The organism is Streptomyces sp. PA03-5A (assembly GCF_033792725.1).
Classification (GTDB): Bacteria; Actinomycetota; Actinomycetes; order Streptomycetales; family Streptomycetaceae; genus Actinacidiphila.
Window position 1 is genome coordinate 57,672 of the sequence record NZ_JARAVL010000023.1, and the last position, 56,510, is coordinate 114,181.

The 56,510-nt window shown below is 70.4% G+C and carries 52 protein-coding genes and 5 pseudogenes (2 of these 57 cut by a window edge); 25 read left to right on the forward strand and 32 right to left on the reverse strand.

Features of this window, described 5'->3' with window-relative positions:
- From PV410_RS27175 to PV410_RS27190, 4 genes are all read left to right on the forward strand, one after another.
- Window positions 1-615 carry the 3' portion of a helix-turn-helix domain-containing protein gene (locus PV410_RS27175; RefSeq protein WP_500328259.1) on the forward strand. Its footprint begins 402 nt before the window's first position, so 615 of the gene's 1,017 nt are visible here — the last part of the coding sequence; its start codon lies off the left edge, out of view; it ends in the stop codon at window positions 613-615.
- 213 nt (window positions 616-828) lie between these two features.
- Complete coding sequence (locus PV410_RS27180) at window positions 829-1,242, forward strand: hypothetical protein (protein ID WP_500328260.1); 414 nt, start codon at window positions 829-831, stop codon at window positions 1,240-1,242.
- A 187-nt stretch (window positions 1,243-1,429) separates the two neighbouring features.
- A complete protein-coding gene (locus PV410_RS27185; RefSeq protein WP_500328261.1) occupies window positions 1,430-2,809 on the forward strand; it encodes a sensor histidine kinase in 1,380 nt (459 codons plus the stop codon).
- On the forward strand, window positions 2,806-3,486 hold the full coding sequence (locus PV410_RS27190) for a response regulator (RefSeq protein ID WP_500328262.1): 681 nt from the start codon (window positions 2,806-2,808) through the stop codon (window positions 3,484-3,486). Before PV410_RS27185 ends, PV410_RS27190 begins: the two co-directional genes overlap by 4 nt.
- Here the strand turns inward: PV410_RS27190 and PV410_RS27195 are convergent.
- The 3 genes and pseudogenes from PV410_RS27195 to PV410_RS27205 all read right to left on the reverse strand — a co-directional run.
- Window positions 3,469-4,167, reverse strand: a pseudogene (locus PV410_RS27195) (phosphatase PAP2 family protein); the annotation flags it as partial. The gene PV410_RS27190 and the pseudogene PV410_RS27195 overlap by 18 nt on opposite strands.
- 472 nt (window positions 4,168-4,639) lie before the next feature.
- A complete protein-coding gene (locus PV410_RS27200; protein WP_499508878.1) occupies window positions 4,640-4,837 on the reverse strand; it encodes a hypothetical protein in 198 nt (65 codons plus the stop codon).
- A 647-nt stretch (window positions 4,838-5,484) separates the two neighbouring features.
- Window positions 5,485-6,144: a hemerythrin domain-containing protein gene (locus PV410_RS27205; RefSeq protein ID WP_500328263.1), complete on the reverse strand. Its 660-nt coding sequence runs from the start codon at window positions 6,142-6,144 to the stop codon at window positions 5,485-5,487.
- A gap of 713 nt (window positions 6,145-6,857) precedes the next feature.
- Between PV410_RS27205 and PV410_RS27210 the strand changes: the two genes are divergently transcribed.
- Window positions 6,858-7,658, forward strand: a complete 801-nt coding sequence (locus tag PV410_RS27210) for a maleylpyruvate isomerase family mycothiol-dependent enzyme (RefSeq protein WP_500328264.1) — start codon at window positions 6,858-6,860, stop codon at window positions 7,656-7,658.
- A 432-nt stretch (window positions 7,659-8,090) separates the two neighbouring features.
- Window positions 8,091-8,882 (forward strand): IS5 family transposase, encoded by a 792-nt coding sequence (locus tag PV410_RS27215; protein WP_500328265.1) that lies wholly within the window; start codon window positions 8,091-8,093, stop codon window positions 8,880-8,882.
- Here PV410_RS27215 and PV410_RS27220 read toward each other — a convergent pair.
- A pseudogene (locus PV410_RS27220) lies at window positions 8,797-9,383 on the reverse strand (hypothetical protein). The gene PV410_RS27215 and the pseudogene PV410_RS27220 sit on opposite strands and share 86 nt — an antisense overlap.
- Before the next feature lie 353 nt (window positions 9,384-9,736).
- The gene (locus PV410_RS27225) at window positions 9,737-10,381 is read right to left on the reverse strand and encodes a dihydrofolate reductase family protein (RefSeq protein ID WP_500328367.1); all 645 of its coding nucleotides are present in this window, start codon (window positions 10,379-10,381) and stop codon (window positions 9,737-9,739) included.
- 556 nt (window positions 10,382-10,937) lie between these two features.
- Between PV410_RS27225 and PV410_RS27230 the strand changes: the two genes are divergently transcribed.
- Window positions 10,938-13,025, forward strand: a complete 2,088-nt coding sequence (locus PV410_RS27230) for an NPCBM/NEW2 domain-containing protein (protein ID WP_500328266.1) — start codon at window positions 10,938-10,940, stop codon at window positions 13,023-13,025.
- Window positions 13,026-14,133: 1,108 nt separating this feature from the next.
- Here the strand turns inward: PV410_RS27230 and PV410_RS27235 are convergent.
- Both PV410_RS27235 and PV410_RS27240 read right to left on the reverse strand, forming a co-directional pair.
- The gene (locus PV410_RS27235) at window positions 14,134-14,586 is read right to left on the reverse strand and encodes a GNAT family N-acetyltransferase (RefSeq protein WP_500328267.1); all 453 of its coding nucleotides are present in this window, start codon (window positions 14,584-14,586) and stop codon (window positions 14,134-14,136) included.
- A 40-nt stretch (window positions 14,587-14,626) separates the two neighbouring features.
- Window positions 14,627-16,021 (reverse strand): MFS transporter, encoded by a 1,395-nt coding sequence (locus PV410_RS27240; protein ID WP_500328268.1) that lies wholly within the window; start codon window positions 16,019-16,021, stop codon window positions 14,627-14,629.
- A gap of 104 nt (window positions 16,022-16,125) precedes the next feature.
- On the opposite strand from PV410_RS27240, the gene PV410_RS27245 reads away from it, so the two are divergent.
- The gene (locus tag PV410_RS27245) at window positions 16,126-16,734 is read left to right on the forward strand and encodes a TetR/AcrR family transcriptional regulator (protein ID WP_500328269.1); all 609 of its coding nucleotides are present in this window, start codon (window positions 16,126-16,128) and stop codon (window positions 16,732-16,734) included.
- Between the two features lie 156 nt (window positions 16,735-16,890).
- On the opposite strand, the gene PV410_RS27250 is transcribed toward PV410_RS27245, so the two are convergent.
- Window positions 16,891-17,541: a GlxA family transcriptional regulator gene (locus PV410_RS27250; protein WP_500328270.1), complete on the reverse strand. Its 651-nt coding sequence runs from the start codon at window positions 17,539-17,541 to the stop codon at window positions 16,891-16,893.
- 49 nt (window positions 17,542-17,590) lie between these two features.
- On the opposite strand from PV410_RS27250, the gene PV410_RS27255 reads away from it, so the two are divergent.
- Both PV410_RS27255 and PV410_RS27260 read left to right on the forward strand, forming a co-directional pair.
- Window positions 17,591-17,926 carry a hypothetical protein gene (locus tag PV410_RS27255; protein WP_500328271.1) on the forward strand — a complete coding sequence of 112 codons (336 nt, stop codon included), beginning with the start codon at window positions 17,591-17,593 and terminating at the stop codon, window positions 17,924-17,926.
- A gap of 251 nt (window positions 17,927-18,177) precedes the next feature.
- On the forward strand, window positions 18,178-18,672 hold the full coding sequence (locus PV410_RS27260; RefSeq protein WP_500328272.1) for an allene oxide cyclase barrel-like domain-containing protein: 495 nt from the start codon (window positions 18,178-18,180) through the stop codon (window positions 18,670-18,672).
- 239 nt (window positions 18,673-18,911) lie between these two features.
- Here the strand turns inward: PV410_RS27260 and PV410_RS27265 are convergent.
- The 3 genes and pseudogenes from PV410_RS27265 to PV410_RS27275 form a co-directional block, all read right to left on the reverse strand.
- Window positions 18,912-19,094 (reverse strand): annotated as a pseudogene (locus PV410_RS27265) (DNA helicase); the annotation flags it as partial.
- Window positions 19,095-19,773: 679 nt separating this feature from the next.
- Window positions 19,774-20,100 (reverse strand): hypothetical protein, encoded by a 327-nt coding sequence (locus tag PV410_RS27270; protein WP_500328273.1) that lies wholly within the window; start codon window positions 20,098-20,100, stop codon window positions 19,774-19,776.
- Between the two features lie 217 nt (window positions 20,101-20,317).
- Window positions 20,318-20,764: a hypothetical protein gene (locus tag PV410_RS27275; protein ID WP_500328274.1), complete on the reverse strand. Its 447-nt coding sequence runs from the start codon at window positions 20,762-20,764 to the stop codon at window positions 20,318-20,320.
- Between the two features lie 887 nt (window positions 20,765-21,651).
- Here PV410_RS27275 and PV410_RS27280 point away from each other — a divergent pair.
- Window positions 21,652-23,997, forward strand: coding sequence for a bifunctional polysaccharide deacetylase/glycosyltransferase family 2 protein (locus tag PV410_RS27280; RefSeq protein ID WP_500328276.1), 2,346 nt, complete (start codon window positions 21,652-21,654; stop codon window positions 23,995-23,997).
- A 58-nt stretch (window positions 23,998-24,055) separates the two neighbouring features.
- Here the strand turns inward: PV410_RS27280 and PV410_RS27285 are convergent, their stop codons facing one another.
- Both PV410_RS27285 and PV410_RS27290 read right to left on the reverse strand, forming a co-directional pair.
- A complete protein-coding gene (locus PV410_RS27285; protein WP_500328277.1) occupies window positions 24,056-24,718 on the reverse strand; it encodes a response regulator in 663 nt (220 codons plus the stop codon).
- The gene (locus PV410_RS27290) at window positions 24,715-25,842 is read right to left on the reverse strand and encodes a sensor histidine kinase (RefSeq protein WP_500328279.1); all 1,128 of its coding nucleotides are present in this window, start codon (window positions 25,840-25,842) and stop codon (window positions 24,715-24,717) included. The genes PV410_RS27285 and PV410_RS27290 overlap by 4 nt, the downstream gene beginning before the upstream one ends.
- Before the next feature lie 227 nt (window positions 25,843-26,069).
- Here PV410_RS27290 and PV410_RS27295 point away from each other — a divergent pair, with 227 nt between their 5' ends.
- Window positions 26,070-26,429: a DUF6223 family protein gene (locus PV410_RS27295; RefSeq protein ID WP_500328281.1), complete on the forward strand. Its 360-nt coding sequence runs from the start codon at window positions 26,070-26,072 to the stop codon at window positions 26,427-26,429.
- 6 nt (window positions 26,430-26,435) lie between these two features.
- Window positions 26,436-26,663: pseudogene (locus tag PV410_RS27300) on the forward strand (helix-turn-helix domain-containing protein); the annotation flags it as partial.
- 995 nt (window positions 26,664-27,658) lie between these two features.
- On the opposite strand, the gene PV410_RS27305 reads toward PV410_RS27300, so the two are convergent.
- Window positions 27,659-27,820 (reverse strand): hypothetical protein, encoded by a 162-nt coding sequence (locus tag PV410_RS27305; protein ID WP_500328282.1) that lies wholly within the window; start codon window positions 27,818-27,820, stop codon window positions 27,659-27,661.
- A gap of 499 nt (window positions 27,821-28,319) precedes the next feature.
- Here PV410_RS27305 and PV410_RS27310 point away from each other — a divergent pair, with 499 nt between their 5' ends.
- Window positions 28,320-28,625: a hypothetical protein gene (locus PV410_RS27310; protein WP_500328284.1), complete on the forward strand. Its 306-nt coding sequence runs from the start codon at window positions 28,320-28,322 to the stop codon at window positions 28,623-28,625.
- A 114-nt stretch (window positions 28,626-28,739) separates the two neighbouring features.
- Window positions 28,740-29,384, forward strand: coding sequence for a hypothetical protein (locus tag PV410_RS27315; RefSeq protein WP_500328285.1), 645 nt, complete (start codon window positions 28,740-28,742; stop codon window positions 29,382-29,384).
- Window positions 29,385-29,495: 111 nt separating this feature from the next.
- Here the strand turns inward: PV410_RS27315 and PV410_RS27320 are convergent, their stop codons facing one another.
- The 4 genes from PV410_RS27320 to PV410_RS27335 form a co-directional block, all read right to left on the reverse strand.
- On the reverse strand, window positions 29,496-29,915 hold the full coding sequence (locus PV410_RS27320; RefSeq protein WP_500328287.1) for a CoA-binding protein: 420 nt from the start codon (window positions 29,913-29,915) through the stop codon (window positions 29,496-29,498).
- A gap of 567 nt (window positions 29,916-30,482) precedes the next feature.
- The gene (locus tag PV410_RS27325; RefSeq protein ID WP_500328288.1) at window positions 30,483-31,196 is read right to left on the reverse strand and encodes a deoxynucleoside kinase; all 714 of its coding nucleotides are present in this window, start codon (window positions 31,194-31,196) and stop codon (window positions 30,483-30,485) included.
- 494 nt (window positions 31,197-31,690) lie between these two features.
- Window positions 31,691-32,083 carry a type II toxin-antitoxin system death-on-curing family toxin gene (locus PV410_RS27330; RefSeq protein ID WP_500328290.1) on the reverse strand — a complete coding sequence of 131 codons (393 nt, stop codon included), beginning with the start codon at window positions 32,081-32,083 and terminating at the stop codon, window positions 31,691-31,693.
- Window positions 32,080-32,391 (reverse strand): hypothetical protein, encoded by a 312-nt coding sequence (locus tag PV410_RS27335; protein WP_500328291.1) that lies wholly within the window; start codon window positions 32,389-32,391, stop codon window positions 32,080-32,082. The genes PV410_RS27330 and PV410_RS27335 overlap by 4 nt, the downstream gene beginning before the upstream one ends.
- A 306-nt stretch (window positions 32,392-32,697) precedes the next feature.
- On the opposite strand from PV410_RS27335, the gene PV410_RS27340 reads away from it, so the two are divergent.
- Window positions 32,698-33,231 (forward strand): GNAT family N-acetyltransferase, encoded by a 534-nt coding sequence (locus PV410_RS27340; RefSeq protein WP_500328293.1) that lies wholly within the window; start codon window positions 32,698-32,700, stop codon window positions 33,229-33,231.
- Between the two features lie 98 nt (window positions 33,232-33,329).
- Here PV410_RS27340 and PV410_RS27345 read toward each other — a convergent pair.
- Window positions 33,330-33,528, reverse strand: a pseudogene (locus PV410_RS27345) (alpha/beta hydrolase); the annotation flags it as partial.
- 177 nt (window positions 33,529-33,705) lie between these two features.
- On the opposite strand from PV410_RS27345, the gene PV410_RS27350 reads away from it, so the two are divergent.
- A complete protein-coding gene (locus tag PV410_RS27350; RefSeq protein WP_500328294.1) occupies window positions 33,706-34,467 on the forward strand; it encodes a polysaccharide lyase family 7 protein in 762 nt (253 codons plus the stop codon).
- Window positions 34,468-34,576: 109 nt separating this feature from the next.
- Here the strand turns inward: PV410_RS27350 and PV410_RS27355 are convergent, their stop codons facing one another.
- Together PV410_RS27355 and PV410_RS27360 are read right to left on the reverse strand one after the other, a co-directional pair.
- A complete protein-coding gene (locus PV410_RS27355) occupies window positions 34,577-35,053 on the reverse strand; it encodes a hypothetical protein (RefSeq protein WP_500328295.1) in 477 nt (158 codons plus the stop codon).
- A gap of 209 nt (window positions 35,054-35,262) precedes the next feature.
- Complete coding sequence (locus PV410_RS27360) at window positions 35,263-36,294, reverse strand: serine protein kinase RIO (RefSeq protein WP_500328297.1); 1,032 nt, start codon at window positions 36,292-36,294, stop codon at window positions 35,263-35,265.
- Between the two features lie 584 nt (window positions 36,295-36,878).
- On the opposite strand from PV410_RS27360, the gene PV410_RS27365 reads away from it, so the two are divergent.
- The gene (locus PV410_RS27365; protein ID WP_500328299.1) at window positions 36,879-38,348 is read left to right on the forward strand and encodes a DEAD/DEAH box helicase; all 1,470 of its coding nucleotides are present in this window, start codon (window positions 36,879-36,881) and stop codon (window positions 38,346-38,348) included.
- 176 nt (window positions 38,349-38,524) lie between these two features.
- Window positions 38,525-39,265: a class I SAM-dependent methyltransferase gene (locus tag PV410_RS27370; RefSeq protein WP_500328300.1), complete on the forward strand. Its 741-nt coding sequence runs from the start codon at window positions 38,525-38,527 to the stop codon at window positions 39,263-39,265.
- A gap of 111 nt (window positions 39,266-39,376) precedes the next feature.
- Here PV410_RS27370 and PV410_RS27375 read toward each other — a convergent pair whose 3' ends face one another.
- The gene (locus PV410_RS27375; RefSeq protein WP_500328301.1) at window positions 39,377-39,958 is read right to left on the reverse strand and encodes a TetR/AcrR family transcriptional regulator; all 582 of its coding nucleotides are present in this window, start codon (window positions 39,956-39,958) and stop codon (window positions 39,377-39,379) included.
- Between the two features lie 111 nt (window positions 39,959-40,069).
- Here PV410_RS27375 and PV410_RS27380 point away from each other — a divergent pair, with 111 nt between their 5' ends.
- From PV410_RS27380 to PV410_RS27390, 3 genes are all read left to right on the forward strand, one after another.
- Complete coding sequence (locus PV410_RS27380; protein WP_500328369.1) at window positions 40,070-41,080, forward strand: NADP-dependent oxidoreductase; 1,011 nt, start codon at window positions 40,070-40,072, stop codon at window positions 41,078-41,080.
- 541 nt (window positions 41,081-41,621) lie between these two features.
- Window positions 41,622-42,095, forward strand: coding sequence for a VOC family protein (locus PV410_RS27385; protein WP_500328303.1), 474 nt, complete (start codon window positions 41,622-41,624; stop codon window positions 42,093-42,095).
- A gap of 238 nt (window positions 42,096-42,333) precedes the next feature.
- Window positions 42,334-43,773 carry a dihydrolipoyl dehydrogenase family protein gene (locus tag PV410_RS27390; protein ID WP_500328304.1) on the forward strand — a complete coding sequence of 480 codons (1,440 nt, stop codon included), beginning with the start codon at window positions 42,334-42,336 and terminating at the stop codon, window positions 43,771-43,773.
- A gap of 180 nt (window positions 43,774-43,953) precedes the next feature.
- Here PV410_RS27390 and PV410_RS27395 read toward each other — a convergent pair whose 3' ends face one another.
- Entirely contained in the window at window positions 43,954-44,619 is a 666-nt protein-coding gene (locus PV410_RS27395; protein WP_500328305.1) for a maleylpyruvate isomerase family mycothiol-dependent enzyme, read from the reverse strand.
- A gap of 198 nt (window positions 44,620-44,817) precedes the next feature.
- Between PV410_RS27395 and PV410_RS27400 the strand changes: the two genes are divergently transcribed.
- Together PV410_RS27400 and PV410_RS27405 are read left to right on the forward strand one after the other, a co-directional pair.
- Entirely contained in the window at window positions 44,818-45,426 is a 609-nt protein-coding gene (locus tag PV410_RS27400) for an ArsR/SmtB family transcription factor (protein ID WP_500328307.1), read from the forward strand.
- On the forward strand, window positions 45,423-46,736 hold the full coding sequence (locus tag PV410_RS27405; RefSeq protein WP_500328308.1) for an MFS transporter: 1,314 nt from the start codon (window positions 45,423-45,425) through the stop codon (window positions 46,734-46,736). The genes PV410_RS27400 and PV410_RS27405 overlap by 4 nt, the downstream gene beginning before the upstream one ends.
- 121 nt (window positions 46,737-46,857) lie before the next feature.
- On the opposite strand, the gene PV410_RS27410 is transcribed toward PV410_RS27405, so the two are convergent.
- Genes PV410_RS27410 through PV410_RS27420 form a run of 3 tightly spaced genes read right to left on the reverse strand, consistent with a single transcriptional unit; the run spans window position 46,858 to window position 50,294 of the window.
- Complete coding sequence (locus tag PV410_RS27410; protein WP_500328310.1) at window positions 46,858-47,736, reverse strand: geranyl diphosphate 2-C-methyltransferase; 879 nt, start codon at window positions 47,734-47,736, stop codon at window positions 46,858-46,860.
- A 52-nt stretch (window positions 47,737-47,788) separates the two neighbouring features.
- Window positions 47,789-48,838: a family 2 encapsulin nanocompartment cargo protein terpene cyclase gene (locus PV410_RS27415; protein ID WP_499508902.1), complete on the reverse strand. Its 1,050-nt coding sequence runs from the start codon at window positions 48,836-48,838 to the stop codon at window positions 47,789-47,791.
- A gap of 16 nt (window positions 48,839-48,854) precedes the next feature.
- Entirely contained in the window at window positions 48,855-50,294 is a 1,440-nt protein-coding gene (locus PV410_RS27420; RefSeq protein ID WP_500328311.1) for a family 2B encapsulin nanocompartment shell protein, read from the reverse strand.
- Window positions 50,295-50,971: 677 nt separating this feature from the next.
- Between PV410_RS27420 and PV410_RS27425 the strand changes: the two genes are divergently transcribed.
- Window positions 50,972-51,841 (forward strand): LLM class F420-dependent oxidoreductase, encoded by an 870-nt coding sequence (locus PV410_RS27425; protein ID WP_500328313.1) that lies wholly within the window; start codon window positions 50,972-50,974, stop codon window positions 51,839-51,841.
- A 53-nt stretch (window positions 51,842-51,894) separates the two neighbouring features.
- Here the strand turns inward: PV410_RS27425 and PV410_RS27430 are convergent, their stop codons facing one another.
- From PV410_RS27430 to PV410_RS27455, 6 genes are all read right to left on the reverse strand, one after another.
- Window positions 51,895-52,035 (reverse strand): hypothetical protein, encoded by a 141-nt coding sequence (locus PV410_RS27430; RefSeq protein ID WP_500328314.1) that lies wholly within the window; start codon window positions 52,033-52,035, stop codon window positions 51,895-51,897.
- Complete coding sequence (locus PV410_RS27435) at window positions 52,032-53,270, reverse strand: SpoIIE family protein phosphatase (protein WP_500328316.1); 1,239 nt, start codon at window positions 53,268-53,270, stop codon at window positions 52,032-52,034. Before PV410_RS27435 ends, PV410_RS27430 begins: the two co-directional genes overlap by 4 nt.
- A gap of 150 nt (window positions 53,271-53,420) precedes the next feature.
- Window positions 53,421-53,786: a toxin Doc gene (locus PV410_RS27440; protein WP_500328317.1), complete on the reverse strand. Its 366-nt coding sequence runs from the start codon at window positions 53,784-53,786 to the stop codon at window positions 53,421-53,423.
- Window positions 53,786-54,016: a hypothetical protein gene (locus tag PV410_RS27445; protein ID WP_500328319.1), complete on the reverse strand. Its 231-nt coding sequence runs from the start codon at window positions 54,014-54,016 to the stop codon at window positions 53,786-53,788. The genes PV410_RS27440 and PV410_RS27445 overlap by 1 nt, the downstream gene beginning before the upstream one ends.
- 142 nt (window positions 54,017-54,158) lie before the next feature.
- Window positions 54,159-54,725, reverse strand: coding sequence for a glycine-rich domain-containing protein (locus tag PV410_RS27450; RefSeq protein ID WP_500328320.1), 567 nt, complete (start codon window positions 54,723-54,725; stop codon window positions 54,159-54,161).
- Between the two features lie 683 nt (window positions 54,726-55,408).
- A protein-coding gene (locus PV410_RS27455; protein WP_500328322.1) for an FAD-dependent oxidoreductase crosses the window boundary here: on the reverse strand, window positions 55,409-56,510 show its 3' portion. It continues 113 nt past the right edge of the window; the window shows 1,102 of its 1,215 coding nt (coding positions 114-1,215); the start codon falls outside the window, past its right edge — the gene reads right to left on this strand; it ends in the stop codon at window positions 55,409-55,411.

Sequence of the window (56,510 nt, forward strand, 5' to 3'; positions counted from 1 at the left end):
CGGCAGCTGCTGGACCTCCCCGACTCGCTCCTGCGCCTGGCCACCGGCCGCACCTACTCACCCGGCCACGGGATCGGCGGGATCCTCGCCTCATACGTCGACGGGCTCGTGACGACCACGGAACACTGCATCTGCGCACAGGACGCGAAACGCTTCCTGCGCCAGGGCGTCATCGACGTGCTCACCGCCCTGATCGCCCTGGAAGGCACCTCAGGGGAGCAGGCCACGGTGGAGCGGGCCCTGCTGCAGCGCGTCCGCGCCTACATCCGCACCCACCTGGACGACCCCGCCCTCTCCCCCGCGACGGTCGCGGTCGCGCACCACATCTCCGTCCGCTACCTGTACCAGCTCTTCCAGGACGAGCCCATGACCGTCGTCCGATGGATCCAGCGCCTGAGGCTGGAGGCCTGCCGCAGGGACCTCGTACGGCCGGAACTCGCAGGACAGACGGTGGCGGCGATCGCACACCGGTGGGGCTTCGCCAGCCACGCGCACTTCAGCCGCACCTTCCGGGCGGTCTACGGTCTCTCCCCGGCGGAGTGGCGGCAGGCCGGCATCCCGCAGGCCGTACCCCAGCAGACAACCGGCCAACCAGCCCGTCAATCCGACAAGTGACAAACCCGCGGTCACCCGTGGTGCCCAGCCCGTCCTCACCCGACCTGATCTGCCGCGGGGTTGGCGCAGGAGGCAGCGGAGGTGCACCAGGAGGCGGTGCCTGTGCAGGACGGGGCGGCAACCGGCGCGAAGGCCGTCCGGCCCGGCTCAGCCCGCAACGGCGACCGGATCGCCGGTTGGCCACAGATGTGACGCCGGAGAGGTTCCGCCGGGGTGTTCGTCGATCCATTCCAGGCCGCCGAGGTCGGGGTGCGCGCGCGGGTGACGGCGACGCAGTCGAGGCGGGCGTCGCCGTCGCCGATCAGGCCGGGCAAGGGGTTTGCGTGCCCGTCCTTTTCGTCGCTGTCCCTGGACGGGCAGAAGTCGTCGGCGATCTCGGCCCTGGGGCCATTCGCGGCCCTTGAATGTGCGCGCGGGGGCCATCGTCACCTGCGCGTCCTGCACACCAGCCAGGCGGTTGACCGCGGCCAGGACGGCATCCGTGCCGTGGTGATCGACAAGGCCGGCCAGGGGCTCCAGGTCACCACCGGCGGGGTCGCGCTCGATGTGTTCCCTGCAGCCGGCGCAGGAGGTGAACAGCACCAACTCGGGATGGGAGGTGCGGCGTCCGTCTTCCAGGGCGCGTGACGCCGGCGCCAGGGCACGCAGGGGCGGCGGCAGGAACGCGATCCAGCGCGAGATCATCTCCTGGATCGGGCCCGGAACGCCGCGCGTGCGCAGGTGAGGCCCGCCGGGCCGCGGCGGGCAATGCGACTTTCGGCAGTGTTGGCTGGCTCCGATTCTTCGTATCGTCGCATCCGTGAGGCGACGGATCATGACGGTTGTTCGCGGGATGGAGCTTGCGCTGCTCGCCGCTGCAGCGGGCACGGCGGGTCTGAGCGTGGTGAGTCTGTGGTGGGTGCCGGTCACGGTCGTGCTGTCGTGGGCGGCAGGATGTCTGCCGCGGTCGGTCCGCACAGCGGCGGGCGTGCTGACCGCGGCGATCGCGACCGGAGCGGTGGCCGTCTGGGCGGTGCCGTCGTGGATCACGCTCGGCGATCGGTTCGTCCTGGTGCTCGTGGGCGCGGCGGTGCTGCCGTGGTTCGCGGGCCGTTTCCGGCATCAGTACCGCGCGCTGGTGCGCAACGGTTGGGAACGCGCGGAGCAGTTGGAGCGGGAGCAGGAACTCATCGCCGAGCAGGCTCGGTTGCAGGAACGCGCCCGGATCGCACAGGACATGCACGACCTCCTCGGACACGACCTCAGCCTGATCGCCCTGTCGGCCGGCGCCCTGAAGCTGGCGCCCGGCCTGTCGGCGGAGCACCGGGACACTGCCGGCGAGATCCGGACCAGGGCCGGTGCCGCAGTGGATCGCCTGGGCGAGGTCATCGGCATCCTCCGGCAGATCGAAACGCCCTCTTCCCACGACGGCGTGGCGGACCTGGTCGACGGTGCGGCCGCCGCGGGGCTGGCGGTCACGCTGCTCACCGAGGGCGAGTGCGCGCAGCCGTCTCCCGTGGCCGAGCGGGCCGTGCACCGGGTCGTGCAGGAGGCACTCACCAATGCCGCCAAGCACGCGCCCAAAGCGGCCGTGACCGTGGTGATCCGGCACTCGGGTGCGGGAACGGAGGTCCGCGTGGACAACGATCGCGCTCCGAGTGCCACTACCGGCGCCCCCGGTGGTGGGCGCGGACTGATCGGCCTGGACGAACGGGTCCGGCTGGCAGGCGGGTCGATCACCTACGGCCCCCGTGAGGGGGGATTCACGGTCGTCGCCCGCATCCCTCATGGCCCGGGTGGTGTTCCGGCGGCGGCCGCCGCGACAAGCGGCCGCACAGGAGTGCCACAGGAACAGCGGCGCGCGCGCAGGCGTGTGCGCCGCACCGCGCGTGCCGCCGTGCTGGTGCCCGTCACCGCCGTCGCCCTGCTCGGTGTCGGCCTGCGGGGGTGGGACCTGATCCTGGTCCGTGCGTCGGTGGTGGCGCCAAAGACCTACGCCCGCATCCACCTCGGGCAGAGCCGCGCTGAACTGGCGGGCCTGCTCCCCGAAGAACAGGCCCCGCATCATGCGGCTGACGGCGCCTCGCCGGGCCCCGGTACAGGATGCGAGTATTACGCGATGACGGCGAACCCCTTCGACGACGATTCGGGCGACTTGTACCGGCTGTGCTTCCGCGGGGACCGGCTCGTCTCGAAGCAGGTGGTCACCCAGTGATCCGGGTCCTGATCGCCGACGACGAGCCGTTGATCCGCCAGGGAGTCCGGGCCGTGCTGTCCACCGCGCCCGACCTCGTTGTGGTCGCCGAGGCCTGCGACGGCCACCAGGCGGTGGAGCTGGCCCAACTCCACCGCCCGGATGTGGTGGTCATGGACATCCGCATGCCGGGCGTGGACGGACTGCGTGCCACGGCGGAGATCCAGCGCACCGTCCCCACGACCGGTGTCGTCGTGCTGACCACGTTCGGACAGGACGAGTACATCCTCAAGTCCCTCACCGACGGCGCCGCCGGCTTCCTGATCAAGTCGGGCGAGCCCGAGGAGCTGATCGCCGGTGTCCGCGCCGTGGCGGACGGCGCGGCCTACCTGTCACCCAAGGTCGCGGCCCGGGTGATCGCCCACCTCACCACGCAGGACGCCGGCACGCGCTGCGAACGGCGTGCCACGGCCCGCCGCCGTGTCGAGGCGCTCACCCCCCGGGAACGCCAGGTACTGGCCTTCCTCGGCACCGGGCTGTCCAACGGCCAGATCGCGCGCCGCCTGGGCCTGGCCGAGGGAACGGTCAAGGCTCACGTCAGTTCCATCCTGGCCCGCCTGTGCGTGGACAACCGGGCGGCGGCGGCCGTGGTCGCCCACGAGGCCGGCATCGTTGCGGCGGCCGAGGCGATCCCGTAGCGCGGCGGCTGCCCGGACCCCTAGCGGGGTCGCCACGAGCACCGTCGCGCCGACCACGGTGGCACCGACCACGGCACCGGCCGCAGCGTCGTGCGGATAGTGCACGCCCGCCGCCACGCGAGCCACCGCCACCACGCCCGCGAGCGGAAGGACGACAGCCGCCCGTCGGGGACGGAGCAAGGCCAGGCCGACAGCCAGCCCGGCGGCCAATGTGGCGTGATTGCTGGGGAAGGACCAGTCACCCGCTCCGGGGCAGTCGGTCACCGCCCGGATTCCGGTCACGGCACGACACGGCCGCTCCTCGTCCACCACCAATTTCAGTGCCTCGCTGACGGCATAGGCGAGGACGGTGCCGGCCCCGACCAGTACCGCCCCGGCAGCGGTCCGGACGTCGCGACGTCGCACGGCGACCGACCAGACCCGGACGAGAAGCAGCCCCAGAACGATCAGGAGGCCGCCGGCGACCGGGACCACCATCGAGCCCATCCACGCCGGAGCCTTCCCGACGGCGTCGTTCACCGCCCGGTACAACGACACCGACGCACCGTCGGTCACCTCGACGGGTCCCGCATCGCCCAGCCCGCCCGGGTACAACAGGCCGACGATCACCACGCCGGCGGCCAGTACCGCCATCGAACCCACCACACGACGGCCGGAGCCGTACCGAGATCTCGATTCCATGGGGCCCGACGCTAGGCACGCAGCTCCGCGAACACCCGGGCCGGACGGCCCCCTTCGACCCCCGACGATCGTCATGCTTGACATCGGCAGCCGAAGACGACGATGCCCCCACCCGGCCCCGGCTCTCCCCATCGGCGAGGTGCCGGCCGCGTTACCGACCCGCGTCGTGGTGACAAGCCGGCCTGCGGCCGCGGCCGAGCACTGAAGGCCCACAGCGATGAAGGCGAGCAGTGGCTGAGCCCGGTACGGATTGCGCAGGGGCCCGGTTCAGGACCGTCCGCCCGTCCAGCCGCTTGCGCCCCCACGCGGCATGCGACAGCAACGGCCGCGCGAACTCCCACTCGGCATCCGACAGTTCATCGCGACCTATCACCGGACCGCGATCGGCCAGGCAAGATCGATTGACGACAGGCTCCCGTGGGCACCCAAGCCGGACACCGCAGTGACAGCCACGCCGAACCTCACGCGTGCGTCACCGGTCGTACTTGTCGGTGTACTGCGGCCCGTCCGTCTCGGCCTTGCATCCCTCACTGTTGGTGGGCATGCCGTGGGAGACCACGAGGGCGTAGGACTGCGGGACGAAGTCGCAGCCCTTGCCGGACCACTGGGACGCAAGGAACGTCCAGCCGACGGCAGCGGCGGCGAGTGTGTATTTCGTCTTGGCGTTCATACGAGATCACGCCTCGGTTACGTAGGGTAATCGTGACCCGACTGAGTGTTATGCGTAAGTATGAACGGATTGCGCTCATATGCGCACCCCGGCCTCGCGACGGACGCACCCCAGGGCAGTCAGCGCACGGGGCCCGGAAAGCCGTCGCCGCAGGTCAAGCCGCATGGCGGTGCCCGTTGGGGACGCCACCGAGGATGCGGGTGCGCAAGAGTCCGCGACCTTCGAACTCGTGCACGACCAAGGGCCGCCGGCCGGCACCGGGCGGTGGCCGGCCGCGGGCCCGGTAGGAGCGGTGCCCGCCACGCTGCTGCCGGCAGGCGGCCCGGACATGACGGGCGCGGGTCCCTGCCGTCATCAGACCACGGCCAGGAGCCTCACGGCGGCTGCCGGCGCAGCCGCCCGGGCGCGGCGCCACCGGTTGCCCCGTGGCCTTGGCGGCGGCGGTGCAGGCGGCGGCGTGGCGCCGGACGGCCGGGTCGGCGCCCACCGGCCGGTCCAGGGCATCACCGTCCACCGCGCCCCGCATGCGCCCGGTCGTCACGGCCCCCGGTATCGGCCGCCACCTGAGCAGATGACGGCCGATACCGGGGGCCGCCGGCCGTTCGCCCGCGGCCCTCGCGGGGTGGGACCGGCCCGGGCACGTGTGGTCAGCGGGTGACGCGCGGCGGGGTCGCGGTGCCATGCACCCGCTTGGCGTGCCTGGCGTACAGGCGCGGCGCAAGGAACGGCAGGATCAGCCGCGCGGGCGGCGGAGCCTCGGCGAGGACCGCTTTGATCACCTCGGGGTCGCCCTCGTACATCGCCATGCCGAAGGCGAGCGGCAGGGCCTTCTTCGGCACTTCGCTCATGCTGTGCTCGCCGAGCTGCTTCCACTCGGCCGCGGTGACGTACTTCTCGGCCAGGGGGAGGATGCGCTGCTCCTCCATCGTCATGTGCTCCAGCAGCGCGGCCAGCAGCCGGTCGAGCGCCTCCGCGAGCTCGTGCCCGCCGTGTGCGGTGGACCGCCACTGCGGCAGCAGGCGCAACGCCTGGCTGTTGGCGGCTTCGATGGTGTGGTGCTGCTCCTCCATCAGCGGCACGATGGCCTTGGCCTCGGCCCCGCCCCGCTGCTGCAGCAGCGGCCACAGGATCACGTCCTCGCCCTCGTGGTGGAAGTGCAGGAAGCCGCAGACGAGTTCGGCGTGGGCGCCGACGACCTCCGAGCGCCGGATGTCGTACGGCTCGACGTCCCGCACGAGTTGCGGGAGCAGGCCGAATTCACGCCGGATCATGGTGTGGGCCATGTACATGTCTCGCACATCGGCCATGGGTTCGTCGGTGCTCGGGTTCACGGGTCCTCGATCGCTGGTGGAACAGCCGACCTCTGCGGCCGGCGAGGAAAGCCTGATCGCACAGGACACCGGGTGTATAGAACCTCGGCGCCAGGAGGACCTGCCGGGCGGCGAAGGATCTGCGGCCGGCGTATGGTCCTGCCGCACCACCCTGGCTCTGGCCGGAGGCCGCCGCTGCCGGATCGGGTCGCCATGCATCCGGCACCCGTCGCAGATGCATCCTGCGGCGTCTGTCGATGTGCCTTCGCAGGCACAGCCGCCGCCCGCGGGCCGAACCGGCCACCCTACCGGCCGCGCCGTACGCCGCAAGCGGCCCGACCCGGGCTGTTGCGGCGTGCGACTGAGTGGCTGTTGTTGTTCCGAACTTGAGGAGTGCTGGTCGAACGGGAGTCAGCTGAACTCCCGACCCGACCGGTCCTCCCCCGCCGTCGTGACCTCCGCGTCCATCACATCGAGCGGCAGCATGACCGCGCGCACCGGGTGGACGTCACGTCGCCGAGGTGCCCGGCCGCACGGCGAGGCCAGAGCACCCACAGGCACGACGCGTGGCGTACCGCCACCACCAGCGCCCTCGCAGCAGTGCGCAGCTTGTCACCCGAGCGGTGGGCGGGAGGACGTCCGCAATGGCCAACCGGCGGCGACTGTGAAAATCGCTGTCCATCACCGGAGCACGGTGATAGACACCCGGCGTGGAGAAGAATCTTGAGTTCCCTGACCTGTTGCGACTGATCGATGAGCGGTCGACCGCCTTCCGCGCCGTGGTCGCCGCCGCGCCCGGTCTCGACGCGCAGGTGCCGACCTGCCCAGGGTGGACGCTGTTCGATCTGGTGAAGCACCTGGGTGGGGGAGACCGTTTCTGGGCCGCCATCGTCGGCGCGGGGTCTGCCGACGCTCCCCCGGCCGAGGCCGTCGCCGCGCGCGCCGCGCTGGAACTGCCGCAGGAGCGTGAGGCCCTGCTGGCCTGGCTGGACGCGTCGACGCAGCTTCTGCTGGGCGCCCTGCGCGCGGCGGGACCGGAGAGCGGTTGCTGGACGTGGTGGCCCGCGTCGCAGTCACCGCAGACCGCCGGCGGCACCGCCCGGCACCGGGTCCAGGAGACCGCGGTGCACACCTACGACGCCCAGCTCGCCGGGGGCGCTCCGCAGCCGCTGCCGGTCGAGTTGGCGCTCGACGGTGTGGAGGAGTTCCTGTTCACCGTCTGCGCAACGCCGAGTGCCTGGCCGCACAAGCCCACGGCCTTCGACTTCCACGCCGCCGAGGGCCGCTCCTGGCGCCTCACTGTCGACGGCGACGGCGCACGCACCACCCGCATCCCCGCGCCCACCGCCGCGACCGGCGAAGACTCGGACGCAGCCGACGCCTCCGTCCACGGCACGGCCAGTGAGCTGGTCCTCTACCTGTACGACCGGATCCAGGCGGACTCCTTGCACGTTGACGGAGACGCAGGGCTGCTCGACCTGCTCCGCGCCTGGGAGCCGGAAGAGAAGTAGGACGTAGCGGGGGCGGTTGACCGCGCCTCGACCCGGTTCGACACGACTCTTCGCCAGGTTCGTCAGCCGCGGCACCGGGCTCAAACCCGCGAGGCGGCCTCGGGGCGTCACCAAGCCGACCGTCTACCTGGATGGCAGTGCGCATTTGTCCGTCCCAGCGATCACGAGAAGCGACGCGACTGCCGTCGTCCCGATCTCGTCGAGAAGTCAGTCGATCGGGTGACTGCGGCGGCTGCCGTGCATGAGAGCCGGGCCACTTGGTAGCTCGAAGGGTGTCGAAGCCAACGTGCGGTCCAGGAGGCCCTGTTGCCGCATTTCTACGGCAACGCGGGAGTGGGGTCCACTTCAGCCGCTCTCGCGTGTGGCTGTCTGGTTCACAGGTTCGGGAACGCCAGAGACCACGGGGCGCGCGAGCGTCGGTATCCCACCGACATGTCGGACGCCGAGTGGGCGGTGGTCCGGCCACTGCTGCCGGTGCCGGGCTGGCTGCGGGGCCGGTGCGGGCAACCGGAGGCTTATTGCCACCGCGCGATGCCGGACGCGATCCGCTACCTGGTCGACAACGGCACGGAGTGGCGGGCCATGCCTGCCGACTTCCCACCGTGGGACCGGGTCTATGCGTTCTTCCGGCGCTGGCGCAACCACGATCTGGTCCGCGAGTTCCACAACCGGCTCCGCCGCCTGGTCCGCGAGCGGGCCGGGCCGGACGCGGAGCCGGGCGCGGGCGAGATCGACTCGCAGTCGGTCAAAGCGGACGCGGTCGTCGGCTCTGACAGCCGCGGCTTCGACGGCGGCAAGCTGATCAACGGGCGCAAGCGGCACGTCGTGGTCGACACCCTTGGCCTGCTGCTCGCGGTGATGGTCACCGCAGCGGATGTGGGCGACCGCGCCGCGGCCCAGGTCCTGCTCGCCCAGGTCACTGCCGCGCACCACCTACTGGCCCTGGTCTGGGCCGACGGCGGATACACCGGCAGCCTCGTCGAGTACTGCCTCGCGGCCCTCACCCTGGTCCTCGCCATCGTCAAACGCAGCGACGACATGCGCGGCTTCGTCGTGCTGCCCAACCGGTGGATCGTCGAGCGGTTCTTCGCCCACCTGCTGCGAAGTCGCCGTCTCGTGCGCGACTTCGAGCGTTCCATCACCAGCGCGGAGGCGATGGTCTACTGGTCGATGACGATGCCCATGACCCGCCGCGTTGCCCGGCCACGTCCTTCGCGAGCGTGAATCGGCCAGGTGCCGGCTCGATCAGCCAGCCGCGCGCCGTCAGCCGCTTGGCCTTCGATCGCAGTGCCTCCACCTTTCGCGGTACGGGGTCCAGGCCGAAGCAGGCGGCCATCTCCTGGCACGTCAACGCTCCTTGACCGAGTCGGTTACGGTCGCTGAGGGCCTGCAGGATGCGCTGGTATTCCATCGACAGCGCCGACCAGGCCAGCCCCGCGCGCCACACCGGCACCACTGTTTCCGGTTCGCCGCCTCCGCCGGTTCGGGCCGCGCCGGTTGCACACCGGGAGCCGGCAGACCCTCGGAGGCGGCGGGGCCGACGACGGTGTCGTTGCCCGGGGCCAGTACCTCGCCAACGCGTGAGCGGGCGATGACCCACTCGTTCCACTCCCGCTCAGCCACGGCCAGCTCCGCCTGGAGGCGGTCGGCCTTCTCCCGCAGATCGTCGCCACGACGGCGAGCGGTGAGCTCACGCTGTGCCAGCAGCCCCACGACCGACGGCATCCTCGACCTCCACCAAAGCAACGACACGACACGACTCCACTGCCACGAGACCGCCGACCCTATGCCTGACCAGCGAGAACGCAGTCCTCAAGCCCGGAAAGACGACAACCTCTTGAGGTCATCACTGAGCTCAGCGACCGGTCCACCCCACGGGCCCGGCCAGCACCCACCGCCGCAGCGATCTTGGGCAGACCCAGGCCCTGCACCGCCCCCTGCACAGGCGCCCGCCGCCGTCACCGCGACGTAGTCGCCGCCGGGCGGGGGCCAACGTGCCCGCATCCGCCGCGAGGAGGGCATCGGCTGGGACAGACGCCCTCTCGCAGTCGCAGCCTGAATTCCAGTGGGCCCAGGTGTCACCGCCGCCAGAACAGATGGTGCGTCACGCCGCTCGGGCTGGGCACGACCTCCAGGTGGAACCGGTCGAGCAGTTCCTCGGGAGACTTCCACAGGCGCAGCCCCACCCCGAGCTTCACCGGCGCGACCGCCACATGCAGGGTGTCGACGAGGCCGGCGTCAAGGAACGCCCGGATGGTGGTGACCCCGCCGCCAAGGCGCACGTCCTTGCCCTGCGCCGCTTCCCGCGCCCGTTCCAGGACCGTGGCCGGGTCGCCGTCGACGAAGTGGAACGTGGTGTCGGACAGCGTGAACGAAGGGCGCTGGTGGTGGGTCATGACGAACACCGGCGTACGGAACGGGGGCTCCTGCCCCCACCAGCCGCGCCACTCATGGTCGCTCCAGGGCCCGCGCTGGGGCCCGAACTTGTTGCGGCCCATGATCTCGGCGCCGATGTTGCGTGCGAAGTCCCGGGTGAAGTAGTCGTCCAGGCCCCGGCTGCCACCGGGGTCGGTGCGCATCGGCCAGCTCGCCGTCGCGCCGGCCCAGCCGAACAGCCTCTCGGGACGGTCACAGCCGAACGGCCGCTCCAGGCTCTGGTGCTCACCGGCACCGATCCCGTCACTGGAGACATTGAAGTTCATCACTCTCAGCAGCTGATCCACGATCTTCCTCGCCAGGTCCTGTTCGTCGTCATCGTGCGGCAGGCCGCCCCACACGAAGACGTCGAACACGAAGCGGCCGGATCGACAGCAGCCCGCAACCTTTTTCGGGGGCTGCGTCAGGACGCATCCCCCTGCGATGCGGCGCATGCCACCAGCTTCGCGTGCTCTGCGACGGACAGCACCGGCGGTACAGGGTTCGCCACGGTTGCAGCCGTGGGCAGCCGGCGCTGGACGCCCCGCCGCGAACACCCACAAGCGGGAACACCGCCCCACCATCCCGCCATACGCCACATCTGGCACCAGATCAGGCACGACCCGACGGGACGCCGTTGGGGGTGCCCCGGCCGAGTCCAATCAGTAACTCTTAATTTAGGAATTATTATTGACGCGCGCCGGTAACCGCTGCAGGATCCCTGGAAACAAGATCGCAACAGGCGCGCGGGCATGGAGCGGTCCGGGAACCGGCCGCCGCACCCTCGACGAGAGGGGCGGCGCCCCGGGCTCACGGCCAGGACGGGCCGGCACGCCTGATCGATCGGACAGCGAAGGATCCGATGTGAAACGACATCTCACCGCCCTCCTCGCCCTGGTGACCGGCGCGCTGGCCGCGGCCGTGCCGGCGTCCGCCCAGGCGGCCCCGGCCGTCGCCGGCACAGCCGTCACGGCGCCGGCATCCGCGCAGGTGCTCAGCCCGACGCCGTACATGGGCTGGAACACCTACTACGCGTTCGGTGGCGATCCCACCGAGGCCGAGATCAAGTCGACGGCCGACTTCCTGGTCAGCAGCGGCCTGCGCAAGGCCGGCTACGAGTACGTGTGGATCGACGGCAACTGGGCGGCGCCGACCCCGCGCAGCGCGGCCGGCGACCTGACGCCCAACCCCGCCCAGTTCCCGAACGGGCTGGCGCCGCTGGTCGACTACATCCACTCCAAGGGCCTGAAGGCCGGCATCTACACCGACGCCGGCCCGTACATCCCCGGCAAGTGCGGACTGGGCAGCGGCGGCTACTACCAGCGTGACGCGGACCAGTTCGCGGCCTGGAAGTTCGACGCGGTCAAGGTGGACTACCTCTGCGGCATCGCCGCGGACCTCGACCCGAAGACCGTCTACACCGAGTTCGCGCAGGCGTTGCGGAACAACGCCGGCAAGCGCCCCATGATCTTCAACCTCTGCAACCCGGTGACCTCCCCGGACTGGGGCAACTACCCCGAAGAGCAGCAGTCGACGTACTCCTGGAGCTACGCGCCGAAGATCGCACAGTCCTGGCGGACCTACACGGACGTGGGCTTCGTCGACGAGATCAAGTTCAAGGACGTGCTGCGCAACTACGACGCGAACGCGCGGCACCCCGAAGCCGCGGGTCCCGGGCACTTCAACGACCCGGACTACCTCGGGCCCGAACACGGAATGTCCGACGAGGAGTTCCGTACCCAGATGACGCTCTGGTCGGTGGCGGCTGCCCCCCTGGTGATCGGCAGCGATGTCACCAAGCTGGGCAAGACCTCGCTCAGCACCCTCTCCGACCCCGATGTGCTCGCGATCAACCAGGACCCTGCCGTCGTCCAGGCCGTCCGCGTCGGCCCCGCCGGCACGACCGAGACCTGGGTGAAGCGACTGGCCAACGGTGACCGTGCCGTGGTGCTGCTGAACCGGGGCGACAGCCCGGCGACGCTGACCACGAAGGCGTCGTCGGTCGGACTGTCCGGGGACCGGTTCACCCTGAAGAACGCCTGGACCGACCAGGTCACCGAGAGCGCCGGCACCATCAGTGCCGCCGTCCCCGCCCACGGCGCGGCCCTGTTCCGGGTCAGCCGGGCCACGGGCAAGCCTGGTGTCCCGCACGTGGTGGCCGGTCTGCCGCAGGTCACCCAGGTCGGCGGCGACACCGTGCCGGCAGGGACCGCCCCGATGGTCGCCGGTGGCGACCAGGCCCGGGTCGAGGTCACCGTCCGCAACGACGGCGCGCAGCCGGTCTTCACCCCGCGGACCGAGCTGACGGTGCCCGCCGGCTGGACGGCCCGTCCGCTCGGCACGGCGCCGAAGCTGCTGGACTCCAACCGTTCGGTGACCTTCGCCTTCACCGTGACCCTGCCGGCCACCGCCGCGCCGGGCAGCACCGCGCTGACCGCCACCACGTCGTACGAGGTGATCGGCGACAAGCGGCTGCGGCAGGAGACGACCGCGCCCGTCGTGGTGGCACCGGCCGCACCGGACGGCGACGTCGTGCTGTCCCACCACCAGTGGATCAGCGCCACCAGCGGATGGATGAGCCCCACCGTCGACCTGAGCGTCGGCGGCTGGTCCCCGATCAGCATGCTCGGCCAGGTCCACCCGACCGGTATCGGGGTCGCCTCGCCCTCCACCATCCGCTACTACCTCGGCGACCAGTGCAGCCGGCTCACCACCACCGTCGGCATCGACGACGCGGTGCGCAACGTCGGCCCGGAAGGCGGTACGTCGACCTTCCAGGTCATCGGTGACGGCAAGGTGCTGTTCGACAGCGGTGTCCTGACCCGCGACGACACCCGCCAGGCCGACGTCGACCTGACCGGCGTCCGGGTCCTCGACCTCGTGGTCGGCGACGCCGGCGACGGTGGCTACAACGACCGTGCCAACTGGGCCGGCCTGAACGCCACCTGCTGAACCCCAAACAGCCACACGGCACCATGACGCCGTGGCGCGCGGTCCGCGCGCCACGGCGTCATGCCGTCATGCCGGCCCGGGACAAGGCGCTTGTCAACCTGGCCTCTGGGACACCTCGTACAAGGGAACTCAGAGCGGAGCCGTGGTATGGGATCCCGCTGACAGCCAACGTGAACCACGCCCGCAGTCCCGCCGCCGGAGGCAATGGGGGTGCGGGCGCAACGGCCGTGACAGCGGTTCGTGCAGGCCGTCGTAAGCGCCGGTGAGCCATACGGTAGCGCCGACCACCCGCCACGGTGGTGCCGAGCAGGGAGCGTGGGGCGAGCAGGATGCCCCCAGGCACACGCCCGCGGCGTACGAGGAGACCGTTCTTCTCGTACACGACTGCGGCAGCTTCGGGCATGCCGCCTGGCAATACACATGTCGCAGGGCTCCGCGCAGTGGCCCGTCCCGGCACGGCTGTAGTTGATCGGGCGCCGGTTGACAGCGATGGTCTTGGCAGCCACGTCGCGAGGTGCCGCTCCGTCACAGTTGGAGAGGCCGTTCCGGCCGCCCTGGCAGGTACACCGGGCCTCGGGCGAGTCTGTCGACCGCAACGGTCCAGGCGGCCTCGCGACGGCGGTGTCGGCAAGGTGGGCGTTGCCGCCGTCGACGATGACGTCACCGCAACTGGCACGGGCGCGCACAACCCGCTGATCACGTCTGCACCGACGACCAACGGAGGAGTGTCGGCCACCGGTCAGGCGGCCGAGGCTCGTTCGCCACCGCTGGCATCGGTGATGGTGAGCACACGGCGTCGGTGAGATGCGCGCCCACGACGTAGCGCGTATCGGCTTTGCTGATCGGTCGTACGAAACGTTGTGGGGCCCGGGACATTCGGGCCCCACAACGCATCCGCACCGGTGACCACCGCGTGCGCCGGCGAGATTGCTCAGGTCGGGCGAAGATCAGCGCGAGCAGGGTCAGGCCGACGACGACGATCTGCATGGCGATGAAGCACCCAGCCGGGAGCGATGCCCGCGTAGGTCGGAGAACGCGCGGCCGATGGTGACCGCGGGGTTCGCGAAGGAAGTGGAGGCTCTCGGCGACGTGCCTTGCAGCTGCGCGGCTACGGTTTCGGCTGTGCTCTTCTGGGCGCAGCGGCATTGCCCATCACCCGGTACATGCCGATGGAGTCGTGCGTGGTGGTGGCGGCGAAGCCGAACTTTTCGTAGAGGTGGCGGGCGGGGCCGTCCGCGATCAGCGAGATGTAGGCGGTGGCGGGGGCCCTGCGATCCAGTTCGTCGGTGAGAGCGGCCATGATGCGCCTGCCGAGGCCACGTCCTTGGTGTTCGGGGTGAACGCAGACGTCGACGATCTGGAACGCGGTGCCGCCGTCACCGATGATGCGGCCCATGCCGATGGGTTGCTCCTCATGGTGGACGAGTACGCCGTACCAGGTGTTGGGCAGGGCAAGCTCAACCGCCTCGGGGGCTTTATCGGAGAGGCCGGCCTCGGTGCGCAGCCGGCGGAAGACCTCGACGGAGGGCACACCCGGGCTCAGCTCGTAAGGGTCGTACACGCTGGTCTCCTTTCTGGTGCGGGCGGGTGTCGGCTTTGGCCTACTGGTTCTTGGCTGGGATCAGCCACAGGGCGATGACGGCGGAGGCTGCGGCCATGCCGGTGGCGGCGAGGAACGCGTTGTCGAAGCCGGAGGCGGCTTGCACGCCGGTGCGGACGGCGATGCTCGTGGCGGCGGCGGTGGAGGCGGCCGCGGCTCCGACCGAGGCGCCGAACTCGTGGAAGGTGCTGACGATGCCTGACGTGACCCCGGCCTCGCGGGGTGCGACGCTGGCGAGCGCGGTGGAGGAGGCGACGACGAACAGCGCACCCAGTCCCGCCGCGGCCACGCTCACCCCGGTGACCATCGCGGTGGTCCCGGACCAGAGCACCGGTACGAGGAACCCCGCCGCTGCCACGGCCAGGGCGGCCACAGCCAGCAGTCGTGCTCCCATCCGGCCGATCAGGGTGCCGGCGACGGTGGCGGCGGCCATGGTCAGCAGTGCCACCGGCAGGAACAGCACGCCGGTCATCAGGGCGCCGTGGCCTTGGCGGTCCTGGAGGTAGAAGGAGCCGAGGAAGAAGACCCCCACCATCAGCGCGGTGGCGACGGCGATCACGAAGGTGCCCGCCACGACCGGGCGCCGGCCGAGCAGGCGCAGGTCCATCAGCGGTGCGCCTGCCCGGCGTTGCCAGGTGGCGAAGGCGGCGTAGGCGGCTGCTGCGGCGGCGATGAGGAGGACGGTGGCGGCGTTGACCCAGCCGTGGTCGCCGGCACGAATGAGGGCGTAGATGAGGGCGCCGGTCGCGGCGGCCACCAGGGCGGCGCCGGGTATGTCGAGAGGGCCGGTGGCCGCACAGGGCAGGTGGGGCAGGAGCCGGGCGAGCAAGACGAAGACGATCAGGCCGACGGGGACGTTGACGAAGAAGACCCAGGCCCAGCCAGGGCCTGCGGTGATCAGTCCGCCCATCAGCACGCCGAGGGCGGCTCCCCCGCCACCGAGTGCCGACCAGATGCCCAGCGCGCGGTTGCGTTCGTCGCCGTCGAACAGCCGTACCACCACGGACAGAGCGGCAGGCGACAGCATCGCGGCGCCTGCCCCCTGGGCGATCCGGGCGGTGAGCAGCAGCGGGGCGCCAGTGGCGAGTCCGGCGGCCAGGGATGCGGCGGTGAAGATGGCAAGGCCGGCCAGGACGACCCGCTTGGGGCCGAACAGGTCGGCGGCCCGTCCGCCGAGCAGCATCAGGCTGCCGAAGGTGAGGGCGTATCCGCTGACCAGCCAGGTCAGCGCCGTGCGGTCCAGGCCGAGTTCGGCGCCCATGTGTGGAAGTGCGATCGCGACGACGGTGATGTCGAGGATCAGCATCAACTGGGCCAGGCCCAGCAGGCCCAGGGCCGGCCAGCGCATCGGGTGCGGTGTCTGCGGTGCGTTGGTGGTGGTTTCCGTGTCTCTCATGACGCTCAACCCCTCATCACTAAGCCGTACAGCGATGTTCAGGTTATACACGTGAGGGGTCCAAACCAAACAGGGTTGTTTGAGTTCTGGGGTACGGTGGGCGCATGAGCAGCAAGAGCACCACCAAGCGCGCCGACGCTCTGCGCAGCATCGAGGCGATCGTGCAGGCCGCGGCCGAATGCCTCGGGCGAAACCCGGACGCGAGCCTGAGCGAGATCGCGCGGGCCGCGGGTGTGGGCCGGGTGACGCTGTACGCGCACTTCGCCTCCCGGGCGGAGGTCGTCGATGCGGCGATGAGCCGCGCCCTCGACCGGGGCAACGAGGTGCTGGACGCGGTCGACCTGACCGGTGATCCGCTGCTCGCCCTGGAGCGCTACATCGAGGCCGGCTGGCACCTGGTGGACCAGGCCCAGGCGCTGCTCGCCGCCGCCCAGCGGGAGCTTCCCGCGGGACGTATCCGGGAGTTGCACGCCGGGCCCGCCGCCCGGGTCGAGGCGCTGGTTGCCCGCGGACGGGCCGAGGGGGCCTTCCGTACGGACCTGCCCATCGCATGGCTGGTCAATGTCCTGCAGGCGGTCATGCACAGCGCGACGGAAGAGATCCGCGCCGGCCGTCTGAACCCCGACCGTGCGGCCGGCCACATCACGGCCACGGTGCTCGCCGCCTTCACACCGCCGGGCACCCGGGTACCCGAGCCCGGCGGCGGGGCGTGACACCGGCGGCCCTCCGCGAAAACTCGCCGGCAGTTCCAGAATCGGCCCCAGATGGCAGCGTGTACGCATCTGGACGGCGTCCCGGACGGCTTCCGTCCCCGCACCGCTTCTCATCCAGTTGTCCCCAACCAGCACCCACGGAAGCCGCCCCCTCGGTCAGCGGCCGCCGGTGGATGTCCGGCGATCGCGCTCGTAGCCCCCGTCGATCGTCGGGTCCGAGGTGACGGTGCCGCCGAGCTGGTCGGTCCAGTTCCGGATCCACCCGGCGGGCGGGCCGGCGGGCCGGCGGCGGAGAGGAGCTGTGAACGATGAGGTGACTCCGTATCGGCTGGTGAAGGCCTGGCGCAGCGTCTCGGTGGAACCGAACCCGCACCGCGTGGCCACGCCTGCCAGCGGAAGCACGGTGGACGAGAGCAGGTGAGCGGCCGCCTCGGTGCGGGCCTTGCGTACGAACCGGGCCGGCGACTGCTCGAGGTGTTCCACGAACAACCGGGTGAGGTGGCGCGTGGTCACACCTGCGCGGGCCGCCAAGGCGGTCACCTTCAGGTCGTGGTCCGGATGGCTCGTTATGTGCTCGACGAGCTGTCGGACCACGTCGTCCCTGGGCGGCGGGGAGGCGGTGAACAGGCTCATCTGTGCCTGGTTTCCCGGCCGCTGCAGGTAGGTGACCAGGTCGCGCGCCACTCGGCGAGCCAGCTCGGCACCGTGATCCTCCTCGATAAAGGCAAGCGTGAGATCCAGGGCACTGGTGATGCCCGCCGCCGTATAGACGTTCCGGTCGCGGATGTAGATGGGGTCGGAATCCACGGTGATCTTCGGGTGTCGTGCGGCAAGCTGGGATGCGAACCGCCAGTGCGTGGTGGCGCGGCTCCCGGCTCTGGAGTTCCTGGCGTGGCTCCTCGTCGTCATGCCGGTCTGCTACCTGATCTTCGGTGCGCTGCGCGGGGAGCTCCGCACGGCAGGCGCGCTGGTGCTCCAGACGGCAGGGCTGCTCGGCTTCGGTGCCCTGGCCATGGTGGCGCTGGCAATGGATCACGGCCTCGGCTGGTGCGTCCTGGCAACCGGCTGGCTCGGGCACGCCGCCTGGGATCTGCTCCACCACCGCACCAAGGCGGTTGTCCCCCGGGCGTGGGCGGAGTGGTGCTTCGTCGTCGACCTGCTCATCGCCGCCGCGATGATCTTCATTCCGTAGCCGTACGGCCCTGGACCGCGACACCCTCGACCCCGTACCTGGTGCGCACCGAGATCCTCGACGGACGACATACCGTACTACAGACGGGTATGTCAGGATCCGACGCGGATCGGGCCCCGCGTCCGATCGGGTCGTCTTTCTGCTCAGCCCATGCGCGCCTGATGTACCGGGCTTCCGATTGAGCCATGAATGAAGCGATAAGTGGGATTAATTGCCGCTTGTCACTCCATCGAGCTCGAAGGAGACGCACGATGCGTCGTTTCACGGCAATGGCGCCGGTCGCGGCCACGGCGCTCGCCGCGGTCCTCGCCTACGGACCGCTCGCGCAGGCCACCTCCCCGGACCGCGACCCCGGCCCACATGGTGACGGCGAGAAGGTCATCAAATTGGACGACTCCGTGAGGGAATTCGCCGCCATCGACGTGGGTGGCCCGGGCATGAGCCTCGGTGACGAGGCCATCGGCTTTTCGGACTTCTTCCAGAACGGTCGCAAGGTGGGCACAGGCGGCTTCGTCTGCACCGTCGTCAGCCTCCAGAAGAGTCTGCGGCAGTGCGAATCCACCCTCCGCCTGGCCCAGGGTGACATCACCCTGCAAGGCTTCGCGCCTTTCATCGTCAGCTTCCCGACCAGGTTCACGCTCGCGATCACCGGCGGTACCGGCGCCTACCGCGACGCCCGTGGCTATATGGACGGCGTCAACATCGACTCCTCACATGCCAGGCTGACCGTCCACCTCACCAGGTGACCTCCGGGCACCACTCACTACGGCCCGGGGTGCGGCGGAACCGGAACGCAGGGGCGGCTGCCGCATGACGCTCCGCGTCCGGAAAACCGGGAGCGGAGGCGAGACCCGCCCGCGCGGGAGCGCGCCGCCGTCTCCGTATGCGACAAGTCGAAGGGCCCGGGTCACCGAGGTGACCCGGGCCCTTCGTCACTGGTTCGGGTTGAGCTGCGGGAACAGTCCGTACAGGACGCTCGGTTGCCTTCGGTGGGGATGGTGCCGGTGCCCTGCAGGCGGATCGGGGCGCCGGCGATCGCCAGCCATCGGTTGGCCTCCACCGCCAACTGCGGGCCGAAGCGAAGGGACTGGATCAGGGACCGGGCGGTGCCGTTGAAGCCGGTCATGACGTCCTTGGCGCCGCGCCAGCCGTAGATCGCCTGCGCGGAGTGAAGCGGATCGCAGCGTCCTGGGCGATTGACCGGTTGAACGCGATGGGACAGGCCGCGCCGTGGGGTGCTGGTGGCGAGCTGGGTGAGGGCGGTGGTCTTGCCAGCGCCGGCGCCGCCTGGATGACGAGGTGGTCTCCGGCTCTCCAGGCCCTGCGCGCCAAGCAGCACGGCGGCATGGCCTCGGCTCAACTCCTCATCGATGAAGTCGAAGTGATCGAGGGGAGCTGGTCGCCGCCTCACAGGAAGGCCGGGCACCGGACACGGCCTGAGGTGATGGGTCTGGCAGCAGATGAGGGCAGCGGCGGTTCCCGCGGCGATCGCCGCGGCCGGAAGCACGACAGCGGACCTGGTCACCCAGCTCGGTCAGCCGATCGGCGCCTGACCGATCCGTCTATCCCTCCCAGCCCCGCGCGACCTCCGACTGAGGAACCTTGTTGTCCTCACGCTCGCAACGATTCTCGTCACGCGCTCCAGAAGGAAAGGCCCAGGCCGGAGGATGGCTTCCCGGCCTGGGCCTTGTGCCGTCCAGAGCAATACAGCCGTCCATATCCGTCCGCAGCGTCCTCGTCGTCCTTCGCTGTCAGCCGGTTACGGCGCTTGGGGCTGCTCGGCCTTCCCGTTCACCGCGCCTGGCGGTGCGGTGAACGGACCAGCCTGCCCTGGCGAGCACTCGCCATCAGGCCACGCAACGGGCGAAGACCTGCACAGTGCCTGAGTTCTTCGACTCGTTCTGGAATGTGATCTGCCACTGTGTGGCGCTCATCGCACGGTTGTCCGTCACGTCGATGCTGGCGGAGGACACCTTCCAGCCACCGCTGATGGCATTGGTGCCCGCAGGGCAGGTGACAGTGACGGTCTTGCTTTGGTTGGCCGCAATCGACCCGACCGGACTGTTCACGGTGTCGGGGGACGAGGCGGTCACTTCCACAGCCAGCGCAGGGGACGCCAGGCCAAGAGCCAGCGCGGGGGCGGCGACCAGAGCGAGGATCTTGGTGCGGGTCATGGTTCGACCTCCTTGAGTGGCTCGCGCATTCGCAACGAATCGAACGCACGACCACCAGACTGAGCGGGGCGGAAGGGAACCGCCATTCGATACCCCCATAAGAGTGACGAAATGCCTACCATTGTTTATTGATCATGGTCGATTGCGAGAAGCGACCGCCGACTGAGCGCTGATGCAAGGCTTTTGCCTGGCTTCTTTGGCCGGTCCAGCCTGGCGCTCACTCGAACAGTGCCTGACTCAGGACGGCGCGCATGCGTCGCTGCCCGATGGCGGTCCCGATTTCGGGCCCTGTCGGGTCACCGCGCAGGCCTCCGCAGAGGACTATGGTCCGGGTGCTTTGCAGCACGTCCCACATCCGGTCGGTCATCCGCACTGCACCGACGTCGAGGATCTGGGTCGCGTGCCCCAGACCACCGAAGCGGAAGATGCCCTTCCAGGACCGGGATGCGGTGTGGAAGATGGCGAACCAGTCCGAGCGGGCTTCGGGCGGTTGCGGGTGGTGCCGTACCGGCCAGACGTTGGCGGTCTCCAGATGGCGCGGGCCCGCGGTGTCGAACGCGCGTTGAGCACGATCACGACGATCCTGTCTGTGCTCTGTCCAGGGCCACTGCTGTGGGCACGGTGGGGTGCCGACGTACGGTGAAGCCGCCGTCGTTCTCTCCACAGCCCCGCTCGCAACCGTGTCACTGCGGCAAGGGCGGTGGCAACTCCCCGGAGTTCCCGGGGGGATCGTCATTCAGCGGTAGCGCGACTTTTGTGGCCGTTGGGGGTATTAGGGCTCTGCGCCCAGACGATGCACCAGCGTCCAGGTGGCGCCGTAGCAGGCGTCGGGCGTTACAGCAGACGGGAGATGGTCCGGGGAGGCTGTACGACCCGCAACTCGGCAACGCAGAGACCCTCTCCTTTCGGGTATGACTTTCCGGAAATAATAGGACGGTCGCTGTGCGGTCGGCCTAGCTGTATCCTCCGCGTTCGTGCAGACCAGCCCCCGTTCCGATGCGGCGTCCCGAACCCGGGCGCGTCACGGCGCGCCCCGCGAGACCGCCGCCGCGCGACCTGTCTTCGTCGACCCCTCCGGTCGGCGGCAACGGCGGGTGCGCCGAGTCGGCTGGCTGCTGGCTGTGCCCGCCGGCGCGTACGTCGCCCTGCTGCTGAGCGCCGCACTCGGGGGTCCGACGGTCTCCGCGCCGTATCTTCCGCTCCCCGAATCCGACCACCGCCCGGGTGTCTCGGAACCCGGCGTCTCCGGGCCCGGCCGGGGGTCACCAGCCCCGCGGAGCAGCCAGGGCAGCGCGCGACCCAGCCGTGCGGGGACCAGCACGACCGCAGCCGATGCCCGTCCGGCGCCCACCGCCACGGCGACCGCGGTGGCGGTCACCACGCGTCCGGCCGCCGCTGCGCCCAGCGTCAAGCCCTCCGCCGCGACGACGCCACCGGCTGCCCAGGCGACTCACGGCAAGAGCACGGCCACTCACCCCGCCCCGGCCCACAGCACTGGTGGCGGCCGCCCCTGACCCGGGCAGCTGATCCGCCGTCGAAGAGAGTCCCCCGATGTCGCACGCCCACACCCGCGCCGCCACCTCCCGTTCTCGCAGGCGGGGTGACCGTCGGGGAGTCGCACGCAACACGCCCCTGCGCACCCACTGGCTGCTGCTGACGGTGCTCGTCCTGACGCTCAGCGCGGCCCTGCTCATCCAGGGCTACACGCAGCACATGTTCGGAATCAGCGATGACTCCGCATCGGCCGGTGGCCCTTCCGACCACGTGCCCGCCGTCGTCACCCACGGCGGTCCGGTGATCGACAGCGCGGCAACCCCAGCCCGCACCGCCCGGCCCCGGCCGCACACCATCGCCCTCACCTTCGACGACGGCCCTGACCCGACGTGGACGCCGAGGATCCTGGACGTGTTGCGACGCCACCACGTCCACGCCACCTTCTTCGTCGTCGGCACCCAGGCCGCCGCGCACCCGGACGTGGTCCGACGCATCCTCTCCGAGGGGCATCAGCTCGGCGTCCACACCTTCACGCACGCCGATCTCGCAGGCATCCCCCGCTGGCAGCGCTCGCTCGAGCTGCGTGAGGCCCAGCTGATGCTGGCCGGAGCCACCGGAAACTCCAGCTCGCTCCTGCGCCCGCCGTATTCCTCCACCAACGAAGCCCTGCACAACCAGGATTGGGAGGCGATCCGGGCGGCCGGAGCGGACGGCTACCTGACCGTACTGAGCACGCTCGACAGCCAGGACTGGCAGCGACCGGGGGCGGACCGGATCGTGTCCAACTCCCTGCCTCACGGGACCGCCGGCCAGATCCTGCTCATGCACGACGGCGGCGGCGACCGAGCCCAGACCGTCGCCGCCCTCGACCGGCTGTTGCCGAAGCTCGCTGCCCGCGGTTTCACCGTGACGACCGTCGGTGCGGCCGTGAACGTCCCGACGGCCGTCAAGCCGGTCGCGGCCAAGGACCACTGGCTGGGCCTCGGACTCATCGCGGCACTCGACGGCAGTGCGTGGGCGCTGCGCATTCTCGGCTGGCTGCTGTACGCGGCCGGAGCGCTCGCGCTGTTGCGCGCCGGTGCGGTGCTGTTCGCCGCCCGGCGTCACGTCCGCCGGCGCGGCACCGCGTGGGGGCACCCGGTCACCGCGCCCGTCAGCGTGATCGTGCCCGCCTACAACGAGAGCGCAGGCATCGAGGCCGCGGTCCGCTCGCTGCTCGCCTCCGACCACCCCGTCGAGGTCATCGTGGTGGACGACGGCTCCACGGACGGCACGGCCGACCTCGTGGAAGCGCTGCGTCTCCCCTACGTCCGCGTCGTCCGCCAGGCGAATGCCGGCAAACCCGCAGCCCTGAACACCGGGATCGCCGCCGCCTCGCACGACCTGCTCGTCATGGTCGACGGCGACACGGTCTTCGAGCCCGATGCGGTCCGCATGCTGGTGCAACCCCTCGCCGACCCGCGGGTGGGCGCCGTCTCCGGCAACGCCAAGGTCATCAACCGCGGGGGGCTGCTGGGCCGTTGGCAGCACATCGAGTACGTCGTCGGCTTCAACCTCGACCGTCGGCTGTTCGATCTCGCCGAGTGCATGCCCACCGTCCCCGGCGCCGTCGGTGCGTTCCGGCGTGAAGCACTGCTCCGGGTCGGCGGCGTCAGTGACGCCACGCTCGCCGAGGACACCGACCTGACCATGGCACTGTGCCGGGACGGCTGGCGGGTGGTCTATGAGGAGAACGCGATCGCCTGGACCGAGGCGCCCGCATCCCTCGGGGCGCTGTGGCGGCAGCGTTACCGCTGGTGCTACGGAACATTGCAGGCGATGTGGAAGCACCGGGGGGCCCTCGTCCAGTCCGGCGCGGCAGGCAAACTGGGCCGACGCGGCCTGGTGTACCTGCTGCTCTTCCAGGTCCTGCTACCGCTGCTGGCACCGGTCGTCGACATCTTCGCCGTATACGGGCTGATCTTCCTCGACCCGTTCCGCATCCTCGGACTGTGGCTGGCGTTCCTGGCCCTACAGGCCGCGATGGGCTTCTACGCCTTCCGCCTCGATGGCGAAAGCTCCCGTCCGCTGTGGAGCCTGCCCCTGCAGCAGTTCGTCTACCGCCAACTGATGTACCTCGTGGTCATCCAATCGGTCGTGACCGCGACCGCGGGATCGCGGCTGCGCTGGCAGCGCATGGAGCGCTACGGCAGTCTCTCGGTACCCGTCCACACGCCGACACCGGAGCCTGGACCGGCACAGACGGTCTCCACCGCCACCAGCTTGGCCGACTCCTGGATCCGCGAGGCCCGCTCCCCCGGAGGCACGGCCGACGTTCCGTACCTGCACAACGGGCAGACACCGGCGGGAAGCCAGAGCTACGAGCACGGCGGACCGCCCTGGGACACCCGTCCCGGCTGGTAACCCGTCTGGTGGTTCGGCCCGTTAGCGTTTGGCCGCCGCCCGGATGCTCTCCTCCACGTCAGGAGTTGCGCGGAGCAATGAGGCCGGATTCGTAGGCCACTACCCCGAGTTGGGCGCGGTCGCGGGCGTGGAGCTTGGTCATGGCCCGGTTGATGTGGGTCTTTGCCGTCAGCGGGCTGATCACCATTCGGTCGGCGATCTGATCGTTGGACAGCCCTTGCGCGACCAGGACGACGGCCTCGCGTTCGCGGCCGGTCAATTCTGCCAAGCCGGTGTCGGCGACGGCGGGGATCGGCTGGGTAACGTATCGGTTGATCAGCTTGCGGGTGATGGACGGCGCGAGCAGCGCGTCACCGCGGGCGGCGACGCGCACAGCGTGCACGAAGTCGTCCGGCACGATGTCCTTCACGAGGAATCCGGCGGCGCCGGCACGCAGCGCGTCCAGGATGTACTCGTCCATCCCGTAGTTGGTGAGGATGACCACGTGCACCTGAGCCAGGGCCGGGTCCGTGGCGATGCGCCGGGTGGCCTCGATGCCGTCGACGACCGGCATCTGGATATCAATCAGCACGACGTCGGGCAGGTGCTGCTTGGTCAGTGCCAGGCCTTCCGCGCCGTCGGCGGCCTCGGCCACCACCTCGATGTCGTCTTCGAGGTCGAGGAGTGCGCGGAATCCGCTGCGAATGAGCGGCTGGTCGTCGACCAGCAGGACACGGATCATGAGGTGTGGTCCAGGGGGAGTTCGGCTTGGACTGTGAAGCCGCGCTCGCTGCGCGGCTGCGCGAGGAGCCGGCCGCCGAGGGCGGTGACGCGTTCACGCATGCCGAGCAGACCCAGGCCGTGCTTCGGTACTGTGTCCGGCGTGGCCTTGCCGTCGTCATCGACCTGGATGGCGAGTGAGTCGGCCCGGTAGTCGATGCGGACCGACGCGGTCGCGGCGGAGGCGTGCCGGGCGATGTTGGTCAGCGCCTCCTGAACGATCCGGTAGGCGGTCCGGCCCACCGCGGCCGGCAGGTCGGTCCGCCGTCCCTCGATCGTCAGCGTCGTCTCAAGGCCCGCCCTGTTTGCCTGCTCCACCAGCTCCGGGATGTGGTCGAGCCCGCGGGGCGGGGTGGTGTCGTCATCGCGCAGCGCCTCCAAGGTGGCGCGCAGTTCCCGGGTCGCCTCACGTCCGGCTTCCTGGATGGCCAGCAGGGCCTCGGATACCTGTTCACCTCGCCTGCGGGCGACGTGAACGGCGACTTCCGCCTGCACCTTGATGATCGAGATCTGGTGGGTGAGCGAATCATGCAGCTCCCGCGCGATGTGCAGGCGCTCCTCATCCGCACGGCGCCGCGCGGTCTCCTCCCGGGTGCGCTCGGCTTCGTCCGCCCGTCGCTCGGCCTGCCGCAGCGCCTCCCCCGCGGCGAACGCGGCGATCAACCAGGCAACCTCGAGGACGTGGCGGGCCTGTGCCAACGCCTCGCCCGCAGGCCCATCATGGAAGACCAGGGCAGTCAGCTGAAGAGCGACCAGCATGGTCACGGACGCCGCCACCGTGACGGCGCGGTGCCCGGCCCGCACCGCGCCGTACACCGCGACCAGGTACGGGACGGAGAGCGCGTCAAAGCCTGCCGCCTGATACCCCACCGCACACAGCCCGGTAATGACCAGGACGGTCAGCGGAGCGCGGCGACGCGCGGCCAGCGCGAGGCCGCCGGCCGGCAGCAGCGCGTAGCCGATCACGTCGGGGTTCGTGCCGGGGTGCGCCATGGGCAGCCCGGTGCTCAGCAGCAAGGCCGCCACACCGAGAGCGATCGCCCAGTCTCCGACACCGGCCGGGACGCCGAACCGTCCTTTGGTCATGCGCGCACCTTAACCGGGTGTCGCTGCGGGCAAGTCCCGCTCGTGGACGAGCGGGACGCTACCGCGCCTGCAGTATCCGCACGGTTTTCTGCCACATCCGCAGCAGGCGTCTGCGGTTTCGGCGGCATCGCAAAGTAACTGCGCATGCGGGACGACCGGCGGTGCGGTCGGCAGACATGCTCAAGGCACAGCGACACCTTGACATTGCCGTGCAGAAGGGGAGAGACATGAGCGCATCAGACGTCTTGATGGCGGCTGCCGAGGGCGGAGTCATCGGCGATGGGCGGACGGGGGCCAACCTGGCCCTCGGGGTGGGGCTGGTCGGCGTGGCCATCGGCTGGCTGGCCCTCTCCCGTGCCGCCGCACGGATCAGCCCCGGCAACGCGCGCACCGGCGCCATGTCCGCCATGGCGACGGGGCTGGCCGGCACGATCCTGGCAGTGCTGCACCTGGCCACTTCCAGCGGCGGTCCCGGCACCGGCAACGGCCTCGTCGGAGCCATCGCGGCCATCCCATTGGGACTGATCGCCATCCTCCTCGGCCGCCGGGCGCTGATCCGCTCCCGCCGCACCGTACCGACCGGCTGACCACAGCGTGTACTGCTGGTGGCCGCGTACTGGCGGACCAACCTCACTCCGCGCCAGCTGGCCCCGCTGTTCGGCGTCTCCAAGTCCGCCGCCGACCGGATCATCGATCACACCGGCCCGTTGCTCGCCCTCAAGCAGCGACAGCGATTCCGCAAGGGCACGGTCCTCATCGTGGACGGCACCCTGGTGCCCACGCGCGACCACAGCATCGCTGAGCAGTCCCAGAACTACAGAAAGTATTCGCCTCTTGATCAGTCGCGATAGATGCGCCCAAGCATTGCCGCGATCCAGACGTCGGCGCCGGGCCGGACCGCGGGGAGGACGCCGTCGACGGCGAAGCCGAAGGAAGCCTGCGCGTCCGTCCTGCGGGACCACGGGAGGCGCCCGCGGATACTGACCCGGACTGGACGCACCGGCTACGAGTCGTTCAAGCTCGCGTGACAGCGTGGGCAGGGCGTCACGTCGGGCATACGGAACGCAATCTCAACCTCACGCGGGGTGAGCCAGTCGCCGGCTGCGTCCGGGCAGTCACCGCGGTGGACCACACCACGGAGCGTCCCGCCCCTGGGTACGTGCTGGAGGCGAAAGCCGACTGCAAAGGAGCCCTCGCGTTCTGCTGGCGTAGGCGCGGAGGGCTCACCTGACTCTTCGGTCTCGCGGATCTTGGCGTCGACCGCGTCAATCTGTAGCTGCAGGTAGAGGCGGATCACGTGCAAGGCATCCAGATCAGGAGGCAGGTCACCCACATGACAAATCTAACGGCGGTCAGTGGGTTGAGCGAGCGGAGCCGGAGGGGCACCCCTTCAGTGACAGCCACTCGGCGACGAAGTGCCCCGGCCGAATCGCCCAACTGTGGGGCGACCCCGCCGTGGACAGGGCGGTGAACGCCGACGAGGTCGCGCGGAGCACCCGCCCGGTCCTCACCACGTAACCGGACGGGCTGCTGGGCCCCAGGATCCGTGGCCGCGTCTTCGGCATGGCCGAATACCTGATGCCCTTCGCCCCCAGACCAACAGCTACGTCCAGAGTTTCGGCTTCTGGCGCGGCCTGTGGGAGATCAGCCAGGACGCGATCGCCCCCTTCGGATTCCATGAACTGGTCGAGCCCCCCAAGGACACCGGCGGCATCCGCAATCGAATGCGGGGAACTGAGCCTGAGATATCCGCGTTCCGCAGCGGGCCACCGCCGGACGATTCCGCGGTGGCCCGCCGCCCGTGTGCGAGGTGTCCTCAGTAGGGCGCCATCACCAGATCACCGATCACCCGCAGCCCGGCCTGCGCTGCGAGCCACGGCGCGCGCCCGGCCTCGATCTGCTTGACGTGCACGAAAACCGTGTGATCCGTCGCGGGCTCCTCCAGTTCGAGGTCGCGCGCATTGACGCACAGCGTCACGAACGCACCCCTGGTGCCTCCGATCCTCAGGCCGATCTCCGGGGCCCCGGGCCACCCATTGAAGTCCCACCGCACCGAGGCCGGGCTACCGCCCACCGCCGTGAGGAACGGCCCGACCGACTCTGGTGGCATGGCCCAGCCCCGCACCCAGATGGGCAGGTACTCCGACGGGTCGTTCCCCTTCGGCGACGAACCGGATCCGCCGCCCTCCGCCCCCCATTCGGGATCCGGCAGCAGGTCCCGAGCCGGATGCCGGTTCTGCCCTGCATCCGGTCACTGGGCCGCCTGCTGCGCCGCTTGGTAGGCGTCCCACAGCGGCTGCACGACCGTGCACTGGCGGGCAGCTCCATCCCGGCACGTGGGGCATGAGGTGGCATGGTCCAGCCATGCCCGGTACGCCGCCTGGACCGCCTGGTTCACCTGCGCCACACGCGCCCGAACCACAGCACCGGGCCCCGAGCCGGTCTCCAACCAGCGCTCCGTGAACCCGGACTCCCCCATGACCAAGAACTCCTCAACCTCGCCGGATCCCGCATCCGGCCCGCCCCAACAGCAGACCCCCAATGTATCCACACGCCGCACGGCACAACTCAAACTGCCGCATCATCTGGACAACTCCACCGACTTGGACACACAACTGGCCGGAACCTTGCGGCCCACAGCACTCGCAGCAACAGGGAAACCAACCCGCCCCTCCCCGCCCGGCAACACCCAGAACGGCAACACGAACTTCGGCAACCGGGCAAGCGACGTGCTGCCGCATCAGTGCCTGGACCGGAAGACGCGTCCGGGACGGGTCTGCTGACAGGGCACGTTGACTTGGTTCTGGCAGTAGTTGGTGAAAGGACCCTGCCCCGGGCGAGACCTTGGGCCGCCAAAGTGACGTGCGATCCGGCTCGGCAGGCCGTAGCGTCCTGGGATGAGCAGCTTCAACACGCACCAGAGACGGGTCTACGACGAGGGCCTGTCCGCGCGTGTCCGGCATACGAATCTGCGGTCGTGCCTTGTCCACTTCGCGCCTTACGGCTTCCGAGCCACCTATCACCACCTCTGCCTCAGCGCGGGAATTCCCAAGGATCTGGAGAAGGATCCGAGCTCGCTGATACACGCCGTCGCGGAGCTGCGCCACGCCCGACAGCTCTGGCTCGCTGACGAACGTGCTCATGCCCATAGCCGCCGAGCGGACAAAGCACGCGGCTTTCGGCAGGCGAAAGCAGACGACTCATGGCGAGGCTGGCAGCGTGGATGGGGGAACATCGCCTACTGCCCCGAGCCGACGATCCATCCCGGCGAGCCGCTGCCGGTGGTCGTCGAGCGGGTGCTCCGTTCGTCGGTCCCGCTCGATGAAGCTCGCGGGCTGACGTGCCGGGTATGCGGAAACCGGGGCAACACCAGCGTTTGGCACGACGGCCTCTACCGGATCCATCAGTTGTGCAGGGAATGCGGGGTCAGCCTCGCGGTGCAGCGGGCCGACGAGCCCGACCCGCTGCTGGCCGCCGCTCACGCCCGGCAGTGGAAGGACATCTGGAGGCTGCGCAACGAATCCCCTCGCAACCCGAGCTGAGTTTCCGCACGAGGGTGGCGTCACGGTCAATGCGCACACGCTCTGGCCCATCGACCACGGGGCCACGGCACAACCTGCCGACACCATCGCGCAGTGGCCGGCCGGTAAGCGTCAGCCCAGCCCCAGCCGGGGTATCTCCCGTCCCGGGGAGCGGTCCATCACCATCAGCAGGCCCGCATCGCGTGTCCTTGCGTAGGCGGCCTCGTCAATGACGTCCAGCTGAAACCAGACCGCCTTCGCGCCGATCGCCACGGCCTGGTCGGCGATACCCCCGGCGAGGGCGGAGTTGACGAACACGTCCACCACATCCACCGCGAAAGGGATCTCGGTCAAGGACGCGTAGCCCGGCTCGCCGTGCACCGTCTCGGCCTTCGGGTGGACGGGTACCACCCTCTTGCCCAGGCGCTGCAGCTTCCCCGCCACGCGGTAAGCGGCCCGTTCGGGGTTGTCGGACAGGCCCACAACGGCCCAAGTGTCGCCGGCAGCGGTGAGTATCTGCCGTATCGTCGCGTCGTCGCCGTACGTCGTCATGCCCCGCACCGCCGTGCGCGGGTGAGCTCCGCGCCACGTGCCGCCGAGCTCATGATCACCGGGAGGGCCAGGTCCTTGGGCTTCATCTGCAGCATGGAACGACCCTAACCGGCTGGAATACTGTATGCAATGGTCTTGGCTGGTCCATTTCGCCTGGCGAGTGGCTGCTGCCCCAACGCCTGGTTCAAGGACGGGGCTGGGTGAAGGGCGCCCCCACATCCCCCGTGCAGAGACGCTGCCTTCGACGTGCGGCTGCCGCCCGTCCCGGCAGGCGGTCCGGCTCCCGCGCGGCAACACGCCACCCGGCACGCCACCGGCACCACGCCCCTCCATGCCGGAGGGCCCCGCCACATCCACCGCAGCCCACCGCCGGCTGGCCGGCACGACCATTCCCACCGCTACTCACACCCGACCCGGATCTGCAACTTCACGCTGCACCAGGCTCAATGGGGTCGCGCCGCGGACTGACGCAGCCCCCTCTCGGAACAAGGCCACGGATCCACCCCTGCTCACAGGGGTGGATCCGTGGTCTTTCGGGACGTCGGGCGAATGGAGGGGGTCCGCCGCTCAGGCGGGGACCGCCGTGGGCGTCTCGCGTTCGGCGCTCTCACCGGTGGCGTTCGCCCGGTGCCCGACCGCCGCCAGGGCGTCCTTGACCTCGCGCGCCACGCGGGCCGCGTCCTCGGGGTTGTTCACCACATCGGTGTGATTCATGTCGACGACGAGGACCTCGCTGGCCGAATAGTGCTTGTGCACCCAGTCGTCGTAGCCGGACCACAGCGTCCGGTAGTACTCGACGAGGCTCTCGTCCTGTTCGAAGTCCCGGCCCCGCAACCCGATGCGGTGCAGGACCGTCTCGAAGTCCGCCTTGAGGTAGACCATGAGATCGGGTGCCTTGCGGTACGGCAGACCGTCGATCTCGCGCATCATCTCGTCGAGCAGCCCCTCGTACACCCGCATCTCGAGGGAGCTGATCCGGCCCAGGTCGTGGTTGACCTTTGCGAAGTACCAGTCCTCGTAGATGGACCGGTCGAGGACGTTGTCGCCCTGCTTGTACGCCTTCTTGATCGAGGCGAACCGCGTCTGCAGGAAGTGGAGCTGGAGCAGGAAGGGGTACCGCTTGGCCTGGATCTCCTCGGGGCTCGCCGTGTAGAAGAGCGGAAGGATCGGATTGTCTTCCACGCTCTCGTAGAAGACTTCGCTGCCCAGTTCCTTGGCGAGCAGTTCGGCCACACTCGTCTTGCCGATTCCGATCATGCCTCCGACGCAGATCACTGACATACCTCACATCTCCGTGGCGGGTCTTCTGTTCACGGGCGGGTGGGCAAGGCGCCCCAGACCACTTGGACGCGCGTCGGCGGTCACGCGATTCGCGGGATCTTCATGATCAGCGTCGTGTCGTCCCCGTCCGGACCCAGGCCCTGACACCGGCCGCTCTCCTCGACCGGCCGACCTGGCCGTTCCGCGGTCGCCACACGGCAACGAACCGCAGCCCCCGCGGCCGCCCTGAAGTTTAACTGATCGTTTCGGAATGACGTACGGGAGTCGTCGCAGGCAGATGATGCCGCGGGCGAGTTCCATCAGGCCGTGGTGGAGGCCAGCGCGGCGCCGCCACGGGCCCAAAGACGCTTGGACTTGTGGAGCCGGGCAAGGGTCGCTCGACGACCAGAGGATCTCGCCCGCGCCGGATTCGGGCGCGACGCCGCGTCGCACGATCAGGGGTTTGATGCCGCGCCCTAGGGGCGTGCCGTGCTCCCTCACGCCGGGGAGTTCTTTCAGGCGGTACCCCATTGGCGAAGTTGCAGGGCGATCTCCTTGACGGACTTCTCGCCGGCGATGGCGTCGCGGACCAGGACAGCGGCGTCCTTCGGCGGGTAGGTCAGGGTGTGGCCGTTCACGCGGAGGAACGCGACTGCGGCGAGCCATCCGAACTGGCCGTTGGAGTGCTCGAGGGCCGGGAGCCTCACCAGGGTGTGGAGCAGCGCGGCAGCCTTGAGCCAGATCGAGCCGTAGACATCCTGGCCCATGGCCTCCGCGCGGTGGCGGGCGACCGCGGCGGGAAGTACCCCCAGGTCGTCGGCCTGCGGGTCCCCGAGAATGTGCTCGGCGACCTGCAGCAGCATCGGCACTTCCGCGTAGATCACCCCGTCGGGGCGGGGTGCGCTCACGCGGCGCTCCCGTGTGCATGGTCGCCGTCGAGCTCGGCCAGGCGGCGGCCGGCCTCCGCCTCCGCGGAGCGGCGCTCCTCGTTCGGACGTCCGTCCTCCGGCAGGATCTCGGCGAACGCGTCCTTGACGTGGGCGTGCGCCTCCACCGCAGCCTGCAGGAATTCGTTCGGGACGGCGTTGGCGAAGCTGAGCGCGGCCCGGCGGATGTACTCGCGGGTGGACAGGCCCGCGGCCGTGGCCGCGCGGCGCACCTGGTCCAGTTCGTCGTCGTCCGCGAACGGGACGTTCATACCCTTGGGAGTCGGCATGTACTGACGGTACCGCCAGTACAACCAGGGCGCGAGTGGTTCGGCGCTCCTACCGCAGCACACCTCCGGAACCGACCCCGTCCCTCCACGCGGCGTCCTGCTCCTGACCGCGTTGATCGCCCGGGTCGCGGTCGACGCCCCCGCGACGACGCTCCGCGCGCCGGTCCGCCCTGGGGCCATGGGCGAGGGCCTGCTCCTGCACACGCCCCAAAGACGACGCAGGCACGGCGGCGGATGCCCGCCGGCGGACGGCAGCGGCCGCCACGCCGATTACCGTTGCGGCTTCGCCTTCGACAGGATGAACCCATGACCGAGATCCAGACCCCCCGCCTGCTCCTGCGCCGCTGGCAGGACGACGACCTGGTGCCCATGGCCGAGATCAACGGCGACCCGCAGGTGATGCGCTGGGTCGGCGACGGCTCCGTACGCGACCTGGAACACACGGCGGAGGCCATCGAACGGTGGGAGGAGGAGTGGGACGAGGAGGGCTTCGGCCTCTTCGCCGTCGAGTTGCTGGCCTCGGGTGAACTGGCCGGTTTCACCGGCCTGTCCCTGCCGGAGTTCCTGCCCGAGGTGATGCCCGAGGTGTCCGTGTGCTGGCGGCTGGGCCGACAGTTCTGGGGTCAGGGCTACGCCTCGGAGGCCGCCCATGCCGCGATGGAGTTCGCGCTCCAGGACCGCGGCCTGGAACGGCTGGTCGGCATCGCGAGGATCGGCGACAACGCCTCGGAGAACGTGATGCGCAAGCTGGGCATGGCGCCGCAGCGCGAGACCACACACCCCAAGTACGGCTTCCCCCTGCGCGTGCACACCATCGACCTCACCGAGTTCCAGGCCTGAACCGGCGCCACCGCCCTGCGAGCGTCCACGTGGACCACGGCCCCGCCGACGGTCCGGGCGGTACGAGGGCCCACCCCGGCACGGGTGCACCCCGTGGACACGATCGGGCCTTCCAGCTCGTCGGCCGCCCTCGCTCCGAACAGAATCCGCGATCTCCGCTTCGTCGTGCGCCGTGCGCGGCCGGTCGCCGCGACCGGGCGCGTCGATGACGGCGACGGGGAGGCCGCAGCCGGTCACCAGGCGCTGGGCGCGGCCCGACATCGCCGGGTGCTTCCTGTGGTTGCCACCGCTGTGGGCAACGTCCACTGCGGACCTGATGGCTCCGTCCTGCGACGGCCTCACGCCCGGACAGCGCGGCGATTGGTGCAGACCTTGACGCGGCCACGCCACGGTCTTACGGTCTCGAGCTGACCGGTGTTCACATCCACACACCGCGTTCAGGTAAGTGAACCGTGATGCGACAGGAGGTCCCCCATGCGCGTGCGTACGCTGCTCGCTTCCCTCGCCGTCGCGACCGTCGTCATCGGCAGCGGCCCCGCTTTCGCCGCCGACCCCAAGGTCGCCCCCGGCGGCAACTTCGATCTCTCGGTGTGGCAGCTCCAGGAGCCGGTCGGCTCCCCGGGCTCACCGACCACCATCTCCTCGTCCCGCCTCCAAGGGGCGAACGGCTACCAGGACTCGTACTTCTACACCGACACCCGCGACGGCGCGATGACCTTCTGGGCGCCCGAGAAGGGCGTCACCACGCCCAACTCCAACTACGCCCGCTCCGAACTGCGCGAGATGAACCGCAGCGGCAGCGCCGCGGACTGGCCGCTCAGTGGTAGCCATCGCATGAGCGCGACGCTGCGCGTGGTCTCGGTGACCTCCAACGTCTGTGTCGGGCAGATCCACCTCGGCTCCGGCGGCTCGTCCACCAAGCCGCTGCTGGAGCTGTACTACCGCTCCAGCGGCGACATCGTCCTCGGCACCGAGAACTCGCCCTCCGGCGGCCAGACGCTCCACACCGTCGGCCACGTGTCCGTAGGCAAGACGTGGACGTACACCATCGGCGTTTCCGGCGGCCACACCATCGACCTGACGGTGAACGGCAGCACCACGCACTACGCGATCCCGTCGTCGTTCAACGCCTACAAGCAGTACTTCAAGGCGGGCTCGTACAACCAGTCCTCCTCCGACAGCACCACCAGGGGCGCGCGCGTCGCCTTCTACGGCCTCACGGTCTCGCACAGCTGAGCTACCGGCTCCCGCCGCGAGCGACAGGGTCGCGGCGGGACCTCTCGACCGGGGGCCGGGCCGATGTCCTCTTCCCCATGCTCCGCGACGAAACCTTCCACCAACCGGCCTACGGCTCCATGAGCAGGACGACTCGATCAGCCTCGACATCGAAGCCGAGGATCGGATGGCCAACGGCGCCCTCCCCGTCCATCAGCACCGGCTTGCCCAACCGCCGCCCGATCTCCCGGAAGAAGCCGCACAACACATCGAGTCGTTCCTGCCCCTGCAACTCCCGCAGATCGACGTCGAAGTCGACGACCTCGTCGTCAAGGAAACGGAAGATCGCCAGCACATCGGCAGACGGCCAGACCAGGAAGTTCGGACACTCCGCATCCGCGGGGCGGGACAGCACGGCCTCCGCCCGGGGTACCGGAAGCACGGCCTCGCCCTCCGAGTACTGGCACTCCCAACCCTTCTCCGCGACGAGATCGAGGACGGCCTGCCAGCCCTCCACCGAGACGTCCGGGACACGCACGTCCGGCAACGACCCCATCGAGTCCGGGTCGAAGAAACTGCTCACGTCATCCCACAGCAGATCAGCCACCTCGCCATGCTGCCCGGCTCGCCAGCCCAACGCAGCCCCTTTTCCAATGACCGCAGGCATGGGCCCCCACGCACCGTCAGGTGCGCCCTTCCGTCCCGGGCAAGGCGCGCCATCCCCGCCCGCGCGGGCCCGGGAGCGGCTCCCGGGCCCGCGTCGCGCGTCGGCGTGCGTGCACGGCGACTGGGGACACGCCGATTCACAGGAGACGTTCAGCCCAGCCGTGCGTCAAAGGCCAATGCCTGCGCCAGTTCCTCTACACGTCGCTCGGCCAGGCCCCTGGAGACGAACCAGGCACCGACGTTGCGGACATCGCGCTCCAGGAAGGACAGACCCCGCGGGTTCGCGACGACGTCGACGATCTGAGGCACGTCGATGACGACCAGGCGGCCCTCGTGGACGAGGATGTTGTAGGCCGACAGGTCGCCGTGCGCGTAGCCGTCACGCGCGAGCAGCGACAAGCTGCGGCCCAGTTGCTCCCACAGATCGTCCAGATCGACCTCTTCCGAGCGGAGCTGGGCGAGACGTGGCGCGGCCGTCCCCGACCGGTCGCCGATGAACTCCATGAGGATCTCGGTCCCGAGGATCTGCACGGGGTACGGCACGGCCACCCCCGCCGACCACAGCCGCGACAACGCCGCGAACTCGGCGCCGGCCCACTGGCCGGCGATGGCCTCCTTGCCGAAGGCCGTGCGCTTGGCCATGGCCCGGCTGATCCGGGACTCCTTGTGGGCACGCCCCTCCAGGTATCCGGAGTCGCGGTGGAACATGCGGTGCTGTCCGTCGCGGTAGCGTTTGGCGGCCATCAGAGCGCGGCGGTCGGTTCCGGGCACCGCCCGTTCGATCAGGAAGACGTCGGCCTCTTTGCCGGTCTTGACGATCCCGAGTTCGAAGTCGACGGCGGCCAGGTCCGTCACCACCCATGCGGGGCGCGGCTCGGGGCCCTTCTCGGTCGGGGTCGACCGGTCCCAGGTGGACCAGCGGTCACCCTCGGCAGGGCCGTCGGTCGACTGGCCGGGCGTTGGTTCCTCGAGGGTGTCCTCGTCGTCTTCGGCTCCGGAATCGAAGACGGTGGAACGGAGGTCCTGGGTGCTGTGGGCATCCCCGACCGCCGAGGGCCGGCGTGCCGCGTACTCGGGGAAGGCCTCCTCGAAGGCCTCGTCAGCGTCGCGGTGACTGCGTCGTCTGGTGCCCTTGGGGCGGATGCGGGTGAAGGACTCGCCGTCGGCAAAGCGCTCACGCATGGTGATGATCTCCAGTGGAAGGACCCACCGGGCGGAGCGTCAGCGAACGCGCGTCATCAGCCGGTGGGAAGGTAGCGGGAAAAGGCGTCTGGCGCGCACACACGAGCGCGCCGCGTCACGGCGGCGTCCACGAAGACGCACCTCCTCTCCCACTACGCCGGGCCGTTGTTCACGCCCGGCACTCCAGATCGGCACGATCCTAGCCAGCCCCGCAGACCGCGCAACCGGTTTTCTCAGGCCCCCGCAGGTACGGGTTGACGAGCACCGAAGGGGGCGACCCCGCGTTGCGCGGGCGCCACCGGGTCCTGGGTACGCCGTCGTCCCGGCCGATCCGGAAGGGCGCCGCCCCGTGCGGGACCGCGGACCCGCCGGGGAAACCGGACCGGGCGGGTAAACTCGTGGGGAAGTGTGATCCGCACGTCGGTACCCGGCGCCGGCACGCACGACGCAGCTCGACCCCACGCCGTACGGACGGGACCACCCGCTGTCGGTCACCGTCTTGTCTTCGGCTCGTTCTGGCGACTCCCCGGCCGCGCATCCACCGGGAATTCCCTCGATGCGTGCCCGTCGAGGAAGGTTCGCCCATGAACCGTTCGCCCCGGAACGACCAGCGCTCCGGCCAGTCCGGCCGTTCCCGTCCGCACATTCCCGGCCGCTCCGGCGGCAAGGGACGCCCCACGACCCCGCAGGGCGAGTTCGCGGCACCCGTGTCGACGACCCCGGCCCTGCCGCCGATGACGGCGTTCACCGAGCTGCGGCTCCCGCCGGCCCTGCTGAAGACGCTGACCGACCTCGGCGTGGACGAACCGTTCCCCATCCAGGCCGCCACGCTGCCGGACGCGCTGGCCGGCCGGGACGTGCTCGGCCGGGGACGCACCGGTTCGGGCAAGACCCTGGCTTTCGGCCTGCCGCTGCTGACCCGTACAGCCGGGCAGCGTGCCGAGCCCAAGCGGCCCCGCGCACTGGTCCTGGTGCCCACCCGTGAACTGGCGCAGCAGGTCACGGAATCGCTCACCCCCTACGCCCGGGCGCTGGACCTCAGGCTCGCCACCGTGGTCGGCGGCCTCTCGATCGGCCGGCAGGTCGGAGCGATCCGGGCGGGGGCCGAGGTCGTCGTGGCCACGCCCGGACGTCTGAGCGACCTCGTCGCGCGCCGTGACTGCCACCTGGACCACGTGCGGATCACGGTCCTGGACGAGGCGGACCAGATGGCGGACCTGGGGTTCATGCCGCAGGTCACCGAGCTGCTGGACCAGGTGCGGGCGGGCGGCCAGCGGATGCTGTTCTCGGCCACCCTCGACAACAACATCGACCTCCTGGTCCGTCGCTACCTGACCGATCCGGTGGTCCACTCGGTCGACCCCTCGGCCGCGACCGTCGTCGCCATGGAGCACCACGTGCTGTACGTCCACGCCGCCGACAAGTACGCCACCGCCACCGAGATCGCCGCCCGTGACGGCCGGGTGATCATGTTCCTGGACACCAAGCACGCGGTCGACCAGTTCACCAGGCACCTCGAGGGTTCCGGTGTCGCGGTGGCGGGCCTGCACAGCGGGAAGTCCCAGCCGCAGCGCACCCGGGCCCTCGCACGGTTCAAGACCGGCGAGGTGACGACCCTGGTGGCCACCAACGTCGCCGCCCGCGGCATCCACATCGACGACCTGGACCTCGTGGTCAACGTCGATCCCCCCGGTGACGCCAAGGACTACCTCCACCGCGGCGGACGGACCGCGCGGGCCGGCCGGTCCGGACGGGTGGTGACCCTCGTGACCACGCACCAACGCCCCGACATGACCCGGCTCATGTCCGACGCGGGCATCCGGCCGACGATCACCCAGGTACGATCCGGCGATGCGGCGCTGAGCCGGATCACCGGGGCCAAGGCCCCGTCCGGCGTTCCCGTCGCCGGCGCACCGGCCGCGCAGGCGTCGGCACGCGGTGGCGCCCCGTTCCGCGGCCTGGGCACGCGCCCCGGCCGGGAGTCGCGCAAGACGGCCGAGGCCCGCCAGATGGCCGCGGCCCGTGAGGCCGCCCGCATCCGCCGGGGCAACTGACCCCACGCTTGCTGCGCCGGCCCACCCCCCGTCGAGCAGGAACGCGACGCCGCGGCGCCAGGCATCAGGGACGGCGCTCGCAGCCGCACGGGCGAGCGGGGCGTCGGAGGACGCTCTGCACACGGCGATGCGTTCCGGCTTCGCCGCGAACTGAGCGGCGGGGCATACTGTCCGTCGTGGCGACGTATGACCGCATCGGTGCGACCTACAGTCACACGCGACGACCGGATCCCCGGATCGCCGCCCGGATCCACGAGGCGCTCGGCGATGCCACCACCGTCATCAATGTGGGTGCCGGCGCCGGTTCCTACGAACCACCGGCAACGGTCCTGGCGGTTGAGCCCAGTTCGGTGATGATCGCCCAACGTCCGACCGGATCTGCGCGGGCCCTGCAGGCATCGGCCGAGTCGATTCCCATCGCCGACGGCTCGGCCGACGCGGCGATGGCGCTGCTGACCGTGCACCACTGGACCGACCTGGAAGCCGGCGTCGGGGAACTCCTTCGGATCGCCCGGCAGCGCGTCGTCATCCTCACGTGGGACCAGGCCGTCTTCCGCAGGTTCTGGCTGCTGGACGAATACCTGCCGGAGGTGGCCGCGTTCGACGGCACAAGGGCCGTCCCGATCGACCGGCTGGTTGCGCTGCTCGGAGGCGCGCGCGTCGAGACGGTCCCGGTCCCGCACGACTGCACCGACGGATTCGGCGCCGCCTTCTGGCGCCGACCTGAGGCGTACCTCAACCCGAAAGTGCGAGCCGGCATATCGATGCTCGCCCAGACCGGTGAGGAAGTCCTCCGCCCGGGCCTGGCGCGGCTGTCCGGCGACCTGTCTTCCGGTCTGTGGCACGAGCGCCACGCCGACCTGCTCAACCGCGAAACGCTCGACGTCGGCTACCGACTTCTCGTAGCCGACCTGTAGGAACAGGCCGGGGCAGGACCGTGCCTTCCGCCCTGCTCGCCTGCCAACCGTGCGACGTAGGCGTTTGAGCGGTCGCGGTCCGCCTCACTGGCTCGCGTACGCGACGATCAGCTACGGCCGGGGTTCCTCCTCGGCATTGCTGCTCGCTGTGCGGGTGAGGATCGCACTTGCGACAACGTCGAAGAGGTGCTCGGCGCGTGGCGCGAGCGAGGGTTGATCGCCGAGCCAGGCAAGCGCCGCTACCAGGGCGAACACATCGGCGCCGTCCATGTCGGTCCGCGCGGTGCCCGCGGCCTGGGCACGGGTCAGGAGCCGCGCGCCGGCCGCGCGCAGAGTGACGCACGAAGCGTGGAGTGCGGACTCGGTGTCCTCGATGGCGGCTGCCATCAGCACCACGGCGCCCCGGTACTCGGTTGTCCAGGCGACGCAGTCGCGCAGCCACGAAACGAGAGCGTCGCCGGGCGAGTTGGACGTTTCGAGGGCGTCTGCCTTGGCGGTCAGCTCGTCGAAGCTCGTGCGGAGCAGGGCGTCGAGCAGCGCCTCGCGCGTCGGGAAGTGTCGCAGCAGCGTCGCGAGTCCCACATCGGCCCTGCGCGCGATGTCGCGCAGTGACACGTCGACGCCTTGCTCGGTGATGGCGGTGCCCGCTACTGCGAGCAGGTGGTCGCGGTTCTTCCTGGCGTCGGCCCGCATCTGTCCCCCTTGACTATCCGGATCAGTGGTCCATATATTCGGATCAGTGGTCCGTTTATGTGGATCGCTGATCCGAATGAGTCTATCCCGCAGCGCGGGGAGGAGAAACCGATGCCGACACACACGATGAGGGCGGTCCGGCTCCATGAGCACGGCGGTCCGGAGGTTCTGCGGTACGACGAGGTGCCGATGCCCAAGCCCGGGCCGGGTGAGGTGCTCGTTCGCGTGCACGCGGTCGGCGTCAATCCCCCCGACTGGTACCTGCGCGACGGGATGTCCAACCTGCCTCCGGAGGTGCGGCCGAAGTTCAGCCTGCCCGTGATTCCGGGGACGGACCTGTCGGGCGTCGTCGAGGCCGTCGCCGCGGACGTGGACGGCTTCTCCGTCGGGGACGAGGTCTTCGGTCTCCTTCGCTTCCCCAGCTTCGACGGCAGCACCTACGCCGAATACGTGGCCGCGCCCGCGTCGGACCTCGCGCTCAAGCCGGCCGGCATCGATCACGTGCACGCCGCCGGGGCGCCCATGGCCGGGCTCACGGCATGGCAGTTCCTGATCGAGCTCGGACACGATCACCCGTCGCCCTTCCAGGCGGCGCAGCACCGTCCGGTGCCACTCGACGCCGACACGACGGTGCTCGTCAACGGCGCCGCGGGCGGCGTGGGACACTTCGCGCTTCAGCTGGCGAAATGGAAGGGTGCACGGGTCATCGCGGTGGCGTCGGGCGCACACGAATCCTTCCTGCGCGAACTCGGCGCCGACGAGTTCATCGACTACACCAAGAGTCGTCCCGAGGAACTCGTGCACGACGTCGACCTCGTTCTCGACGCCGTCGGCGGCCCCCACAGCAAGCGCTTCCTGCGCACGCTCAAGCGCGGCGGCTCCCAGTTCCCCGTGTTCTTCGGCGAATTCGACGAAGAGGAGACCGCGAAGCTGGGCGTCACCGTCACGGGCACCCAGGTCCGATCCAACGGCGCGCAGCTCGCCGAGCTGGCACGCCTGCTCGACGCGGGCACGGTCCACGTCGCGATCGACAGCACCTTTGCGCTCACGGATGCCCGAGCCGCGCACGAACGCGCCGCCCGAGGGCACATCCAGGGGAAGATCGTGCTCACGGTCGCTTAGGAACGAGCCGTTTCACTGCGCTCCGGTCCGTTCGGGTTCGCCCGTGCGGGCCGGCCGCAGCCCCGCGTCGTAGTGATGCCGGTAGCCGAAAAGCTTTTCGATAATCCTGGCTCCCAAAAGGTCACGGATTCGATGTTCGCCTCCCCGGATTGCCACGAAAGAAGGCCCTCGAGGAAGTTCCGTTCGTGTTCCACCTCACTCGGGCTGACGGATCTGCGAGCCGAGGCTGGGTTGCCGGTCGCCGCCTCGAGCTGCCCCTACCGGCCACCGCCGTCCGGCCCGCAGGCGCCTCCGATCAAGGAGCCGCATGCCTCCCCCGTCGTCCGGGCGCCCTCCCGGGGCCGCTTCGGCAGCCTCTTCGCCGGTTCCGCCCGCGCAGCACCTGCACCCGCCGCTCATTGCCCGGCGATGACGCTGGGGGGACCTGCCAGTACCTGGACCAGCAGGCCAGGGCCAAGGCAGGCCTGCTGGACCGCTCCGAGGCACCTTTTGGGCTGGTTCTCTGGGATGCACGCAGTCGTCAAGAACCAAGGACCTCCCCATGAACCTGAAGCTCGAAATGATCGTGCTGCCCGTCTCCGACACCGACCGGGCCAAGGCCTTCTACGAGAAGGTCGGATTCCGCCTGGACGTCGACTACACGGCCAACGAGGAATTCCGGGTCGTGCACTTCACGCCGCCCGGCTCCGAGTGCTCGATCATTTTCGGCGAGGGAATGACTCCTATCGCACCCGGCTCGTTCCAAGGCCTGTATCTCATCGTCTCCGACATCGAGGAGGCCCACGCGGAGCTCGTCGGCCGCGGCATCGAGGTCAGCGAGATATTCCACGACGCCGGCGGGCTGCTGCACCACGGCCACGAGGGCGGGGATGTCACCTACGACCGTGTCGGCCAGAAGCAGCTGGCCGGCCTGCATCCCGAGCGCGCCTCCTACGGCTCCTTCCTCACCTTCAGCGACCCGGACGGCAACGGATGGGTGCTCCAGGAGGTCTCGCAGCGCCTCCCCGGCCGCTGATCAGCCCACACAGCCGCCGCAGGCCGGCACCGGACCGCCGGGCGAGCGCGATGGTTACCCTCCGCCGCCCGGCGGTCCGGTGCCGCGGACACCGTGAGACGGCTTTGCCGCCACGGTCGTCCCATCCCGGGACCGCCCCCGTCGACCCCGTGCGGGGCGGAGGCCCCGACGCCCTTCCGGAGTGTCCGACCGAGTCACCGAAGCAATGAGGAATCAAACAGTGAGGAACGCAGCAGAGATGAACGAGACGACCCGCACCTACGACGTGATCGTCATCGGTGGGGGGCCGGTCGGCGAGAACGTGGCCGAACGCGCCCGCGCCGCAGGGCTCAGCGCCGTGATCGTGGAACGCGAACTCCTCGGCGGCGAGTGCTCGTTCTGGGCCTGCGACCCGAGCAAGGCGCTGCTCCGCCCGGTGGTGGTGCGGGCCGACGCGAGCCGCGTACCCGGACTCGACCCGGCGGTGGCCGGCCCGCTGGACGTCGAGGCGGTCCTCGCACACCGCGACAAGATGTCCTCGTACTGGAAGGACGAGGACCAGGTCGACTGGCTGAACTCGGTCTCCGTCGACCTCGTACGCGGCCACGGCCGCCTCACCGGCCCCAAGCAGGTGGCCGTGCGGACCCCTGAGGGCGACACCGTCGCCCTGACCGCCCGGCACGCCGTCGCCGTCTCCACCGGCACCCGCGCCGCCCTGCCCCCGATCCCCGGACTCGACACCATCCGCCCCTGGACCAGCCGCGAGGCCACCAGCGCCGACAAGGTGCCCGGCCGCCTCGCCGTCGTCGGAGGCGGTGTGGTCGCCGTCGAGATGGCCACCGTCTGGCAGGCGCTCGGTTCCCAGGTCACCATGCTCGTCCTTGACGACGGACTCCTCGAGCGGATGGAGCCGTTCGCCGGCGAACTGGTCACCGACGGACTGCGCGAAGCGGGCGTCGACATCCGCTTCAACACATCCGTCACCTCCCTGGCCCGCGAGGGCGGCGAAGACGGCGAGGTGCGGATCGCGCTCTCCGACGGCGGACAACTGGCCGCGGACGAGATCCTGCTGGCGACCGGCCGCGCCCCGCAGACCCGCGACCTCGGTCTGGAGACCGTCGGTCTCACCCCCGGCGACTGGCTGACCGTCGACGACACCTTCCGTGTCACCGGCGTCGACGGCGGCTGGCTCTACGCCGTCGGCGACGTCAACCGCCGTGCGCTCATGACGCATCAGGGCAAGTACCAGGCCCGGATCGCCGGCACCGTCATCGGCGCCCGTGCCAACGGCGAGCCCGTCGACGACGCACCCTGGGGCGCGCATGTCGCCACCGCCGACCACGCAGCCGTCCCCCAGGTCGTCTTCACCACCCCCGAGGTCGCCTCCGTCGGCCTGACCAGCCGCGAGGCCGAGCAGAGCGGGCGCCGCATCGAGGTCGTCGACTACAACCTCGCCCACGTCGCCGGCGCCCACCAGTACGGCGAGGACTACCGCGGCAAGGCCCGCATGCTCGTCGACACCGACCGCAACACCGTGGTGGGCGTCACCTTCGCCGGCCCCGGCGTCGGGGAACTGGTGCACTCGGCCACCATCGCCGTCGCGGGCGAGGTGCCCCTCCACCGGCTCTGGCACGCCGTCCCCGCCTTCCCGACCCTCGGCGAAGTCTGGCTGCGGCTGCTGGAGACCTACCGCGGCTGAGCATGCTCCGGCCGGCATGCGGGGTGGCCCTGGCCCCCGCCGGCTGACCCGGCCGTGTGCGGGTGAGGAGCGATCCTCCCCTCCCGGCGGCCGGTAGCGCTGCGGGGGCTCGTGAAGTCCCCGCAGCGCCCACGTACGGAGCTGGAAGCACTCTTCACGTGGGAGGGCCTGGGCATCGGATCACGCACTGCCGCAGCGGCTGCGGAGGAGTTCCACACCGGGGCCATCGAGGTCGTCGCAGTAGGTCGCGCGCCCGGTCGTGGCCATGATCAGGGCCACGGTGGGGCCGGACACGAGCGGCCCGGAACCGGTGGCGAACGGGCCGTCATCCGCGACGAGTCGCAGTCCGCCGATGCGGCCCTTGGCAAGGACCACGAGGTCCGAACCCTGGTAGTACTCGGCAACCTGCGTGAGGACCTGGATCGGGTGGTCGTGCCGGATGCCCAGCGGGCGCCGGATGTCCTCTCCGTGCACGATCGTTTCGCCCAGCATCGCGATGGTGGGCAAGGGAGGCTTGGTGGTGCTCGGGATGACATGCCGGAATCGTTCGAGGGTCTCGGCCGGAGTCGTGCCCAACTGCTCGGCCAGCCGCATGGCCACCTGCTTGTCGAAGTCGAGCCTGCAGCGGATCACTCCCGCCATCCAGCGCACGGCATTGAGGCTCGCGCCCGCGGTCACGTGCGCCAGCACCTCACGTACCGTCAAGCCGGTACACAACGAGGGCGTTGCCCAGCGCTCGTCCGTCAGATCCGCGAGATCGGCCGCCAGCGCCGCTCGCTCGGCGTGGATCAGGGGCCAGACCCCGGTCCCGCGGCTACGGTCTGCTGTCACTTCCGGATCGGTCATACGGCCAGGTCTCCTGTCACGGGTCGCGCTCTGCGGCAACGGCATTCACGAAGGAGACTCCGGCTCCAGCGCAAAGTCATCGCCCGTGCGCGACCTGTCCTCCGGCACCCGTACCTGGATCTCCCAGGCACCGGCAGCGGCTCGGAACGGAGATGTGAGACTTGACTCTCACAATATGTGAGAGGAGACTCTCACGTCATGGATGCCGATAACCGTCTGGGCGATGTCGAGATCACTGATCCGCGGGCGATGCGGGCGCTGGCGCACCCGGTGCGGCTGGCGATCCTCGAACGCCTCCAGCGGCACGGGCCGGCGACGGCTACGCAACTCGCGCCCGATGTGGGGGCGACCCCGTCGGTGACCAGCTGGCATCTGCGGCATCTGGCGGGCTTCGGGCTGGTCCGCGATGCCGAGCCCGGCCCGGACCGTCGCCAGCGGCGGTGGGAGGCGGTGGCGCGCGGCTTCCGGTTCGAGGCGCCGGAGGACCCGGAGGACGAGGAGGGCAGGACGGCCGCGCGGGTCCTGTCCCGGGAGATGTTCGTGCGCTCCGCGGACCTGGCGAACCGGTGGGCCGCCGAGGTCGAACCCGGCCTCGAACCGGCGTGGCTGCGGCGTGCGGGGCTGGCCAACACCCGCGTCGTCGTCTCCGCCGACGAACTCGCCGCCATCGAGGACGCGATCGAACGCGTCCTGGCGCCCTACGTGATGCGTGACGAGGCCGCGCGTCCGGCCGACGCCCGTGGCGTCAGGCTGCTGCGTTACGCCCTGCCCGAGGGCGCCGAGCAGCGGACCGGCGGGACGTCATGAGCGCCGCAGACCAGGCCGTACCCATATCGCTCTGGCGTGACCAGCGGTTCCGTCGTTTCTGGGCCGGCCAGTCGGTCTCGCAGTTCGGCGACCGGATCACCGAACTGGCCCTGCCGCTGATCGCGGTGGGGGCGCTGCACGCTTCGGCCCATCAGGTGGCGTGGCTGACCGCGCTCATCTGGGCCCCGAACCTGCTCGGGATCGTCCTCGGTGCCTGGGTCGACCACCGCATCCACAAGCGGCGCCTGATGGTCCTCGCCGACCTGGCGCGCGCCGCAGTGCTGCTCTCCCTCCCGGCCGCCTATCTGCTGGAGGCGGTGACGCTGGGGCAGTTGTACGCCGTGGCGTTACTGACCGGCGCCGCAGCGGTGCTGTTCAACACCGCCTATCCCCCGTTCTTCGCCCACCTGGTGCCCCGGTCCTCCTACGTGGACGCGAACAGCAAGCTCAGTACCAGCCGGTCGGCGTCATACGTCGCCGGCCCGGCGATCGGTGGTGCTCTCGTCCAGGCGCTGACCGCTCCCGTCGCCGTCGTCGTCGACGCCCTGACGTTCCTGGCGTCCGCGCTTCTGGTCGGTCGGGTTTCGATGGACGAACCGCCGGCCGTCCCTGACCGGGCGACACCCCCGCTGCTGCGGCGGGCCAGGGAGGGACTGGCGTTCGTCATCCGTCACCCGGTGCTGCGGCCGAGCCTCGGGTGCGTGGCGACCATCAACTTCTTCACCTTCGTCGCGGGCAGCGGGCTGATCGTGCTGTTCGCCAACCGGGACCTCGCACTGACCGCCGGAGTCCTCGGCATGGCCTTCGGGATCGGCGCCACCGGCTCGCTCCTTGGCGCGGTGATCGCGCCGAAGGTCTCGCGAAGGCTCGGCGTCGGCCGAAGCATCGCCGTGGGCGCGGTGCTGTTCCCGGCACCGATCGCCATCACCGCCGCCGCGGGCGGACCCCTGTGGGCTCGCGCCGGAGCCTTGGCCCTGGCCCAGTTCCTCTCCGGTGTCGGCGTCATGCTCTTCGACGTCAACCTCAACTCCCTCCAGGCGGCGGTGATCCCCGATGGCATGCGCAGTCGGGTCGCCGGCGCGTACAGCACGATCAACTACGGTGTACGCCCCGTGGGCGCCGTCCTCGGCGGCCTCCTCGCCACACTCATCGGCCTCCGGGTGACGCTCCTCGTCGCCGCCGTCGGCGGAGCGCTGTCGCTGCTCTGGCTGCTGCCCTCGCCGGTACCACGCATCCGTTCCCTGACCCCTGGCCATCCGGTAGCTCCCGGCACCGATACGAACCGGGACGCGCAACCATCGCCTACCTGACCGCAACGGAGGCATCCGGGTCGGAGCGTGGGCCGCGCTGCCGACACGGCTGCCCCTCACCGGCGCGATTGCCACGCGCCGGTGAGGGGCGGTTGCCCGTGGGTGTCGCCGTGCAGGAGGGTCAGACCCGGTCGGCCGCGATGAGCAGGTACTGGAAGCTGCCGTTGCGGTAGGCGGTCAGGAACGTGTCCTCGATGCCGGTGACCAGGTGGTCCGCCTGCTTGCGCAGCTCCCAGTAGGGGATCGCGGCCTCGGTCAGGTCCTGCACGTGGACCGGTACCAGACGGTGGCGCGCCATCGCCCGGAAGTACGCGGAGCGCGGGTGGATGTCGCAGATGTAGTGCGCGTTGATCAGGGACACCTCGCGCGAGGCCTGACCATAGGTGTCGTTGTAGCAGCCGGTGACCGTCACGTACCGTCCGCCGCGGCGCAGCAGGCGGGCGTGCTCGGCGAACAGCAGGTCCAGCTCGACGTACATGGTGGACTCGTTGTTCCAGGACGCCGCGTACCCGCCGGTCTCGAAGCCCGTGTCGAGCATGTTGCGGTGGTGGTAGCGGACCTTGTCGTCGATGCCCCGGGCACGGGCCTGGTCGTTGGCGAAGTCGGCCTGTTTGGTGGAGAGGGTGACCCCGTCGGCGTGGCAGCCGTAGCGCAGGTGCGCCACGACGCTGCCGCCGCCCCGGCCGCAGCCGGCGTCGAAGACGCGGTCGTCCGCGGAGAGGTTCCCCAGGTTGGAGGCGAGCAGTTCGGCCTGGGCGTGCTCCAGGCGGTGCAGTTCGGCGGTGATGCGCTTGCGCCGCCGGCCGGGATCGGGTTCGTCGAGGACCGAGGTGTCGGCCTCACCGATGCCGTAGTGGTGGTGGTACAGGTCGTCGATCTTTCCGAGTTCGAGGTTGACCGGGTTCTCCTCGGCGTTCCAGTAGTCCGCGATCCGGCTCTGGTAGGTGGACTGGGCCGGGACCGGAAGGACCGCGGGCCGGGCGGCAGGGGCGTGGGTCAACTGTTGCTCCTCGTGGTGCAGGTGCCATGTGCCGGTGGGTCACAGGCGGCGGTTACCAGTAGTCGGGCAGGTGGTAGCGGTGGCTGTTGGTGGCGTGCCACTCGTGGTTGCCGGACACCCAGGCGGCGAGCCCCCGGGCGTAGCGCTCCACGAGGGGCGAGGTGGCGGAGAGCAGCGCCGATTCCTCTTCGAAGGCCGCCATGATCGTGTTGTGGATCTCGACGGATCGCAGGTAGGCGGCCTTCAGCCCGCGCCGCTCGTTCGCGGCGACGACCTGGGGCAGGTTGAGGTGTGACGGGTCGCTGGCCAGTTCCTTGGTGAAGGAGTACAGGTCGTTGACGATCGTCGTGGCGTTGCAGGCCAGCGCCGTGATCCGCTGGATCTCGGGGCGGGCGTAGGCCTGCTCGGGCAGCTCGTAGCCGTCCACGGCGTCCACGATGGACAGGCAGGGGCGGAAGTTGTTGAACTGCCGCATCACGAGGTACTCCCAGACCTGCGGCACGTACCGGGTCTCCGCCCAGGCGGCCTCGGCCAGGTAGCCCAGGTGCAGCCGGGCGACGTCGTGCACGAACCGGTCGGTCTGGCTCGGTGTGGCCAGGACGGCGAAGTCCCGCAGCGCGAGGTGGTAAGAGCGCAGCGGGCCGTCCGCCCGGACACCGCGCCGCCACTCCTCCTCCAGTGCGGGGGTGCCGTGGTAGGGGTCGAGTGCCGACTGGGCGATGACCAGCCGTCCGCCGAGGCCCTTGCGCGCTCCCCCGCGGCCCTCGTCCTCCTCGCAGTAGCAGGAGTCGACGATGTTCTCGGCGAGCAGCAGCTTGCCTGCGGCGGTGAGGCGCTCCAGGTCGGCGGCCCCCGGGTGCTGGAGCACGACGGCACGGCCGAACTGGAAACCGGCGAAGTCGCCCTGCCAGGCCGCCGGGAACAGCTCGTTGGCGCGGGCCCAGGCCTCCACGCGCAGGTCGACCTCCTGCACCTTCTCCGGGTCGGCGGGCACCGCGGGCCGGTACAGCAGCCCGGGGATGGCGCCGTGGCGCCGCGCTCTCGCGCTCCGGGCGGGGCTGGGGGGTCCGGGCAGCGTGAAGGCGGTGGGGTGTGTGGTCACGGGGTGCTCCAGGCCGTCATTCGGGGAGCCGGCCGACCTGGACGTTCTCCAGGATCCCTGCCGCGTCGGGCACGAGGATGGCCAGCGAGTAGTAGGCGGTGACGAGGTAGCTGATGATCGCGGCGGAGTCGATGCCCATGAACCGGACGTTCAGGCCCGGCTGGTACTCCTCCGGGATGCCGGTCTGGTGCAGGCCGACGACGCCCTGGTCCGCCTCGCCGGTGCGCAACGCGATGATGCTGGTGGTCTGGTCGTCACTGATCGGGATCTTGCCGCAGGGCAGGATCGGGACCCCGCGCCACGCCGGCACATCGTGGCCGTCCAGGCTCGCGGTGCCGGGCATCAGGCCGCGCCGGTTGCACTGCCGGAAGAAGGCGGCGATCGCCTTGGGGTGGGCGAGGAAGACCTTCGTCTTGCGGCGCATCGACAGCAGCTCGTCCATGTCGTCCGGGGCCGGCGGGCCGGCGAAGGTGCTGACCCGCTGGCCGTAGTCGACGTTGTGCAGGAGGCCGAACTCCCGGTTGTTGACCAGCTCCCACTCCTGGCGTTCGCGGATCTCCTCGACGGTCAGGCGCAGTTGCTGCTCGGTCTGGTCCATCGGGTCGTTGTAGAGGTCGGCGACGCGGCTGTGGAGCCGCAGGACGGTCTGGGTGAGGGACAGCTGGTACTCGCGCGGGGCGAGGTCGTAGTCCACGAAGCCGCCCGTCAGCGTCGGCTCGCCCACGTGGCCGGCCTGCACCGGGACGTCGGCCTCGCCCTTGCGGTTCATCGGCCGGTGCTGCCGGTCGACGTAGGAGCGCAGATGCGCGCCGAGGGAGGGCGCCCGCTGCGTGAGGTCCTCCACAGCGGCCCAGGGCATCGCGAGGACCACCCCGGCCGTCTCGGCCCGCACCGAGGCCGACCACAGCGGGTCGGGCTGCCCCACGGCCTCGTCGCCCAGCTGGTCGCCGTCGGTGACGACCCCGATGATCCCCTCGTCACCGTACTTGCCGCAGGTGTAGCGGGTGAACCGGCCGCGGACGACCAGGTACACCTCCGTCACGGGCTGGCCGGCCTCGAAGAGCACCTGTCCGGCGCGTACCTCCTGGGGCCGGAAGTGGCCGGCGATCTCCCGCAGGACGTCCGTGTCGGCGTAGCCGCGCAGGATCGGCAGCTCCGTGAGCGACTGCGGGATGACGCGGATGTCGTCGCTCCCGTTGTGCTCGAAGTGCACACGGCCACGGTTCGTGCGCAGTTGGAGGCGCCGGTTGACCCGGTACGTGCCGCCCTTGACGTCCACCCACGGCAGGGCCTTCAGCAGCCATCGCGAGGTGATGGCCTGCATCTGCGGCTCGGACTTGGTGGTCGTGGCGAGCTGGCGTGCCGCGCGGGTGCTCAGACTGGTGAGCTGCTCGGCCGCGGGATCAGCGGCGGGTTCTTCGACGGCGGGACCGGTGGCGCTGTCCAGTGTGGACACATTCCCTCCAGCAGGGCTGGTGAACGAACAGAGGTGACCGCAGCGGTCGGTGACGACGTGACGGCGGCGACCCTGTGATCCACTCAATCAGGACGGTCCGGGCGCGGGGTACGGCGTGAACGGGGCGGATCAGCGCTCCGGGGGTGGTAAACCTGCTGTTGGGGGCGGGGGTGGCCGACAGTGTGCTCCTGCGCCGCCGGACCGCTTCCGTGAGCCGTGTGACATCACCCTCCGCAGAGGGTTCACCACCACGAAACCACCGCCAAAACACCCGGGACACCGGCTGCGGGCGAACTTCATTTGAACCGGGTGCGCGAAGAACCCCCCCCGGGCTGCCTGCGTCGAGCCGTACCGCCGGTTCCCCGGCACCCCATCCGGCAAGCGGCTTCAGGGCGTCCCGTGAGGCGTAGGGGTCCACATTCCATCCGCGCGTCGCCCTCACGGGTGAGTTCGCGACGCGCGAATCGCAGGGCTTCCTCGGCCGGCCCCCAGGCAACACCCACCCCCAGGCCGTCACGCCCCAAGGCACTCCCCGGTCCGGCGTCGCGATGACACGGCGGACACCCGCGGTGCCCCGTCCGTCCGGGTGACGCGCTGCGCCGCCACCACGCGCGGCGTGCCACGTCACGCCGAAGGCGTCCGCACTTCGCGCTTAGGGTGACGCCAGGAGGTGGCGGATGCGAGTGGGGTTGCACGCGCTCGGCATCGGTGACGGTGCCCGTCCGGAGGTCATCGGGGCGGTGGCCACAGCCGCGGAGACGCACGGTTTCGCCCGGCTCTGGTGCGGCGAGCACGTGGTGCTCGTGGACGCGCCCACCTCCCATTACCCCTACTCCGCGGACGGCCGGATCGCCGTACCCGCGGACGCGGACTGGCTGGACCCGCTGCTCGCGCTCAGCTACGCGGCAGCCGTCACCAGCCGGATCGAACTCGCCACCGGGGTGCTCCTACTGCCCGAGCACCACCCGGTCCTGGTCGCCAAACAGGCCGCCACACTCGACGTGCTCTCAGCCGGGCGCTTCTGCCTCGGGGTCGGGGTCGGCTGGTCGGCCGAGGAGTTCGCCGCGCTCGGGGTCCCCTTCGCCGGGCGTGGGCGGCGCGCCGAAGAGTACCTCGCCGCGATGCGCGTCCTCTGGGCCGAGGATCCGGCCTCCTTCGCGGGCGAGTTCACCCGCTTCGACGGAATCCGGGTCAACCCGAAGCCACGGCGCGGTAGCCGGCTCCCGGTCGTGGTCGGCGGCCACAGCGACGCCGCCCTGCGCCGCGCGGTCAGGCACGCCGACGGCTGGTACGGCTTCAACGTCCCGGTGGCCGACGTCGGCTCGCACGTCGCCGTCCTCGCCGACGAGTGCGCCCGCCAAGGTCGCGCCTTCGACGAGCTCACGGTCGCCGTCGCGTTGAGCGACGGCACGCCCGAGCACCTGCGGGCCCTCGCCACTGCGGGCGTCTCGGAACTCGTCGTCGTCGGCGCACCCCCGCCCGCTGCCGACGCGGCGGCCGCCTGGGTCGCGGAACTCGCCCGGGAGTGGATCATCCGGAACGAGTGACCGTGGCCGGTGCGAAGCCGGCGCGCGGCCCCGTGTACCCCATGGGCGGTGGGTCAGATACGTCCTTCTGCGGCGAGCCGCTCCACACGGCCGCCTGCCGCCAGGGTGGCTTTGGCCGCGGCCACATGCAGTTCGGTGACACGGTCGCGGATGCGCGCCAGAAGCGGCCAGTGGCAGGAGAGCTCACTGATCACTGCTGCTGCTTCCCGCGGCCGGCTGAGGCTTGCTCGATGTCCGCGCCGGAGCTGACGTGCCGCTGGGTCTCCTGGGGGCCGTGCCAGTCCAGGCACATCACGGTGGCGTCGTCTTCGAGCCGGCCGCCGGCGGCGTCACGGACTGCGGACGTCAGGGTCAGCGCGGTCTCACGCGGATGCAGGTCCCGGGTGTGCTCCAGCATGTCGAGCAGGTCGACCTGCTGCCCATGGCGCTCGAGCATGCCGTCGGTCAGCATGAGCAGACGGTCGCCGGGGCGCAGATCGATGTCCTGGACCCGGTGAGGGTGCGGCGCGTACGCGGAGAGCCCGAAGGGATGGTCCACCTCGCAGGTGATCACCTCCGCGACCCCCTTGCGTACGCGCAGTGGCCAGGGGTGACCGGCGTTGACGAGCTGGGCCTGCCCGGTGTGGAGGTTGATGCGCAGGAGCTGCCCGGTGGCGTGACCTTGGCCGTGCTCGGCCAGGGCCTGGTCGGCCCGGCGGGCCTGCTCGGCCAGGCCGGCTCCCACACGGCGCGCGCCGCGCAGAGCGCCCACCAGGACCGTGGCGGCCAGGGCGGCGTCGATGTCGTGCCCCATGGGGTCGGTCACCGAGAGGTGCAGGGTGTCCCGGTCCACGGTGTAGTCGAAGGTGTCGCCACTGAGGTCTTCGGAGGGCTCCAGGCTCCCGCACAGGGTGAACTGCGCGGCCTCGCAGGACAGCGACGCGGGCAGCAGCTGATACTGGATCTCCGCTGCCAGGGTGGGGGGCCTGGAGCGTTTGCCCCAGGTGTAGAAGTCGGTGAAGCGCCCGTTGGCGATCACGACATAGGCCAGCGCATGGGCGGCTTCCCCGACGGCATCAAGGACGTCTTCGCCGCAGTCGGTCGGCAGGACCAGCTCCAGCAGTCCAATGGCGTCCCCCCGGTTGGTGACCGGTATGATCATTCGCTGTCCGCGGCTCGTCGCCGCCTGATACAGCCGCTGGGTACGGATCACCTGCTCGTAGACGCTGCCGAACAGGGGGATCCGTTCCGTTTCCCGCTCACCCCCCACTGCCCCGGCGGTGGACAGCCGCGCCACCGCCTTCCCCGTCAGGTCCACGATGAGGAAAGAGACCTTCGTAGCCTGAAAACGCCGCCGCAGGTCCTCCGCGACCACGTCGACGGCATCCGCCGGCGCCGCTGTCTCGGCGGCCGTCAGCAGCCGGGGAAGTCCACTCTTTCCAGCACTCACGGCCGCGGTCCCTTCCACCAGCCCCCTCACCAGCTTGGCTACCGCAGCGGTGAGCGTCAATCTGTGCCCACTCGCGGCTGCAACCGGCACACTGTGCTCCGCGGGCCCTCAGACATCAACGGCAACAGAGTTCCCGGCCAGCCCTGCGTTTCACGCTCGCCAGGAGCGGATGCGTTCGGCGGCGGTGAACACGTCGGCCTTGCCGCTGACGATGTCGCGGGCGAGCTCCACCGGGGCGTAGGGCGCATTGAGGGTGTGGCCGCTGGCCGTCATGTAGGCCACCGCTGCCATCGCGCCGAACAAGGCGTTGCGCGCGGGGAGGGGGCGGAGCTGGATGATGGTGTGCATCAGGGCGGCCGCGCGCCAGGCCTCGTCGTAATCGGCGCCGAAGGCGGGGGTGTTCACGCGGTGCCGGGCGACAGCTGCGACCAGTGCGGAGTAGTCGCGCACCGCCAGGTCCGTCATGCGGGCCTCTTGGATCTCCAGGAGCCAGCGGACGTCGGTGAAGACTTCCATCAGGCGGCGGCACCCGCTCCAGGGCGGGGTGCGTCGTCGGGGAAGGCCTCGTCGAAGGCGGCCGCATGGGCGTCGTGGAAGTCGAGCGCCGTGGAGACGAAGACCCGGCGGCGCCCTTCGAGGACGGTCGTGGCGTGGATGTAGTCCTCGACGGACATCCCCGCGGCTGCGGCGGCGACTTGCAACTGCCGCAACTCGGCTTCGGTGTAGTCCACGCTCACATCCGGCATGCACCGAAGGTACCGGATCGGTTGCGGCCGTTGCACCCGAGCCCGCGATCTGCTGCGTCATACCGAACCGAGCCTGTCATGGCGCGAAGACCTCAGGTCCCGGCGCACCGAAGGGTGCGCCGGGCCTGATGCGTGTCCTCGGCTACCACCAGATGACGGCGTATCCGTCACCACCGTTGTCGGCGGGTATCAGCGCGGCCACGGTACCGTCGCCGCCCGTGCCCGCACCCTGTGGGGCAGGCTCGACGATGCCGCTCACCGCCGGCTGGCCGCCAGGGCCGGCCAGCCCTTGGGCCACGACGGGAGGCTGGCCCTCGGCGCCCTGACGGGTCGTACCGCCGACCGAGCAGAAGCCGTTGCCGCCGGGACTGGGAGTCAGGGGGAGGAGGCCGGCGCGTCCTCCGGTGCCGCCGTCACCCCTCGCGAGGATACCGCTCGGGCCGGACAGGACGGTGTTCGCCCCGTTGGTACCGTTCACGCCGACGGCGTTGGCACCGGCCCCTCCTAGACCGACGGTCACGTTGTAGACCGTCCCGGGTGTCACGTCCACGGGGCACCAGGCGAAGCCGCCGGCACCGCCGCCTCCGCCGAGGGGGACGGGGATGAGTCCGATTCCACCGCCGCCCCCGCCCGCACCCCACACCTGGACGAAGACCCTGGTGACCCCGGCTGGCGGGGTGAACGTTCCGTCGCCGACTCTGAAGTCCACGAGGTCGTGGGGGGCGGCGGCAGGTCCGGGCGGTCCAGCCGGGCCCTGCGGACCCTGCGTTCCGGGGTCGCCCTGCGGGCCGGCAGGCCCGGCCGGTCCCTGCGTTCCGGGCGGGCCCTGGGTCCCGGGGTCACCCTGCGGGCCGGCAGGCCCGGCCGGACCAGCCGGACCCTGCGCTCCGGGAGTTCCAGGCGGTCCGGGCGGGCCCTGGGGGCCAGGAGGCCCGGGGATGCCCGGTCGGCCGGGATGCCACGGACGGCCCGGGTATCCGGGGTAGCCGTGGTAGCCGGGGCGGCTCGGGCAGTACCCGGGGAAGTAGGGGAAGAGGAAGCACGGGTCGGCGAGAGCGGTCGTGGCGCTGGGTTTCACGGCGTCAGCCCGACCGCCGCCGGCGCTCTCCGCGTGCGCGGCACCTGTCAGAGCACTGGACGCCAGGGCCACGCTCGCGGCCATCGTCCACATCCGCAGACCACCTCGGCGTCGCCTTACGGACGCCTGAGGCAGGGCTATTCGGGACAACACGTCACCTCCAGGAAGGGGCTCACAGCGCGCGGCAGACACCGCCCGGAGAGGAAGCTGGCATGGACAGCAGCGAGCCCACAGCAAGGATCACCCTGCGTTGCATGACGTGCACATTCAGTAGCCGACCGAGTGACTCCTCGCAGCTCAGCCGGTTCCGGTCATCACGCCACCGGGGCGTCGAAGTCGATCGGGTACCGGAACTGCCAGGCGTTCTTCTCGGGCTTCATCAGCTTGAACATCGTCGGCAGCAGCGCGTCGCGGATCACCCGCGCGACCGGGCCCGCGGCCTTGCGGGCGTTGGTGCGGGCGGTCTCCTTGATGATCCGCTCCACCCGGGGCCGGCGCAGTTCCTCGTAGCGGGCCAGCGCCTGAGGCAGGGGCAGGTCGCGCAGGCAGCGGGCGAGTTCGACGGAGCTCTCCGCAGCGAGCGAGGCGCCCTGGCCGGAGCTGGAGGAGGGCGCATGGGCGGCGTCCCCGGTGAGGACCATCCGACCGCGGCTCCAGCGCACCGGCTGCGGCATGTTCTCGGTGCTGCCGGCGAAGAGCATGGTCTTCGGGTCGGTGGCCGCCAGCATCCGCCCGGCCGGGGTGGCGTCGCCTTCGCAGACCTCCGCCAGGTGTTCCAGCCAATAGGCGCCGCCGCGCTCGCGCTGCTCGTTGACCGAGAGCGGCTGCGCCACGGGCAGGTTGATGAACCACAGGCCCGTGCCGTCCGCGAAGACCTGCCAGGCGAAGAAGCAGCGCTTGCCGAAGGTCATGTGCATCATGCCGTCGGTGGGCGCGACGCCGGCGTCGGCGACCATGGCGCCGAACCCGGCCGTGCCCGCGAACTGCGGTGCGGAGGCGGTCGGATCGATCAGGCCGCGGACCGTGGAGCGCAGTCCGTCCGCGCCGATGAGCACGTCCGCCGTCGCCGTGCTGCCGTTCTCGAAGCGCGCGGTGACACCCTCGGCGTCCGCGCCCGCGTCGACGATGCGTCTGCCGTAGACGGTGGCCACGCCCCGCTCCTCGGCGGCCTCGCGCAAGGTCCGGAACAGCTCCGCGCGGAACACGAAGCGCGTCGGATCGATACCGGGCAGCGTGCCGAACTCGGCCAGCTTCTTGCCGTTCCAGCTCTGCAGCACCATGCCGTTCATCTCGGTGCTGACCGCGCGGACCGCGTCGCCCACGCCGATCGCGTCGAACGCCTGGAATCCGTTCGGCGCCAGTCCCATCCCGCCGCCGGCCTCGTCGGCCGGGCCGTCGTACGCCTCGAAGACCGTC

Coding starts and splice junctions, on each gene's coding strand:
- PV410_RS27185 (WP_500328261.1), top strand. CDS start 1,430: ATGACGGTTGTTCGCGGGATGGAGCTTGCGCTGCTCGCCGCTGCAGCG.
- PV410_RS27200 (WP_499508878.1), bottom strand. CDS start 4,837: ATGAACGCCAAGACGAAATACACACTCGCCGCCGCTGCCGTCGGCTGG.
- PV410_RS27205 (WP_500328263.1), bottom strand. CDS start 6,144: ATGGCCGATGTGCGAGACATGTACATGGCCCACACCATGATCCGGCGT.
- PV410_RS27215 (WP_500328265.1), top strand. CDS start 8,091: ATGTCGGACGCCGAGTGGGCGGTGGTCCGGCCACTGCTGCCGGTGCCG.
- PV410_RS27240 (WP_500328268.1), bottom strand. CDS start 16,021: ATGAGAGACACGGAAACCACCACCAACGCACCGCAGACACCGCACCCG.
- PV410_RS27245 (WP_500328269.1), top strand. CDS start 16,126: ATGAGCAGCAAGAGCACCACCAAGCGCGCCGACGCTCTGCGCAGCATC.
- PV410_RS27260 (WP_500328272.1), top strand. CDS start 18,178: ATGCGTCGTTTCACGGCAATGGCGCCGGTCGCGGCCACGGCGCTCGCC.
- PV410_RS27270 (WP_500328273.1), bottom strand. CDS start 20,100: ATGACCCGCACCAAGATCCTCGCTCTGGTCGCCGCCCCCGCGCTGGCT.
- PV410_RS27280 (WP_500328276.1), top strand. CDS start 21,652: ATGTCGCACGCCCACACCCGCGCCGCCACCTCCCGTTCTCGCAGGCGG.
- PV410_RS27285 (WP_500328277.1), bottom strand. CDS start 24,718: ATGATCCGTGTCCTGCTGGTCGACGACCAGCCGCTCATTCGCAGCGGA.
- PV410_RS27290 (WP_500328279.1), bottom strand. CDS start 25,842: ATGACCAAAGGACGGTTCGGCGTCCCGGCCGGTGTCGGAGACTGGGCG.
- PV410_RS27295 (WP_500328281.1), top strand. CDS start 26,070: ATGAGCGCATCAGACGTCTTGATGGCGGCTGCCGAGGGCGGAGTCATC.
- PV410_RS27310 (WP_500328284.1), top strand. CDS start 28,320: ATGACCAAGAACTCCTCAACCTCGCCGGATCCCGCATCCGGCCCGCCC.
- PV410_RS27315 (WP_500328285.1), top strand. CDS start 28,740: ATGAGCAGCTTCAACACGCACCAGAGACGGGTCTACGACGAGGGCCTG.
- PV410_RS27320 (WP_500328287.1), bottom strand. CDS start 29,915: ATGACGACGTACGGCGACGACGCGACGATACGGCAGATACTCACCGCT.
- PV410_RS27325 (WP_500328288.1), bottom strand. CDS start 31,196: ATGTCAGTGATCTGCGTCGGAGGCATGATCGGAATCGGCAAGACGAGT.
- PV410_RS27335 (WP_500328291.1), bottom strand. CDS start 32,391: ATGCCGACTCCCAAGGGTATGAACGTCCCGTTCGCGGACGACGACGAA.
- PV410_RS27340 (WP_500328293.1), top strand. CDS start 32,698: ATGACCGAGATCCAGACCCCCCGCCTGCTCCTGCGCCGCTGGCAGGAC.
- PV410_RS27350 (WP_500328294.1), top strand. CDS start 33,706: ATGCGCGTGCGTACGCTGCTCGCTTCCCTCGCCGTCGCGACCGTCGTC.
- PV410_RS27360 (WP_500328297.1), bottom strand. CDS start 36,294: ATGCGTGAGCGCTTTGCCGACGGCGAGTCCTTCACCCGCATCCGCCCC.
- PV410_RS27365 (WP_500328299.1), top strand. CDS start 36,879: ATGAACCGTTCGCCCCGGAACGACCAGCGCTCCGGCCAGTCCGGCCGT.
- PV410_RS27375 (WP_500328301.1), bottom strand. CDS start 39,958: ATGCGGGCCGACGCCAGGAAGAACCGCGACCACCTGCTCGCAGTAGCG.
- PV410_RS27380 (WP_500328369.1), top strand. CDS start 40,070: ATGCCGACACACACGATGAGGGCGGTCCGGCTCCATGAGCACGGCGGT.
- PV410_RS27385 (WP_500328303.1), top strand. CDS start 41,622: ATGAACCTGAAGCTCGAAATGATCGTGCTGCCCGTCTCCGACACCGAC.
- PV410_RS27390 (WP_500328304.1), top strand. CDS start 42,334: ATGAACGAGACGACCCGCACCTACGACGTGATCGTCATCGGTGGGGGG.
- PV410_RS27395 (WP_500328305.1), bottom strand. CDS start 44,619: ATGACCGATCCGGAAGTGACAGCAGACCGTAGCCGCGGGACCGGGGTC.
- PV410_RS27400 (WP_500328307.1), top strand. CDS start 44,818: ATGGATGCCGATAACCGTCTGGGCGATGTCGAGATCACTGATCCGCGG.
- PV410_RS27405 (WP_500328308.1), top strand. CDS start 45,423: ATGAGCGCCGCAGACCAGGCCGTACCCATATCGCTCTGGCGTGACCAG.
- PV410_RS27425 (WP_500328313.1), top strand. CDS start 50,972: ATGCGAGTGGGGTTGCACGCGCTCGGCATCGGTGACGGTGCCCGTCCG.
- PV410_RS27440 (WP_500328317.1), bottom strand. CDS start 53,786: ATGGAAGTCTTCACCGACGTCCGCTGGCTCCTGGAGATCCAAGAGGCC.
- PV410_RS27445 (WP_500328319.1), bottom strand. CDS start 54,016: ATGCCGGATGTGAGCGTGGACTACACCGAAGCCGAGTTGCGGCAGTTG.